Genomic DNA, 57,671 nt, shown 5'->3' on the forward strand with positions numbered 1-57,671 from the left:
GACAACCCCGCGCATCGGTCAGTAAACCGTAGTTGACCTGTAGCTTCCCCTTCTTTTGGTCACGACTGTATCCCAGCGCTGCCAGCGGGCATTGCGTCCCTTCAAAATAACTGGATGAAAGGTCATACAGTACCTGACCTCCCTCCTGTAAATGTTGATCAGCCAATCTCTTCTCGATCCGCTCCTGGCGTTCATAGAGCCAATCCATCGCCGCATACAACGCGTCTTCATCTGCACCGTCGACCTCGAGCAGATCACCCAGTGTGGTGTTCTCCCAGCTGCGCGACAAAGCCAGTTTGCTCTGCGGTCCCAGAATCCGGGATGCGATCATGGCGATAACCAAATCCGTTGCTTTACGGCATGGCTGACATCCAACATCGGGGCCCAGTCTCCTGATCGTGGCTTACCACGCATCTACATGGCCGCCCAGCGTGAGCTTAAAATATCAAAGTGCGCCTCAGGTTGAACCAGTTTCTCACCTTTCAGAATCCGCCGGATGGCCTGAGCCTGTTCGATGGAGAGGCTGGAAAGGTTGGCAATCGTCCGCTTCACAATAGTCTAAGAAGCCAAACCCTCCGATGGTTGAACAGCTTGATGCAATTGGATAGCAATCGGGTTTTCATGCGAAATCAATACGTTTGCGCTTTTAGCGTTGTTAGCGGACGGACGCTATCTACTTCAAGGCCCGCCGTGCCTTTGCGTAGCCCTGCGAAGCAGCGCGTTGGATCCACTGCATAGCCTGACTATCGTCTTTCTCCAACCCCAGGCCATGATGGTACATGTAACCCAGTGCATACTGGGCCTCGGCATTGCCTTCCACGGCGAGTGGGAAGAGTAACCGGAATACAGCCTTATACTTCTTTTCCACAAAGGCAGTCCTGGATTTTTCCAGAATGATTTTTGGATCCTTGAGTTGGGCTTCTTTTTCAGCACTGGAGGTGCAGCCGTAGAGAAGGCTCAGGCTGAGCAGCGGAATTGCGAGCAACCGACAGATTGCCGGGAGTTTGGAGCTTAGGGGGTATTGATCAGTGAGCATGATTGCGCTTTCCTGAGATGGATCTCCTGTGTCAGCCCACCAACTGGTTGAGATCGAAGATGGGCAGCAGTATCCCCAGAACGATGATGAGTACAGCGCCACCCATGAACAGGATCAGGAGTGGTTCAAATAGCCCCAGCACTGTCGAGACGAGAGATTCGATTTCACGCTCCTGAATGTCGGCAGCTCTCTCCAGCATCCCCTCCAGGTTACCACTCGATTCACCGCTGGCCAGGAGGCTGAGTGTCATGGGCGGAAAGTACCCTGTCTTTTCCAATGCACTATGCAGACTGCTACCCTCGCGCACGCGTAATGATGCCTCTTCAACGGCATTGCGCATCGGCAGATTGGTCAAAACCTGAGAGGCGATGCGCAATGCATCCAGAATTGGGACACTGCTTGCGGCCATGATACTAAGGGTGCGTGCGAATCTTGCTGCGTTTGAAGTTCTGACCAAGCGGCCGATCAGAGGTATATGCAGGGTAAAACGTTGCCACAGAAACTGGGGTCCGGGTTGCCGGATGATGTAGCTGAAGGTAAATCCGCCGGCCAGCAGAGTCACCAACATCAGCACGCCGTAATCCCTTACTGTGTCACTGGTGGCGATGAGCGCTCTGGTGATGAAGGGCAGCTCCTGTCCCATGTTCTCAAATACCCGGGTGACCTGGGGTACGATGAAAGTCAGCAAGCCACCCACGATAAGGATCGAAACTATAACCAGCAGGGCGGGGTAGAAGAGCGCGAGCACGGTCTTTTGCTGCATTTGCTGACGTCGTTCTGTGTAGTCGGCCAGACGTTCCAGCACCACTTCCAGGTGGCCGGACTCCTCACCGGAGGCAACGGTGCGGATATAGAGTTCCGGGAAGGTATGGGGGAATTCGGAGAGCCCGTCCGCCAGGCTGCGTCCCTCCAGAACCTTGGCGCGTACTGCCAGCAGAGTACGTTCCACATGCCGCTTGTCGGTCTGTTGTGAGACAGTCTTGATAACGTGTTCAAGTGGCAGGCCGGATTTTAGTAGCGTGGCCATCTGACGGGTGACCAGCGCCAGCTCCATGGCGTTGATCCGGCGCTGCAGGGTAAAACGGCGACTTTTGACGATTTCAGAGCTGGCTGTGATGACGGTGAGCGGGGTAAGACCGCTATCCCGAAGTTGCTGTCTTACCTGTTTGGCGCTGTCCCCTTCGAGGACACCGTGTTTCTCCTTGCCGGAAAGGTCGAGCGCTACGAATTCAAATGCGTCCATCAGTGCACCAACAAGGTTCTATTTGGGGACTCTGAGTACATAAATATAACCTTGTTGGAGCACTAGTCTTCCTGCGTGACACGAATGATCTCGTCGATGGTGGTATCACCTGTCAGTACACGGCGCATGCCATCCTGCCGTATGGAGCCGGTTGATTTTCTTACATGTTTGAGCATTTCCAACTCACCGGTACCCTCGTGGATGAGATTTCGCAGGGTTTCATCGATCACGATAAGTTCGTAGATGCCGGTGCGTCCCAAGTAGCCGTTATTGTGGCACTTGTCACAACCGGTGGACGCATAGAGGGTTACCCGTTTGTCCTGGGGCAACTCCAGCAATTCCAGTTCTCGCTGGGTGGCTGAATAGGGTTTTTTGCAGTGGGTGCAGAGAGTTCTCACCAGTCGCTGGGATAGGACGCTGATCAGGCTGGATGCCAGCAGGAAAGGTTCAACGCCCATATCACGGAGACGGGTAACACTGCCAATGGCTGTGTTGGTGTGCAGAGTGGACAAAACCAGATGGCCGGTAAGACTCGCCTGTACTGCGACTTGGGCGGTTTCCAGATCACGAATCTCACCCACCATCACCACGTCGGGATCCTGTCTCAAAATGGCGCGAAGTCCTCTGGCAAAGGTCAGGTCGACCTTGTTGTTGACCTGAGTTTGGCCGATCCCATCGAGGTAGTACTCGATGGGATCTTCAACAGTGACGATGTTGCGGCTTTGGGTATTGAGCCGGGTAAGTGCCCCATAGAGGGTGGTGGTTTTGCCGGAACCGGTGGGGCCAGTGACCAGAAAGATGCCATGAGGGCGTTGGATAACACCCGGATCGATCTGCGTCAGAAGTTGTTTGGACATGCCGAGATGGGAGAGGTCCAGGCGGCCGGCTTTCTTGTCGAGTAGTCGCAGCACCACCCGCTCGCCGTAACTGGAGGGTAGCGTGGAGACACGAACGTCTACAGGTCTGCGTCCCACTTTCAGTGAGATGCGCCCATCTTGGGGGATGCGCTTCTCCGCGATGTCAAGGCGGGCCATGACCTTGATGCGGGAGACCAGAAAGGGGGCGACTGTACGGGGAGGGTTGAGCACCTCACGCAAGACGCCGTCCACACGGAACCTAACCACAAGACGGTTTTCGTAGGGCTCGATATGGATGTCTGACGCCTCTTCCTTGATCGCTTCTGTGAAGAGTGCGTTGATCAGGCGGATGATAGGGGCGTCATCGTCGTTTTCCAGTAGATCTTCGGGTTGATCGAGTTGCCGCGCCAGATCGTCGAGATCCATGTCATCGCCCATAGTCTCCATGATCTGGCTGGACTGTTTGGAACCTGACTCGTAGATCGCCGTGAGTTCGCGTTCAAACTCCTCATCTGCGACCTCCTTCAAGACAAGTGGGCGTCCGAGGAAACGACGCATCTCGTTGAAGACGCTAATTGGTGTCCCGGTTTTGAACAGCACCCGAGTCTGACGTAGCGCATCTTTGGTGACGATGACGCCGTGACGCCTGGCAAAGGCGTAAGTGACATCGTCCCTGATTCTAGGTTGACGATGCCCTGTGTCATCATCCGTAGCAGGGGCTGTCTCTGCCGGAGGGTTGTTCAGAAGTGACTCAGACATGTGGTGTTGGCTCAGTGTTGAGACGCGCCACTCTCCTCGTCAAAAGGCTGAGGAAGTGCATTGAATCGATCGGGCAGCAGAGGCGCTGCCTCATCGGGTAACAGATCGACACCCTGCTGACGCATGTCCAATTGCTGTGCCCGGAAGAAGTTGTATTTGTCGCCGGTCACAGCCGCATGTGTGGCGGCATCCCTAACAATAATAGGGCGCAGGAATACCACCAGATTACGCTTGACCTTGATGGTCGAGTTGGCGCGGAACAGGACACCAAGGATGGGAATGTCCCCCAGAAACGGCACCTTCTCCTCCACCTGCTGCAGATTTTCGTCAATCAATCCACCGAGCACGATGGTATCGCCGTCATCCACCATGACCACGGTTTTAATCGTGCGTTTGTTGGTGACGATATCGGCGGCGCCGGTGCTGGCGGTCTTGTTGACGCTGGAGACCTCCTGGGAGATCTTCAGCTGGATGGCATTGCCTTCATTGATCTGCGGGGTGACGCGCAGGGTCAGGCCGACGTCCTGACGCTGAATGGTCTGGAATGGGTTGACCGTGGTCGTGGAGCCGGTGGAGGCGTACTGCCCCGTCAGGAAAGGCACATTTTGACCGACGACGATCTCCGCCTCCTGATTATCCAGGGTAAGGATACTGGGGGTTGAAAGGATATTGCTTGATGTGTCGGTCTCCAATGCACGGATCAGGGCGGCAAAATTGATCGAGTTGTTGCTGAAGCTGCCAATCCCGATTGTGGTGCCGGCGGGGATCGCCGGAATGGCGTCTGCGGCGATGGCCCCGGCGATACTGCCGATGCTGGGGGTACCCAGGTTGATGACGCCTACCGGTCCCGAGCCGCCAGGGGTGCCGTCGACGATCCACTGTACGCCAAGTTCCTTGACCCGGTCGAAGGAGATCTCAGCGATAATCGCCTCGACCAGCACCTGGGCGCGACGGATATCCAGCTTGCGGATGATGGACTGGAGCGTATTGAAGATATTCTGCGGTGCAGTAATGATCAGTGCGTTGGACGCTTCATCAGCCTGGATATTGACCGGGATAGAGGGGGCGCCCCCCTTGCCCTTCTTCCGGCTCTTGTCCAGGGTGTTGCTAACGCCGGTCAGTACGGTGGCAAGTTCCTTGGCGTTGGCATAGCGCAGGTAGATGACCCGGGCATTGCCTTCATTATCAAAAGGGGTATCCAGGTGTTCGATCACCACTCTCGTGCGCAGTCGAGTGGTAGCGTCGCCGCTGATCAGAACGCTGTTGGTGCGCTCGTCAGCGATGAGTTTTGCCGGTTCAGCGGCGCCTTTACCCCTGTTTTTCTGCAATCCGGTGATAATCCGAACCACCTCCATGGCGGAGGCGTGGCGCAGGGAGACCACTTCGATGGAGCTGTCGCTCACTTGATCGATGCGGGAGATGATCTTCAGCAGGCGATCCACGTTTTGTCTTCGATCAGAAATAATCAGAACATTGGTGGCGGGGTAGGCTGCCAAGTGCCCCTGTTGCGGGATCAAGGGGCGCAGAATAGGTACCAGCTGGGAAGCGGTAACGTTTTTTACCTGGAGGATCCGGGTCACCATCTGATCACCCGGAAATTGTTGACTGTCGGCGCCGGTGGGGATGCCGATCTGTTTGGCCTTTACATCGGGAACGATCTTGATCACCTCCCCGGCAGGCACGGTGGAGAATCCATGGACTTCCAGGATGGAGAGGAAGACCTGGTAAAACTCATCTTTGTCCATCGGATGAGCGGAGATGACGGTGACCTTGCCTTTCACCCGTGGGTCGACGACAAAATTCCTGCCGGTGTGTTCGGATACGGTCTTGATCAGCGCGTTGATATCGGCGTCATTCAGATTGAGCGTAATCCGGTCGGCCTGGACCGAGGCGCAAAACAGCAGCAGACTCAGTGCGATGAACAAGGTGCCACGGATATGGCGATGCCACACCGACGGAAAAAATATTGGGGAACGGGTTTCCTGACTATTCATCGTGTTTTCGATACCGACCTTGGTCACTGCTCGTTTTGACAGAGTTCGTTAGAATGAAAATCTTTATTTATCATTGTGTTATCTGCGGTATATGAGCCGTTTCTTAATACTAGCAGAAAGCGTTTGAGTCGTATATGCCATGGATGGGAACCGCGCCTCAAAGCTGCCCGGAAAAATTGAGCTGAATGCTGCCGCCGGTCCCTGATTTGCCTATCGCCTTCAAGGTGTTTACCAGTGCAGGGTCAGCAGATGCCTTGGGTAGAATCCTGCCTGAGATCCGATAGCTGCCGGTCGGCGCCAAATTCAACTCACCCTTGATGCTGAGGCCGCCGCCAATATCCTGGATAGTCGACTTCAGCCCCTTTTCATCGCCTTTGATGTCGAATTGTATGCTGCCCAAGTCCACGGCAACCGGGCTGGTGATGCCGGCCCCCTGCCAACGAATCTTGCCTGCAGCCTCATCGAGGTTTGATGCCGCAAACCGTATCGAGGAGATGTCGATGTCGAGATCGCCGATCGTGCCGATCATCGGTTGATTGAGCAGTCCGGGAAGTATACGTGCCTTGACGATGCCCTTGAGGTGCTCGGCCTGGTAACTGCCATCGATGTTAACCCCCGCATAACCGTCGAGTTGTTGTCCCGGTCCGCGTAAGCTGAGTCGATAGCGGAGCTTCCCGGTCAACAGATCCAGCGGCTGGAATCTCCAGGCGGTTGTACCCAGGTTGACGCCATTGTAGTGGGTTTCTGTAGCGCTGCCCGACCAAATGGTGCCGCTGCTGTCGGCAAGCGTGAGTGGGGCGATAGTATCGCCAAGCCAGCCCAAGACGTGGCGTGCCGGAGTGGCAGCGATCAGAAACACCACAAAGCAGCTAATGCCGAGAATTGTTGGGCCTGGCTGAGGTCTCATTGTGTCGCTCTTTCAAGGTCGAGTCTGGCATTTACCCAACCGGGTTTCTCCTGGCGATCGATGTTCAGGGAGAGGATGCTGACCGCATGGCGTGCCTGGAGTAGGCCCAGCCATTTGATGATGCCATCGAAGGATGCCTGCTCGATCCAGATCTGAACCCGGTCGCTGCCTTGGGGTTTCAGTCGTTTGATTGCCTGGCGCAGACGATGTTTTTTGGCGGTGCGGTCGATCAGGGTGAACAGCGCCTCATTGGAGTTTGCCGGAGTGGTTGTACTGCCTCACTGCGTAGCTGCATGACCTCACCGGCGGCTTTCTGCATCCAGGCCAGATTTTCCTGCCGGTCCTTCAGCTGACGTGACTGCTTGTCTATCTCCTGTGCGAATGGCAGCCAGAAGAGCAGATAGGCTAGCAGGAGAACAGGCGTGGCCACTCCTCCAATCAGCGCTATACGTTCTTGTGGGGTTTTGGATGAGAGCCACTGGATGATGTTCATGCCCGGGTTTTCCTGACTCGGAGGTGGGATGAAACCTCGTTTCCCTTGGCATTGGCTGAACGGATCTCAACTGAGAGGTTCTGTGCTTCAATCTGCTTTTTCAGTTTTTCCAGCGCAGGAAGTTCGCGCGTGGTCAATTGCAGGTCGAGTTGGCCCTCCCGGTAGCTGATGTTGTTCAGGCGGCTGCCGGGAATTTTCATAATTTCCGCTGCCGGAATAGAAAAAAGATCGAAGAAAGTGTCTCCTTTTTGTTTCTGGTCTTTGCGTAGCTGGCGCAGTTTCTGTTCCATCTGCACTCGTGGATCCACGATGCGTTTGATGTCGGGAAATGCGTCGCGGAAAGTCTGAGTGATCCGTTGGCTGAGTGCAGCATTCTCTCCCTTGAGGCGATAGTGGTCGAGTGATGATGAGACGATGGAAAGTCCCAGAAAAACGCCGAACAGAATAGCTGCCGGAAGCCAGTGTTGCCACTTTTGGGCCTGTTTGTCGACTTGACGATAATCTCCCTGCAGCAGATTGAGTGTCTGTTGCTCAATCAGGTTGTCTGACAGTAGTTGTCTAAAGTCGCCGCTGTAATCAACATGGGTTATCTCATAGTTGAGATTACCCAATGCCAGGTCGAAGTAGGGCGCGCTGCTGAGAGACGGCGCCTGAATGACCTCGAGGCGCTCTGGTGGATCTCCCTCGGTCTGGTCAATGGCAAGGCGGAGCAGTTCGGCGAAGTTGACCGGATCGGCCGCAAACCCGGTATTGTCGCCGGTGCGAACCAATACTCTCTCATCATCGAGGTAGAGCGTCCAGCAATTGGGTTTGCGTGGCAGGGCGAGCAGGTCGGGGTACATGGCCAGCGGGGCGATGCCGACCTGGTGGAATGCATTCAGCCAATCATCGAGCAGCTGTTTTGCGATTACGGCGACCAGGGTCTTACCATCTGGGCTGGAAGTGTGAATCGCGAAATGCAGCTCATCCAACTCTTCCGCAAGGTCGTTTTCCAGGGTGAAGGGGACTGCCTGGCGCAGTCGTTGGCGGTTTTTTGTGGGGATATCGACTGTTGTCAGCAGCAGTTCGACGCTGGGGACCAAAACGACCACGCGCCAGCCAGCCGCCTGTTCAGCAGCCTCTTTCAGTGTGCCGCTGCCAATCGGTCCGCTCTCCGGAGATTTGGCGCCAAGCGGATGCCAGCTTACCTGGTTTGCTTCACTATCCAGCAGTCGAATTACCAGTGTGCCAGCCATATTCAGAAGGTTCCCGTTGTCCTCGACAGAGTATAGACGCCCTTGTCCGTTTTATTGAGCAGACAACGGAGGTACTGGTTTGTATTATCCATGCTTATCGACGTCTCCAGAAGGAAGTAGTTGCTGGATACTGAGTAAGTATTATCGGCATTTTTCAACGGTTCTTTATTATCGCCTAAAAGCTCGGCGAGTCTATCTTCAAATGCTTTATTATCTGTGAAGGGTGACTCCTTTCGTTCCGAGATCAGGGTTTCAACATCGGAATCGGTCAGAGATTCCACCAGTGCCCGGAGTATAATGGTATCCGCTGTGTTTATGTTGATGGTGACGGTTTCAGGCAGCGTGGTGACGTGGGGCTCGAGCTTTTCAAAAATTTCCGGGGTGATGCCCTTTATCAGCAGCAGTTCGGTTGGGCTGCTCATGAGTCCATTGGCTGTCCGGTAGGGGAGGGCTCCACCAAGGTATTCGTTGTCTTCCGCTCCATCGGGAAATTGCGCGTCGATATCCTGGTCGAGCCAGTCTGATACCGCCTGCGCAAGACCCTCCTCCAGTTCCAGTATGTTCAAAAGACGGCGGAAAACTTCGGAGTGTTGCGCAGTCCGGTCTTTGCTCTTTTGATCAGGCTCTTCGGCCAGGTATAGATTATTCAGATTGAAGCGTGCCTGCAGGTCGACGATCTGGGCAGCGACCGTTCCTCCTTCGATAGCGGTTATTGGCAATGGTTTTGCCCAGTCTTCGTCAAGGGCATCGTAGGGGTTTTTTGCCTTTATATCCCTTTTTGCGTCCCGTATCAGCTGGCCTCGCGCCCACTCTTCGCTGCCCAGTGCATAGAAGTAAGTCTGATCGGTGATCAGTATGTTTGAGGTACGGCGAATGCTCAGCTGTAGAGTCTCAGTCATGGTGACCGCAGCGATGCTCGCTACCGCTACGATCATGATTGCAGTGATCAGGGCAACGCCGGATTGAGATCGTTTTCTAGGTGATCTGTTTAGCATTTTTCTGGCTATTTGGGGTTGCCGTCCAGTGATGGATTGATGTCGGCAACCCGGAAAAGCCGTTGGATTTTTCCCCAGTCTTCGAGTTCCAGGGTGATTTCCATCGCCAGGGGGAGTGGGGTGCTGGTTTTTTCTTCCAGCTCCCCGGAGACGGGCCAGGATGGGTGAGCTTTCATCTTGTGGTCGAAGAAACGGACCTCTATGTTGGAAATGCCATCTAGAACCTTGGTGCGTCGTGGTTCGGTTCCTTGGGCTCTATCCAGGGTGGGCCAGGTCAGGCGGAACAGCTTTTTGTCCTCCAACAGATAGGCAATGCGTTGAAGATTGCTGCGCTGCAGATTGAGCGGATTGGGTCTGCCGCCGCGGGTAAATACCAGCGCTGTCCCCCCATCTCCCCCGGCTTGCATGACGGGTAGAGGATCGCCGTATTCGTCTCTGATCGGGCGAACCTTCGCCTGTTCGATATCACGACGCATCAGGGTCAGAGCGATCTGTAGACCCGAGAGGCGATCGATATGTGCTTTAACCTGAGCTTCGGTGTCGAGTACGACTTTCAATCCACCGTAGGCGATGAGAGAGATGATGGAGAAGATCGAGATCGCGATCAGTAACTCCAACAAGGTGAAGCCGGATTGTTTCAGGTCAGATTTGTACACGTTATTCGTTACACCACACTGGGCAGCCTCTGAATCTGGATGCGAGATATGAGTTCATGACTTGTTCAGAGGCCTCCTAGAAAGGCTGGCCGATAAAACTGACCAGGCGTGTTACTGAGGCGTCGTCATCACTATTGCGGAAGACGCTGATCTCGACCTGTCTGACCCGGTCGTCTTTGGTGTTGGTGATTTTGCTCTCCCAATGCCATTCGCGCAGACCCATTTCACTCTTGCCTGTATTCGTCCCCTGTGGTGGCCAAATCCGGCTGACCTGAAGCTGAGTGAGTTGGTTCATGGCGACCCAGTGTGCCATTGTTTTATCTCTCAGATGTTCTGCATTCAGAGACTGATTTGCTGAAACCTTTACGACGGAGGCGAGAGCGATGGCAAGAATTGCCAGCGCAACAAGAACCTCAAGCAGGGTGAAGCCCTGCTGACGGGTGGTGGATTTTTGCAGTTGCTTAGGGTTCGGAAACATGGTCCAGGCTGAGCTCTCCAATCTCGTTGCCTTTCAGCAGAAAGTAGTCCTCGGTGATTTCTGATGAGATCTTTATTTCAAACGGGGTGATTTCTCCACTGGTAAAAAAAACTATATCCGGCGTTTTTTTCTGTTTTTCCCGCCTGATCGGCTCATCGGTCATCAAGTCAAAGGATATTTCCTCAGGCAGGGAGCGCTTTCTGAATATGCTCTCCTCCAGTGGTTTCCAGGTCTTCTCCTGCAGGATGAGGAATTCGTAACGCTCCTCCTCAACCAGTGCGCCGATGATGTTGGAGCGGAGAAGCGCCTCTTCAGCTGCCAGGTCAACCAAGGTGAAGAATCGCCGCGCCTCGGTTTTCAGTGCGTCGGAAGGCGATGAACTCCCTATGGAGACCACCACATAGTTGACCAGTATCCCAATGATAAGGACGACTACCATAACCTCGATCAGGGTGAAACCACCACTGATCCAGGCAGATTTGGTTTTCTGAGTCGAGTGGCGCTTCATCTTAGGGCCGAGCTCTCAGAGACCGGGTAGACTCGTCACTCCAGGTTCCAGTTGCCGACATCATCTTCAGTGGATTGAGTATCGACCCCGGTGGAGTAGATGTCGATGGCCCCATGGCTGCCTGGGTTGAGAAACAGGTAGTGGCTCCCCCAAGGATCCTTGGGTAGCCGGTCGACATAACCCCCGTCCTTCCAGTTTTTGGGTTCCGGAGCGCCGGCGGGTTTGCTTACGAGTGCTTCAAGCCCCTGGTCCGTGCTGGGGTACATCATATTGTCCAGGCGATAGAGATTGAGGGCGGCTTCGATGGCCCTGATATCACTCTTGGCCTTGGTCATTCTGGCCTGTTCAGGGCGATCCATAATCTTGGGCACTACGATCGCCGCCAGAATGCTGAGAATCACAACGACAACCATGACCTCGATGAGCGTGAAGCCGGAAACCCAACGCTTGGGTGTAACTAAAGAGGGGTGTTTTCTGAAAGCAGATGGTTGCATTGAATCGGCCTGTCTGGAGATGGGGTTGGTTGATCTCATGATTATTGGGTATTTGTGCTTTAAGATTAGTGAGTTAGGATGTGTTTTTCCACTGCTTCCTTAATCACTGGATGCTAGCAGAGCATGATGACACATTTCCACAGGTGAATTGTGACGGGGTTTTCTCTATAGTACACCCGGTACCCGTAGAGGGGGTATCAAGTGGCAGTTTTCAGTAAGTGGCCTAGCAAATAAATCGGCTCTAATTACTTGATAACAAAAACATTATAGGAATTTTACTGCATCCCATGTTTTGTGTGGGTGGCTATTGTGACGGTTGTTCCCGCCAGGCGTTCAACTTCTCTGTCTCTCTGCCGCCATGTTCTAAAAGTAAGTGGATGTTGTTTTGAACAGGGTTGCCCGTGTTTAACGGGCCTCCCCCAAGCTGGGATTTCGTTCTGTTTTGGAGAGGGCTTCAAGCCTGTCCACACCTTGAATAACTGCGATGGGTTGAATCTGGGAATGACAGGGAAGGTACGAGGTTTGTTGCGGTGAGTGTCGGTATCATCGGCTATTCGTTGGCAGCGTTGTTTTTCTTTCTGTTCAGTGCGTTGCTTCTGACCAGCTGGCGCGGCAGGATTGAAGGCATTGTCTTGCTTTCCGCAGTGGCGGTTACCGGCTGTTGGGGACTGTCGGCGGTTTTTCTGCTGCTGCAGGAGACTGCGCTCACTATAGGTGTCTATTTTACCCTTGAGGTTGCCAGAAATATCGCCTGGTTCGTGTTTCTGCTGCGCCTGTTACAGCCACTTTTGCAGTCATCCAGCGGGGATGTACGTATCCTCCGCTTTCTGCCCGCGCTTGTCCTGGGTGTCTCTGTCGTTCTCTTTGGACTTGGGCTGGTGGCCTCGAACTATCCAAATCTGGTGGTTCTTCCCATGGCGGCAAGTCTACAGCTGTTTGGGCATCTGGGCTTTGCCATTACCGGACTGACACTGGTCGAGCAGCTTTTCCGCAATACGCGCCTAGAACAGCGCTGGGCCGTGAAATACCTCTATTTTGGTATCGGTGCGCTGTTCGTGTTCGATTTTTTCCTCTACGCAGATGCGCTGCTGTTTAAACAGATTGATAGTGATTTGTGGCAGGCCCGTGGGTTTATCAATGCACTGGTGGTGCCCATGTTGGTCGTGGCTGCAGCCCGTAACCCAAGCTGGTCGGTCAAGATTTTTATCTCAAGGAAGGCGGTTTTCCATACCACCGGTTTGCTGGGAGCGGGTGTCTATCTGCTGATAATGTCAGCGGTTGGTTACTATATTCGCTTCTATGGTGGCTCCTGGGGAAAGGCCGCCCAAGTGATTTTTCTGTTCATGGCCATAGCAACGCTGACGGCCATTCTCTTCTCCAGTCACCTCAGATCCAGAGTCAAAGTCTTTCTCAGCAAACACTTTTTTCGCTACAAATATGATTATCGGGAAGAGTGGCTTCGCATCATCCATACTCTGTCTGATGGTGAGCCTGGTCCGAGGATCCGTGAACGGGTGATTAAAGCCGTCGCTGACCTTGTTGACTCCGGCGGGGGGGTTCTCTGGCTGCGTGACGACAGCGGTAACTATCCCTGTGTCAGCCACTGGCAGGTACCTTTGTGCCAGTTCGCCGTTACGTCGGAGAGCTCTCTCGTAGACTTTTTTATCGCAAAGGACTGGATTATCGATCTCGAAGAACTAAAATCGTCTCCAGCACTTTATGAGGGGCTCGAGCTGCCTGATTGGGTGAAGGATGTGAAAGACGCTTGGTTGCTTGTGCCGATTAGGCACCATGGCGATCTGTTAGGGTTCCTAGTCCTGATTCGGCCTAGGGCGCCAAGACAAATTAACTGGGAAGACAGGGACTTACTGAAAACTGCTTCGCAGCAGGCAGCCAGCTATCTGGCGCTGATGCAGGCCTCTGAAGCGTTGGCCAGGGCCAATCAGTTTGAAGCTTTCAATCGTCTTTCCGCTTTTGTTGTCCACGACCTGAAAAACCTGGTTGCGCAACTTGAATTGGTTGTAACCAATGCAGCTCGTCACAAAAATAACCCCGAATTTATGGAGGATGCCATCAGAACCGTGGATAATGCGGCCAACAAGATGAGCCGTCTGCTCGCACAGTTGCGAAAAGGGCGGTTTGAAAAAAGCAGTGCCCAAGTGTTTCCTGTGGCGGAAGCGTTGCAGGAAGCCGCAAGGGAACACGCTGGATTTTTGCCGCAGCCTGAGCTGGCAATTTCTGATGAAGAGGTCAGAGTGGTCGCTGACAAGGACCGTTTTGCCGCAGTAATAGGACATTTGATCAAAAATGCCCAGGAGGCAACGCCCGATGATGGCTATGTGCGATTGGCTATGTGTGCGATGCCAGGTCAGATTGAGATCACCATTGAAGACAATGGCTCGGGGATGGATGATACATTCATTCGTGATCATCTGTTTCAACCTTTTGAAACTACCAAGGGAAATGCCGGCATGGGGGTTGGCGTCTATGAAAGTCGGGAGTTTGTCCGGGCGCTTGGTGGTCAGATAGCTGTGACCAGCAGGATTGGTAAAGGCACAAAGTTTTCTGTGACTATACCGATTCGGATTGAGGAAAAAGAGGATATGCAAATGGAGATCTCGCATTGAGCAGTGGAAATGAGTTGCTGCGGTCACTATTGATCGTGGAAGACGACCCGGGACTGCAGAGTCAGTTAAAATGGTGTTTCGATGGCTACGAGGTTCAGATTGCCGGCGATCGGCCGTCAGCCATAGCTGCATTGAGGCGAGCTGCCCCACCTGTCATTACGCTGGATCTCGGTTTGCCGCCGGATCCGGCAAATGTGAGCGAGGGGATTGCAACCTTGAAAGAGGTTTTGCGTCTGGCTCCCCGAACCAAGGTGATTGTTGTGACAGGGAACGACGATCGTACCAATGCACTGAAAGCACTGGAACTTGGCGCCTATGATTTTTATCAGAAGCCAATCGACTCGGATGTGCTGAAGGTCATAATCGATCGAGCGTATCAGCTCTATGAGCTGGAAGAGGAGAACCGAAATCTCGCGATGCGGCAGGGGAAATCTCCGCTGGATGGGGTTATTGCCAATAGTCCGGAAATGCTGGATGTCTGCCGGATTATCGAAAAGGTGGGTCCGACGGATGCTACCACCCTGCTATTGGGTGAGAGCGGGACTGGTAAAGAGGTGCTTGCCAAGGCAATCCATGAAATCAGTGCCAGAAATGAGCAGCCATTTGTTGCTATTAACTGTGCTTCTATACCGGACACTTTGCTTGAAAGCGAACTTTTCGGCTATGAGAAAGGTGCTTTTACCGGCGCTGCTAAAAGAACGCTGGGCAAGATTGAGCATGCGAATGGGGGAACGCTGTTCCTGGATGAGATTGGTGATATGCCTTTATCGCTACAGGCAAAGCTGCTGCGTTTTTTGCAGGAACGGGTGATTGAGCGGATTGGCGGACGTGCTGAGATTTCTGTGGATGTCAGGGTGATCTGCGCTACGAATCGGGACCTCGATGAAATGATCGGCAGTGGAACTTTCCGTGAGGATCTTTTCTATCGAGTGAGTGAAATCACGATCGACATTCCACCACTGCGTGACCGTGCTGGAGATGCGGTGTTACTGGCGTGGGCATTTTTGGCAAAATTTTCCGCTCAGAACTCAACGAAGGTCAGAGGGTTTAGCAAAGAAGCACTGCGGTCTATTGAGGACTATTCATGGCCTGGCAACGTGCGTGAGCTGGAAAACAAAATAAAACGCGCAGTCATTATGGCGGAGGGTTCGCAAATCTCAGCAGAAGAGTTGCAATTGAGCGTAGGATCAGAAGAGAGTCAGCCTTTCAATTTGCGTGAAGTTAGAGATCAGGCTGAAGCAAGTGCAGTGTCGCGCGCCCTGACTTATGTCGAAGGGAATGTCTCCAAAGCGGCCGAATTGCTCGGCGTGAGCCGTCCAACTCTATATGATCTTGTGAACAAATATGGTCTCAAATAGCAACGGCGTGATGAATAGCAGAACTGCAGTTTCCCCCGCAATTTTGTTGATTGCAGGGTTGTTACTGGCTTTTCCTCTCTATTATCCAACGCTCGACAGCTTTTTTAATATCTGGACAGCACCGGACTCAGATCAGTCCCATGGTTTTCTTTTGTTCGCCGTTTGTCTCTACATCTTCTACGAGGAGTGGAAGGCCAGAAAGGATCGTCTCTCCGTCAAGCCAAGATATCTCGGCTTGATCGGGATAATTGTTTTGTCCTTGTTTTGGATGATGTCTGGTTTAGTCTATGTGGAATCATTGCAACAAGCGCTATTTATTGCCATCTTAGCAATGATTATCTTTAGTTTTCTGGGCCTCAAGGATGGGGTACCGTTCTATTTTCCGGTACTTCTGCTGCTGAGCGTTGTGCCAGTTTGGAAAGTGTTGGCGCCTTATCTGCAAACAGGAACAGCCGTTACAGTCGGCCACATGCTTCAGGCATCGGGGATAACGTCAGTCAGGGAAGGATATCTGCTGATCATACCGGAAGGCACCTTTGAGGTGGCTGAATTTTGTAGTGGACTACGGTATCAAATAGTTGGTATTACGATTTCGCTGCTGTATGCAAGACAGTCGGGTTTCTACCTGAAAGAGACTATCGCATATGTCGCGTTTGCCTCTCTTCTAGCGTTTGTTGCAAATCTGATGCGCGTATATTCTGTTGTTGTGATAGGGCACCTTTCCAACATGGAGAGCCAGATCGTACACGATCATAATATGCTGGGTTGGACGATTTTTGGTGTTTTCATCCTCATCTATCTGTGGGGTTCGCAACGTTATCTACCGATACGTTCAGCCATAGAACAAGTGGAAGGCGATGGAATAAAGTTGGCAGACGGGAGCAGGCGCAGAAACCTGAGATTCACAGCCCTGGTTTTTTTTGCAACATTGACCGGTCCTGCGCTGGCCTTTTTCTACATGTCAGGCGGGGCGGAAACAGACAGCTCCACGGTTGAATTGCCAGGCAAGATAGCGGACTGGAGGTTGGTTGAAAACAAACTGACTTCATGGAAGCCTGACTGGTTGCAAGGAAATTCTGTTGTTGAAGGTAGATACAGCGAAGGAGCACATAGAGTTGATGTGTTTTTGTCCCGTTTCAGCTCACAAGAACAGGGTAGAGAGGCGATCAGTGTCCTGAATGAAGTATATGATTCTGACGTATGGTCGAGAATCTATCGGCGTGTTACCGATCTCGGTCTGGTAAATGGTCGAAACTTAATTGTTGAAGAGACGAGGCTGAAAGCCGCAGGGTCAGATAGAGGACGAATTGTCTGGCGTTGGTACAATGCAGCGGGTAAGCGGGAACAAAAAAATATCAAAGCCAAGTTGCTGAATCTGCTGGGTACTCTAAAAGGAAATCCTGAGATAGACGTCAATATGGTTAGTTATGACCTCGGTGCCGATGAAGATAAAACCAGGATCAAGATGGTCGGATTTCTACCAGGGTATCTGGCTGCGGTGGAGAAATAGTGTGTTTCAAACAGGGTTGTCTTGAGGCATGGCTGAACTTACAACTATCCAGAACCGCAATATAAACACGATTGATTTATAAAATACTGGGCATGGAATGAAAGAGATGCATATCAATAAAAAGCGATTTCTCAAAATGACGCTGATGGCGTCTGTTGCAGTGGCGATAGTATTGAGTGGTTGTAGCGGAAAGGACGATGAACTTGCCTATCTGGAGAGCGCGCGGTCTCATACGGAAGGGAAGCAGTACCAAAAGGCTGTTATTGAGTTGAAAAATGCTCTACAGATCAATCCAGACAACGGTGATGCAAGACTGCAGTTGGCAAAAGTTTATCTTAAGGTCAGGGATGGTGCGTCGGCAGAGAAAGAGTTGATTCGGGCAAAACAACTGGGCATACAGGAGAAAGACCTCTACCTGATAAAGGGAGAGGCTTTGCTACAGCAGCGGCTCTATGATCGGATCCTCGATGAAATAAAAGAAGAGGGGATTCAAGCTGCGGACCTGAGTGAAGTACAGATCTTGCGTGCCCAGGCGTTTGCCGGGAATAACAAGAAAGAGAAGGCATTGGACTTATACCATGCTGTTCTTGCACGAGAGGGCGCCTATGCGAAGGCTTACTCAGGGATAGGACGAATCTACCTTGTTGAAAAGGATTATGAAAAAGCTATAGAAGCAAGTGACGAAGCACTTCAAGTTGAAAAGAACAATGTCGATGCATGGACCATCAAAGGATTAGCGTATTTCAAGCTGCAAAAATTCCCTCTTGCGGAAGAGAGCTTTGAAAGTGCACTGGCTGGACTTGAACAGGAAATATTTTCTCAGCGTAAGTTTGTACTGCGTATTTCTTTGATTCAGACGTTGCTGGCACAGAAGAAGATTGATAAAGCTTCTGCAAATATCGAAATTATCAGGAAAATCATACCTGAAAATCCCTTTGTCTCCTATTTGTCAGCACTGCGCTACTTTATGGCGGGAAAATATGATCTGGCTGAAATAGATCTACATCACGTAATCAAAGTAATGCCGGGCCATGTGCCTACTCATCTGCTCCTGGGTTCAGTGCATTTTGCCAGGCGAAACTATGAACAGGCGAATGACTTCCTTACAAGGTATGTCAATGAAGTACCGACACACATTCAGGCGAGGAAGTTGTTGGGTGAGACACGTTTACGCTTGAACAGGCCCGGTGATGCGGTCGAAATTCTAGCTCCCATCGTTAATGACGATACCAAGGATGTAGAACTTTTGACCATGATTGGCAATGCTGCGAGTCAGTCAGGACAGGATGCATTAGGTACCCACTATCTGAGAAAAGCTGCGTCAGTCAGACCTGAAAGTACTGGCATCAGAGAAGAACTTGCAAAAGCCTATTTGAGGAAAGGTGCGATTGATCAGGCCATTGAAGAGCTGGAGGGGCTTTCTGACACTAATTCGTCTGATAGTAACCGCCTTCTACTTATTTACGCTTATTTGAGAAAACAGGAGTTTTCACAGGCAGTAAAACTGACGGATGAACTGCTGTCAGCTAATCCTGAAAGCCCGATGCTGATGACGCTAAAAGGCGGAATTCAGACTATGAGTGGAGAGAGGGCCAATGCACGTACGCTGTTTAGAAATGCCTTGAAGATCAAGAAAGACTATCTGCCCGCTCTGTTTGCGCTTTCAAAACTTGATTTGGAGGATGGAAAGTTAACTGAATCGGACGACAGACTGAATCAGATTCTTGCATTGGACCCTAATAACGTGAATGCGATGCTTGGACTTTCACAAATTTCCGAGCGTAGACAGGATAGGAAGCAAGCACTCTCCTGGATCGAGCAGGCTAGGAAGGCAAATGCTTCAGCCTTGGTCCCAAGGTTTGTTTTGGCCAGATATTACCTGAAAACGGGTAAAACCGATGAGGCATTGGAAGTGTTGAAGGAGGTTGAGGCGATAAAGCCAACCGACGTGACTTTCCTTCTATTGATGGGAAATGCGGAGATGCAGATAGGACGTTTCAGCAAGGCGATTGATTATTTTGAAAGATATGTTCGTCAACAGCCTCAGTCGATTGCAGGCTACATCGCACTCGCCACCGCAGAGTCGAAACATGGTCGACTTTCCAGTGCAAAACGCACGCTGAAAAAAGCGCTGGAAATCAACCCAAACCATTTACGTACAACAATTCTGTTTATCTCTATTGAAACGAAAGAGAAAAATTATCCTGAGGCCGAACGACTGGCGATGATGGTCAAGGAGAATAAAAAAACGGAGCAGTGGGGTTATGTTCTCTTGAGTGATGTCTACGTTCAATCGAGAAATTACGCAAAAGCTCAGGTGCTATTGAATGAGGGGCTGGCAAAATATCAATCGTTTACACTGTCGGATAAGCTTTCCAAGGCATACTATCTTGATGGTAAAAAAGATAAGTCAGTGGAAGTTATGGCGAAATGGGTGAAGAATAATCCTGACGACTTGAAGGGGACTTTGGCACTTGCATCCACCTACCAGAAAATGGACAGGATTGATGAGGCGGTTAAACTTTACCAGAGTGTTCTTGACAACAATTCCGGGAATGTAATCGCACTAAATAACATGGCGCTGATACTTTTTGAAAACAACCAGGAACTGGCGATTTCTTACGCGGAAAGGGCGTATAAAAAAGCGCGCACGAGTACTGCCATCGCTGATACTTATGGTTGGATGCTGGTTCAAAGCGGTGATATGGAGAGAGGTTCTGAGATTTTGAGCAGAGTGGCAGTTTCATCGGATGATCCCAACGTCTTGTATCACTATGCAGTAACTCTGCATAGAAAGGGGCTGAAAGAGCAGGCGAAAAGGGCGCTTGCCCATGCCTTTGAGAGCGACAGGGAGTTTGAGGATATGGAAGGAGTAATGGCTCTCAGAAAAGAATTGAATAAACGGTAGTATGACTGCACACGCATTGAATAATCTGGAGATAGAAATGCAAGTATATTTTCCAACATTTTTCCGCAAGACATGTTTTTTTGCTCTGATGTTCCTGGTTACTTTAGGAACGGGTTGTTCAAGCCCATCAATGAAAATGAAGTCCATCGAAGTTGCTGGCTCGGCGGTGCAAACAGCCGCGACTCCGGTCTATCTGATTGGGCCAGGGGATGCGCTCAGTGTTTTTGTTTGGGGTAATCCGGAGCTATCAGCGGATGTTATTGTTCGACCCGATGGCTATATCTCAACGCCTCTTGTAGAGGATGTCCAGGCATCGGGAAAAGCTCCGACAGACTTGGCCCGTGAAATGGAAGCGGAATTATCCAAGCTCATAAAAAGCCCTAAAGTCACCGTCAGTCTTACAACAACTGTCGGACAGTACTCAGAACAGATAAGGGTTGTTGGACAGGCTTCCACGCCTCGCGCACTCCCTTATCGGGAAAATATGACTTTGCTGGATGTCATTATTGCGGTGGGTGGTTTGACAGAATTCGCTGCTGGCAACAAATCGATTATCGTTCGCAATGTCGGTGGAAAAACAGAGCAGTACCGGGTTCGCCTTGATGACCTGATCAGAGATGGCGACATCTCCGCAAATGTTAAGGTGGTTCCAGGGGACGTTTTGATTATTCCTGAAACTTGGTTCTGACATGTTCCACTTCGTGGTTTTGTGGCATGTCAGTCGAAGTCCACTGGTTAGGTACAACATTTTCAGCGTTTATAATGATCGGCTGGATGATGCAGAGTGACTGAGGTACGTAATGGTAAGTAGTATCGAAAAAGCGATAGATCGGCTGAACAAGGAGCGATCTCGCGATCAGAGTGGCGGGACGGAGCAGATTGCTGCTGCAGATGAGGCGTTGGTTGAGTCTGATAACGTCGATGCTGAATCCAAATCAATAACCGGAGAGAAAACTGAGGACGGCAAGGGTGTAGTGGCTGTCAATCAGGATGTGTCTACCGCTAATCCGATTGATTCTGATGCTATTGTTGCTGCACATGAATTACCTGAAAAAGAGATCTGTGAAATCGATTTCGAAACCTTGGGTAAGGCAGGTTATTTGGTACCTAATAGCGATCAACAGAGGCTGTCCGAGGAATATCGCATAATCAAACGGCCCCTGTTGATGAATGCTTTTGGTAAGGGCGCCGCACCAGTTGAGCGCGGTAACTTGGTTCTGGTTACAAGCTCTTTTCCTGGCGAAGGTAAAACCTACACGGCGATTAATCTTGGCGTCAGTATTGCCACTGAACTTGACTCCACTATCCTGCTCGTTGATGGCGATGTCCTAAAGTCATCTCTCAGCAAGTTACTGGGAATGGAAGATAAGCCGGGATTGATTGACGTCCTGGAAGACCCGACTATGGATCTTGGCGACGTGATTCAGAGTACACAAGTGCCAAAACTGAAAATTCTCCCTGCCGGAAGACGACATCAGAACTCTACTGAGCTGTTAGCCAGCGAAAGCATGGAGAAGATTTTGACAGAACTGGCTGAAAGGTACCCTGATCGTATCGTTTTATTTGATGCTCCCCCTATGCTGGCAACAACTGAAGCTGGTGTTCTTACTTATCGAATGGGACAGATAGTGATGGTTGTCGAAGCGGGCAAGACGCCTGTTGATGCTGTTAACGAATCGATTGCACAGCTTGATCCAAACAAAGTGATTGGTCTTGTTTTGAACAAAAGCAGAGTGAAGTCCGGCCATAAGTATTACGGTAGTTACTATGGTTGAATCTGTTTTTTTGAAAGAAATAATCTATGGAAGAGGGAAAATGTCTATTAATCGGATATTCGTTTTTTCTCTGTTTTGTTTAATATATTCCAATGCCTTGGCGGTATCTTGGCATATTGAGCCTGTTGCCACTCTAAAGGGTTCATATACGGATAATGTAACGCTTGAGAGTGATGATCTGGCGGAAAACGACTTTATTACGGAAATATTGCCGGGAATTCATATTTTAGCTGATGGAAACAGATTGGATCTTGATCTCGACTATCGTCTGCAGCACATCCGATATTATGATCATAGCGAGTCGAATAAAACCCAACATGCGTTAGGGTTGAGAGCAGATCTTACAGTTGTTGAAGATCTGTTTTTTGTTGAAGCGACTTCAGATTTTACGCAAGTGCCGATTTTTTCATCCGGTGTCCGCGACCCGGAAAATATTGCGATTACTGACGATGTCACTGATATTTTCACGAACTCGATTTCACCTTACCTGGTACATCAGTTTGGCAGTTTTGCTGCGGGCCGCCTGATGTACACCATACGGCGTGTCAATTATAAGGATTCGACAACCAGCGATGTTGATCACAGGGTTATCAATGCAGGGCTGGGTAGTGGTACAGGATTTACAAAACTCAGATGGAATTTGACCTATAGTGACAGAGATGCCGAACCAGAGATTGGAACGACCACAAGATTCAAGATTGCAATGGCTGACTTGAGATATCCGCTCTACAAAAGGATGTTTGCTATTGCCAAGTTGGGCTATGAAAAAAACACCTATAGTTTGTCTGATGCCAGTACCAAGACTGAGGGTGAAGTCTGGGGGCTAGGTTTGGGGTGGGCGCCGACAACGAGAACCAGTATGGAAGCTGTTTTCGGTAGGCGGTATTTTGGTAATACTGCAAATGTAGTCCTTACTCATGAAGGGTCTCTGTTTACTGTTTCTGCTTTGTATGACGAGGATTTTACTACTGGGTCATTTGTTGATGCGGGAACCCCGACATTCGATGAGAATGGGAGACCTATCTATGGGATAGATCGTCCGTCTATTTCAACCGAAGTTTATCTCAACAAACGAATGTCTGCCGACCTTGTTTATTCTTTACGCAAATCAGAAATCACGTTTACACTATTCGATACAAAGCGTGAATATCAAGTGACGGGTGCAGTTGATCATATTTATGGCGGGGATGTTGTCTGGGATTGGACATTAAGTTCTAGAACTACTGCCACATTTGGTGCTTTTTGGCATCAGACTGCACCATTTGAAGAGGCACCAAGAATTGATGATTTTTATGGTGGCGTGCGACTTGAGCGCCGTCTATCTCAGAATTTGACGGGTGGTGCAGACTACTCCTTTTTAAAACGTGATACTGCGACTGATGGAGGAAGCTACCGTAGAAACAGGGTAGGTGCTTATATCACGTTAGCGTTTTGATGAAGTCGGAAAATCGCCCAACAGAACCTACTGAAAAAGCATGCATCGCTTTCTCTCGCCCAAGCCGGGTTTCCTGAAGTTTTGTTGATCTCACAAGGGTTTCGCTCGTAGGGCTGTTCCCATAAAGCCATTCAACAGTATTTGAGGCGGGGACAAAACCGTAGAAACACTATTGCCTCAGCAGAGCAAACGGGAGTATTTTTGTGCGTTTTCTAAAACTGCTTTTTTTCATCTTTGCGATGATGGTGGGTGCAGCTTTTACGGTGCTCAATGCAGAGCCGGTACTTTTTAACTACTATTTTGGCAGTCGTGAATTGCCGCTTTCAGTAATCTTGATGGGCGCGCTTGGTTTAGGTATTTTTCTTGGAATCCTGTCAGGGTTGAATACCATGTTAGGCCTGAAGCGAAAAAACTCCATTTTGCGGAGACGTTCTCGTCTGGTGGATGAGGAGGTAAAAAATCTCCGGTCTCTCCCGCTTAAGGACCAATAGGTATGCTTGAGCTTTTGCTCTTGCTGCTACCGGTTGCGGCTGCTTCAGGTTGGTTTGCTGCTCGACGGAGCGAGTCTGGCCGGGATAAAACCAGTAGCCAGGAGGTCTTTCCCGCCTATTTTAAAGGATTGAATTTTCTACTGAATGAGCAGCCGGACAAGGCTATTGATGTCTTTGTTAAACTTCTGGAAGTGGATAGTGATACGGTAGAAACGCATTTGGCATTAGGCAATCTGTTTCGCCGTCGGGGAGAGGTGGAACGGGCAATACGCATCCACCAAAACCTGATCGCACGACCCACCCTTACAAGAGAGCAGAGAGCCCAGGCTTTGCTGGAACTTGGCCAGGACTATATGCGAGCAGGGCTGTTCGATAGGGCTGAGAATCTTTTCGTAGAGTTGACTGAAATAAAGCTTCATAGTGAACAGGCGCTCTCCAATCTTCTGGTGATTTACCAGCAGGAAAAAGAGTGGGGTCGATGTTTAGAGGTGGCGCAGCAGTTGCAAGCGAGTGATGGCCACTCGCTTCAGCCTATAATTGCTCACTTTTACTGCGAACAAGCTCAGCTGCTGATAAAAAAAGGCAATACTGTTTCTGCCATAGCAATGCTGAAGAAGGCTCAGTCGGCAGACAGTGGATGCATCAGGTCGACTATCCTGTTGGGGGAGATTGAGAAGTCAAAGGATGATTGCCGATCGGCCCTCAAAATATACAAAATGGTGGAAGTACAGGATCCCGCCTATCTGACTGAAATCGTGCCCTCTTTGATTGAATGTTATGGAAAGATTGGCGATAGAGCTGCACTGAAGGATTATTTGAAACAATTATACAGCAGACATCGCGATACCGCTGTAATGCTGGCGTTGACAGATATTATTACCGCCGAAGAGGATGTTTCATCAGCGGTTGATTTTGTCCTGCAACACCTAAAAACGCTTCCTGATCTTAAAGGACTTGACCGGCTGGTCACTCTAAACTTGCAGAATAGTGGCAGCAACCCACGAGAGAGCATGGAAACACTCAATAAGGCGGTTGCGTCGATGCTGGCCCGCCAACCCTCGTATCAGTGTGAGCAGTGCGGGTTTTCTGCAAAAACCCTGCATTGGCAGTGTCCCAGCTGCAACAACTGGAGTAGCATGAAACCGATTCGCGGATTGGGCTGTGGGTCCAGAGAAAAATAGGTGGCTGGTAGCTTATTCAACATCAATTTCATGAGGCCGTAGGACAGATGAGTGACAATACTTCTCGGGTTATCGTTGCCCTGGATTTTCCTGGTGAAACGTCTGCACTGGAACTGGTCGAAAAACTTGATCCTTGTATGTGCAGGCTGAAGGTGGGCAAAGAGATGTTCACTCGTTTGGGTCCCTCTTTTGTCGAACAACTGAGTGGTAAGGGATTCGATATCTTTCTCGATCTTAAATTCCATGACATTCCAAATACTGTTGCGGCTGCCTGCAGTGCAGCAGCAGACCTCGGTGTTTGGATGATGAATGTTCATGCGTCAGGGGGGCGTCGCATGATGGAAGCAGCGGCGGAAAGGTTGGCAGTTCGCTCAGAAAGGCCACTCTTGGTGGCCGTGACAATTCTGACGAGTCTGTCAAAAGAGGATATTGCTGAAGTTGGCTATCATGGTGAACCCGCTGAAAATGTCCTGCGCCTGGCGGATCTCTCCCTCTCATCCGGAATGGATGGGGTTGTCTGCTCTCCCCGGGAAGCCTCCGATATCCGAGGCAGGGTTGGGAACGATTTTCTGCTGGTTACGCCCGGTGTGAGACCGTTGGACGCAACGGCTGATGATCAGCGCCGGGTGATGACGCCTGCAGATGCGATCAATGCAGGATCAAGTTATCTTGTCGTTGGGCGCCCGATAACGGCCGCGGCTAATCCGTTGCAGGCACTGCATGCGATAAATAACGAGATTTTGTCTGTCTTGAAAGCCGGATAAATTGTTAGCCAGGTTTTGCTTGAAACCCATTTGGAATCATACTAAGGAGAGCGTTGGATAGCCGACATCCCCAAATGAGGGACGCCGAATATATATCCCTGTAGGCTTGACGGCGGCGTCTATGCCGCCGACACCCTCTTTTGTGTATGTCGCCTATCCTATGAACTATTTAGTATGGCTACTGGAATTGTATTGTTATGACGAGTGACAAGGGAAGAAGATGAATAAAAAAGTTCTGAAGGCTGTCTTTCCGGCCGCCGGCCTGGGTACCCGCTTTCTGCCAGCCACCAAGGCATCTCCCAAGGAGATGTTACCCATTGTTGATAAGCCGTTGATTCAGTATGGCGCCGAGGAGGCTGAGGCAGCTGGCATTGAATCCCTCGTCTTTATCATAGGCCGAGCAAAACGGGCGATCCCTGACCACTTTGACAAGGCGTATGAACTTGAGGTGGAGCTGGAGTCTTCCGGCAAAAAGAAACTGCTGCAGATTGTTCAGAATGTCCTCCCTGAGGAGGTCTCCTGTATCTATCTACGGCAGGCAGAGGCAAAGGGACTCGGCCATGCAGTGCTTTGTGCAAAACCTGTTGTGAAAGATGAGCCTTTTGCGGTAATCCTGGCGGATGACCTGATCAAGGGTGATGATGGCAGGGGCGCCATGGCCCAGATGATTGATGTTTATGACAAGTACCAGTGCAGTGTGATTCTTGTGGAAGAGGTACCGCCCGACGAAACCAATAAATACGGTATTGTTGAAGTAATCGACGATGACGGTGAAACCGCAATCATCAGCTCAATCGTGGAAAAACCCGATCCGAAAGATGCGCCGTCAAACCTGGCTGTGGTCGGACGATATATCCTTACTCCGCGAATTTTCGACATGCTGGAGCAGACAGGCACAGGCCAGGGTGGCGAGATTCAATTGACCGATGCGATTGCTGAACTGTTGAAGTTCGAAAAGGTTCGGGCCTATCGGGTCAAAGGCAAGCGATACGATTGCGGCAGCAAGCTGGGTTACATGGAGGCCACAGTTGAATATGGTCTTGATCACCCGGAACTGGGGGAGGATTTTGCAGCATATCTGCGTGGCTTGGCCTGTACGCCGGGCAGCAAGGCCTCGAAGGAGTAGGGCGTCTCCTCCAATGCTTTGGGGGGGTGGCACACATCAGGAACAAAAAAACCGCATCGGCAACCCGGTGCGGTTTTTAAAGATGGTACTCCCTAGGGGACTCGAACCCCTGTTACCGGCGTGAGAGGCCAGCGTCCTAGACCACTAGACGAAGGGAGCAGTTTGCTCGGAAAGGCGCTATTATACTGACCTCATGGCCAGGCTCAATGGTTTGGTGATATTTTTTTATCTCTTTGTGGTCTGTATTAGTTGAATCGAACGGTAAAGTGGCTTCAGCAGAAGCTGTTCAAGCGAAAAACGGTGTCTGATCAGGCGCCTACGGGACATAACGTCATCTTTGATCCAGTCATTGTTCCCCGCCCGGATCACAATATCTCCCGGGCAAATATCAGCGAAAATGCTGTCAAGGTGCTCTATCGGCTGAGAAATTCCGGTTTTGAGGCCTATCTGGTAGGGGGGGGCGTGCGTGACCTCCTGCTCGGGCGTGAACCCAAAGACTTTGATGTGGCGACTGACGCCCGGCCTGAACAGGTAAAGGAGGTCTTTCGCAATTGTCGCCTCATAGGCCGGCGTTTTCGTCTGGCGCACGTCTTTTTTGGCCGGGAGATCATCGAGGTTGCTACCTTCCGCAGCATGGGGGATGGGAGCGCAGATGATTCGCGCAAGGTCGAGAACGGCATGATCCTGCGGGATAACGTCTATGGCACCATTGAGGAAGATGCCCAGCGGCGTGATTTCACCATCAATGCCCTCTACTACAACATCGGGGATTTCTCGGTTGTGGACTATGCGGATGGCCTGACAGATCTGAATAACGGCGTGCTGAGGCTGCTGGGGGATCCGGAACAGCGTTACCGTGAGGATCCTGTTCGCATGTTGCGGGCGGTTCGTTTTGCCGGCAAGCTGGGATTTAAGATTGACGCTTCCTGCGAATCGCCCCTGAGTTCAATGGTCTCCCTGCTGGATGATGTGCCCGCTGCCCGGTTATTTGAAGAGGTATTGAAGCTGTTCCTGGGTGGTGCTGCCCTGGAGACTTTTGAAAAGCTGCGCCATTACGACATGTTTGGCCACCTTTTTCCCGCGACCGAAGAGGCCTTGAGCCACGAAGATCACGACTTTCCCATTACCTTCGTCAACCGGGGATTGGAAAACACCGACAGCAGGATCAGGGATGGAAAGCCGGTAACCCCGGCCTTCCTTTTCGCCGTGTTGCTGTGGGAACCGGTACGTCTGCGTGCGGCAGCGTATGAGGCGGATGGCATGCCCCCGATACCCGCGCTGCAGGAGGCGGGAAGGGACGTCTTGGCTGAGCAGGCTCAGAGAGTGCTGATTCCGAAGCGTATCAGCTACCCAATGCGGGACATCTGGCAGATGCAGCCGAAATTCCTTAGTCGTGGCGGTAAACGTCCTCAACGCCTCATCACCCACCCAAAATTTCGTGCTGCTTATGACTTTCTGCTGCTGCGTGCCCAGGCTGGAGAGACAGAGATGGAGTTGGCGGAGTGGTGGACAGAGTTCCAGCAAGGAAATCCTCAGGAGCAGGGACAGATGGCCGGACAGGAACGCCGGGGCCATAGTGGTCGCCGTCGTCGCCGCCGACCCAGGAAGGCTAAATCATCGGATGAGTGAAAGTTCACAGATTGTTGCGTACATTGGGCTGGGCAGTAATCTGGGATCACCACGACAGCAGGTGAGGCGTGCGCTGGATGAACTGGGGGATCTGCCGGAGACTCACTGCACTGCCCGCTCCTCACTCTACCGGACTGCGCCCATGGGGCCGCCGGATCAGCCGGACTACATCAATGCAGTCGCCGCTGTGACGACCTCCCTGGGGGCAGAGATGCTACTGGAAGAACTGCAGCGGTTGGAACGGCTGCATCGACGGGTACGGCGCGGCGAACGCTGGGGGCCGCGGACCCTCGATTTGGATCTGCTGCTGTTTGGCGATCAGCAGATCAAAACCACGCATCTGATCGTGCCACATACCGGTTTGGGGGAGCGCGCATTTGTACTCTATCCATTGGCGGAGATCGCACCGCCAGGGCTGGATATCCCACAGTTCGGGCCGCTTTCCGGACTGCTTGAACGGATTTCAGGTGATGGTATCGAAAAGGTCGCCTGAATCATTTTCTCCGCCGGGTTTTTTGGTGGTCGAGGGTCCTGTCGGTGTGGGCAAGACCAGCTTGGTGCGACGTCTGGCTGAGGCCTTTGGCGGCGAAACGCTGCTTGAAGAAGCCGAAGAGAATCCTTTTTTGGGTCGTTTCTACCGGAATCGCAGGCAGTCTGCATTTCCCGCCCAGCTCTTTTTTCTTTTTCAACGCAGTCGTCAATGGAACGAATTGCAGCAGGGTGATATGTTCCGGCAGCGTTTGATTGCCGATTTTATGTTGGAGAAGGATCGCCTCTTCGCCGAAGTCAATCTTGAACACGAGGAGCTGCTGCTCTACCAGCAGGTCTATGAACGGCTGGCCATGGCGGCACCGAAGCCCGATCTGGTGGTCTATCTGCAGGCGCCGGTTGAGACACTGATGCGGCGCATCCGTCAACGGGCGAGACCGGAAGAAGCAAGCATGGAACCCGCCTACCTACAGCGGCTGTGTGACGCCTACACCGATTTTTTTTACCACTATGACCGCTCACCGCTGCTGATCATCAATGCGGCGGAGATCAACCCGGTTGAGAGTGAAGCTGACTTCCAGTTGCTGGTGGAACATATCTGCACAGCTGATTCGGGTAAACGTTACCTCAATCCCGCACCTCTGCTGTTTTGAACGGTTCACAGCGGGGCGTGATAAAATTAAGGCGATTTGGTTTTGCTGAACCGCTATTTTAGCTCTTTGGGTTTGATTTCCAGCGGTTTGCTGTGAAGAGACAGTAGAAAGCGCTGTGTCCCATCTCGATTTGCCCATCTATTGAGTAATCGTGGCGGGTTTGCCGCTCACACAATTTAATTTGTACTATCAACAGGATATTCATGTCTGTCTCCAATATCACCGTCAATTATCTGCTGGAAATGAAACAGGCTGGTCGTAAGATCAGCTGTATCACCAGCTACGATGCCAGTTTTACCCGGTTGATTGAAAACGCTGGTGCTGAGGTTCTGCTGGTGGGGGATTCATTGGGTATGGTGGTGCAGGGGCAGGAGAGTACGCTGCCGGTGACTGTCGACGAGATGGTCTATCACACCCGTAATGTTGCGCGGGTCAGGCAGGGCGCGCTGCTGGTGGCGGATATGCCTTTCATGAGCTACCGCACCCCCGATCAGGCGATGGAGACCGCCGGACGCCTGATGAAAGAAGGCGGAGCACAGATGGTTAAACTGGAAGGTGGCGGTGCGCAGCTGGAGGCTGTGCGTCAGATGACGTCCCGCAGTATTCCTGTGTGCGGCCATCTTGGGTTACTGCCCCAATCTGTGTTTAAGATCGGTGGTTACCGGGTGCAGGGACGTGAAAAGGAGGGTGCGGAGCGGATCATGCAGGATGCCTTCGCTTTGCAGGATGCCGGCGTGCAGATGCTGGTACTCGAGTGCATCCCAGTTGTACTGGCGACAGAGATCGCCAAGGCGGTCGTCATGCCGGTTATCGGGATCGGCGCCGGTGCAGGTTGTGACGGACAGGTCTTGGTGATCTACGACATGTTGGGTATGAATCCCAATCCTCCGCGCTTCGTGAAAGACTTTTTGGTGGGCAGAGAGAGCATCCAGGCAGCTTTGTCGGCCTTTGTCGAGAGCGTCCGACAAGGTGAGTTTCCGGGGCCTGAAGAGAGTTTTTTCTGAAACCATGGAGTCCGTTTCCACTATCGAATCGCTGCGCCGGCAGGTGGCCGCCTGGCGGAGCGGCAATGAACGTATTGCCTTTGTGCCGACGATGGGCAATCTGCATGTCGGCCATCTGGAACTGGTCAGGCGGGCCAGGGAACTGGCTGACCGCTGCGTAGTCAGTATCTTCGTGAATCCGATGCAGTTTGGAGAGGGGGGGGATTTTGCTTCCTATCCCCGTACTCTGGAGGCGGATCGGGAGAAACTTTCAGGCGTGGATGCTGACCTGCTCTTTACGCCTCCCGTGGAGGTGGTCTATCCACCAGGAAAAACTGAGCAGACCCGGGTGGAGGTGCCTGGTCTGTCGGATATCCTCTGCGGCAGCAGTCGTCCTGGCCATTTTGTCGGCGTGGCAACTGTGGTCTGCAAGCTGTTCAATATGGTGCAGCCGGATCTGGCCCTGTTCGGAGAGAAGGATTTCCAACAGCTGATGGTGCTGCGCCGGATGGCAGCTGAGCTCTGCTTTCCTCTGGAGGTCATTGGTGTGCCAACGGTTCGTGAGAAGGACGGCCTGGCGCTCAGTTCACGCAATGGGTATCTGACACCACAGGAGCGGTCACAGGCGCCGGTACTGCATGAAACCTTGAAATTGACCTCCGAAGCCCTAATGTCAGGTGAAAGAGACTATGACTCGCTGGAGTTCAGGGCGCAAAAGCGGCTTGTGGCAGCGGGTTTCCGGCCCGACTATTTTACTGTGCGGAGGGCTGCGGACTTGGGCTTTCCCGAGGCTGGCGAGCGGAATCTGGTGATTTTAGCCGCTGCCTATCTGGGAAAAGCGAGGCTAATCGATAACATGACGGCTTTCTTGCCATTGATGGAAGCATGAAGATCGCGGATAATGTGCGGCTTTCGTGTGATGGAGTCTGCTTTTCATGCAGTTGACGGTTCTTAAATGCAAATTACATCGGGCCTGTGTAACCCACTCAGAGTTGGATTATGAGGGTTCCTGCGCCATTGACAGTGAGTTGCTGGAACTTGCCGGGATACATGAGTACGAGCAGATCCAGATCTACAACGTCGCCAACGGCGAACGTTTTACCACCTATGCCATTCGGGCGGAGGCTGGCTCGCGAGTGATCTCCGTGAATGGTGCGGCGGCACACAAGGCAGAACCCGGTGATAGGGTGATCATCTGCGCCTACTCAGGCATTGATGAGGCCGAAATAGCTGACTTCAAGCCGACTCTGGTCTATCTGAACGAGCAGAATAGGGTGGAAAGAACTGGAGACTCCATACCTGTTCAGGCGGCCTGATTCAGCGGTTCCCGAAGAAAAAGCCCCGGCCATCAGGCCGGGGCTTTTTTTTGAATGCTAAACAGATGGGGTGAAAGGCGAGGTAATCGCATCCTGGTAGAGATCCAGGTAGTGCTTCGCACTGGTCTCCCAACTCAGATCCTGACGCATTCCCGTAGTGGCGAGTATGCACCACTCTACCTCCGGGCGGTGGTAGAAGTCGATGGCTCTCTCCACAGCCTCCCATAGCCCGGCCCCATCGGCATTATCGAACAGGAACCCAGTGGCGGATCCGTCTGCGAGAGTGTGCGGGTTGACATCGACCACAGTGTCGGCCAGCCCGCCGGTACGGCGGACGATGGGTATAGTGCCGTAGCGTAGACTGTAGATCTGGTTGAGGCCGCAGGGTTCAAAACGCGAAGGCATCAGGAAACAGTCGCAGCCAGCCTCGATCCGATGAGCCAGCCCCTCGTCATAGCCAATATATACACCGACTCTGCTGTGATACTTGCTGCTGATTTTCTTTAGCGCCTGTTCCAACTCAGGGTTACCTGAGCCCAACAGCACCACTTGTGCACCTGAATCCATGATGCCGGGCAGGATCTGTAGAATCAGGTCGACCCCTTTCTGCTCGACCAATCGGCCAATATAGCCAAAGAGCTGGATATGCTCGTCCTCTGGCAGGCCGAACTCCCGCTGTAGCGCCAGTTTGTTTTCAGCCTTTTTTTCGAAACTGTCTGCGGTAAAAGGGGCAACCGTATTGGGGTCGCTTGCAGGATCCCATTCATGGTAGTCGATGCCATTCAAAATACCGCTGAAATTGTGACTGCGATGTAACAACAGCCCCTCCAGTCCGTAGCCAAATGCCGGGGTCTGTACCTCCTCGGCATAGGTGGGGCTGACGGTGGTGATGCGGTCAGCAAAGGCGATGCCGCCTTTGATGAAAGAGAGTTGACTGTGAAATTCCAGCCCTTCCGGAGACCAGAGCTCCGCAGGCAGATGCAGCTGGTCGAAGGTTTCAAGGTCGAACAGTCCTTGATAGGCGAGGTTATGAATGGTGAAAACCGTAGCCGGGCGATCGGTATGGCGCGATAGCAGAGCAGGTACCAGACCCGTTTGCCAGTCGTTGGCGTGTACCAGGTCTGGCTTCCAGTCGAGCCCGGCGTTATCGAGGCCAATCTCGACGATTGTCTTGCAGAAGAGCCCGAAGCGGTTCGCATTATCTTCCCAGTTATAACCTTCGGGTGTGAGATAGGGGTTACCCTCACGGTCGAAGAAAAACGGTGCATCGACCAGATAGAGAGGAACGCCGTGTGGACCACTGAACCCGCTGAGCAGGCGGACCCTGCCCAGATACCCCGGAATGTCGAGTTCTGCCACCTGCTGCAGGTCATCGGCGTGTTCCACCGCCTGTGGGTAGGCAGGCAACACAAGCCGGCAATCGTGTCCAAATGTTCGCAACGCCGCAGGCAGACTACCGGCGACGTCCGCCAAGCCCCCGGTTTTGATCAACGGAGTGGCTTCACTGGAGGCAAAAAGGATGTTCAATGGCAGATTCCCAGCTAAGTCGATGAGTGTGAATGTCGATATTGTCCAGAGACTTGTTTAAAGCTATCCCCGATTCTAAAGTAAATAGTGGCATAGAGCATAGATTTATTGGAAATAATTGACCTCATTGTCTTGAACCTCAACGCGCTTCTTCTTAACATCTGTTATCAAGGAAGAGAGCGGGTGAGTCTTGTTCTCAGAAACCTATAGAAGTTCCGATCATGACCGAGATAAATCACACCGATGAGTGGTTAACCCTGCAGGCGCACTGGGAAGAGATGGCACCTGTTCGCATGCGAGATCTCTTTCATGATCACCCGGAGCGATCAGAACAGATGTCGCTACGAACTTGTGGCATCTTGCTTGACTACTCGAAGAACCGGATCACGCCAGCCACCATGAATCTGTTGCTCAAACTGGCGGAGTCGGTCGATCTGGATGGCTGGCGCCGAAGGATGTTTTCCGGAGACAGGCTGAATATCACCGAGGATCGTGCCGTACTGCATGTGGCTCTGCGTAATCGCAGCAACCGCCCAATATGGGCGGATGGCGAAGATGTGATGCCGGAGGTCAACGCGGTACTGGACAAGATGGCGCAGTTCTCCGAATCGGTGCGCTCCGGCGAGTGGAAAGGGTATACCGGCAAGCAGATAACCGATGTGGTCAATATTGGTATCGGTGGTTCCAATCTGGGGCCAAAGATGGTTTGCGAGGCGCTGAAACACTACCAGCGCTCCGATCTGCGGGTGCATTTCGTCTCTAACGTAGATGGCACCCATATCGTCGAGGCGACCAAACATATCGACCCGGAGAGCACTCTCTTTATTGTCGCCTCCAAGACCTTTACCACTCAGGAGACACTCAGTAACGCCACCACAGCGCGCAGCTGGTTGCTTGAGACGCTGAAAGATGAAGCGGCGGTGGCTCGCCACTTTGTTGCTATCTCCACTAATGAAGAGAAGGTGGCTGAGTTCGGTATCGATACCGACAATATGTTCGAATTCTGGGATTGGGTTGGTGGACGTTACTCACTCTGGTCTGCCATCGGTCTGCCGATCGCCCTTGCCATTGGTATGGAGGGGTTCAATGAACTCCTGGATGGTGCGCATGAGATGGATGAGCATTTTCTGCATGCGGATCTCTCTGAAAACATGCCGGTAATCTTGGCGTTGCTCGGTATCTGGTATGCCAACTTCGCCAAAGCGAAGACCTGCGCCATCCTGCCGTATGACGAGTATCTGCGCCTGCTGCCCGATTATCTGCAGCAGGCGGACATGGAGAGTAACGGCAAGCGGGTGACGCGTTTCGGCAGACCCGTCACCTACAGCACCGGACCTGTGGTTTGGGGGACTGCAGGAACCGATGGCCAGCACGCCTTCTATCAGTTGATTCACCAGGGCACCCAGATGGTTCCCTGCGATTTCATCGCGCCGATCAACAGCCATAATGAGGCTGGAGAGCATCACGAGATGTTGCTGGCCAATTTTTTTGCCCAGACCGAAGCGTTGATGAAGGGGAAGACCCGCACCGAGGCCCGTGAGGAGATGGAGGCAGCCGGAATGAGTGCTGAGCAGATTGTCGAGCTTCTGCCCCACAAGATTTTTCCCGGCAACCGTCCCACCAACACGCTACTGCTGGACAGGATTACCCCGTCGCGTCTTGGTTCACTGATCGCGCTTTACGAACACAAGATCTTCGTGCAGGGGGTGGTCTGGCGGGTGAACTCCTTCGACCAGTGGGGTGTGGAGTTGGGCAAGCAACTGGCGAACGTGATTCTGCCTGAGTTGATGGATGAGGAAGTGAATGCGGTACACGACAGTTCCACCCGCGGTTTGATCGACTACTTTCGGCGGCACCGGATGCGCAACCGCAAATAGCGACTTGGCCGTAGGCCGGTTCAAGCGCAGCGGAACCGGCAACCCCATGGGCATATCATTACAATTTGCCCGATCCGCTACGCTTGATCGGGCCTACACCCTATACTTCCAGCCGCAATACCACCGCACCCAGCGGAGGCAGCGTCAGCGAGGCGGAGTAGTCCCTTCCCATCCAGCTCACTTCTTCAGCGCTGATGACTCCGCCATTCCCCACATTGCTGCCGCCGTAGAACGCTGAATCGGAATTCAATACCTCGCGGTAGTTACCCGCGCGGCTGAGACCGATGCGGTAGTTTTCCCGGGGAATCGGGGTGAAGTTGAGTATGATGACTGCGACGTTGCCGTCGGGGCTTTTGCGCAGATAACTCAATACTGACTGCGAACTGTCATTACAGTCGATCCATTCGAACCCCCCCTCTTCAAACTCCACCTGATGCAGAGAGGTTTGTTCCTGGTAGAGATGGTTCAGATCGGAAATGAGGGTCTTTACCCCGTTGTGAAACGGATGATCAAGCAGGAACCAGTCCAGCGCCTCGTCGTCGTTCCACTCCCGTGCCTGAGCGAATTCGCTACCCATGAAGAGTAGCTTCTTGCCGGGATAGGTGAACATGTAAGTGTAGAGCAGTCGCAAGGCGGCGAATTTCTGCCACTCGTCCCCTGGCATCTTGTTGATCATTGAGCCTTTGCCATGCACAACCTCGTCGTGGGAGAAGGGCAGGACGAAGTTCTCGGTAAAAGCATAGAGTAGACCGAAGGTCAGCAGGTCGTGATGGTAGTGACGGTAGACCGGATCTTTCGATAAATAGGAGAGCGTGTCGTGCATCCAGCCCATGTTCCACTTCATGCTAAAACCCAGGCCTCCCAACCAGGTGGGGCGCGAAACCTGGGGCCAGGCGGTTGACTCCTCGGCGATCATCAGAGTGCCGGGGTGGAGTTCGTGGGTGGTGCTGTTGAGTTCCCGCATGAAGTCGACGGCTTCAAGATTTTCTCTTCCGCCATACTCGTTGGGGAGCCAGTCGCCGGGTTCCCGCGAGTAGTCGAGGTAGAGCATAGAGGCGACGGCGTCGACCCGCAAGCCATCGAGGTGGAACTCTTCCATCCAGTAGATTGCACTGGATATCAAGAAGTTACGCACCTCATTTCGACCAAAATTGAAGATTAGAGTGCCCCAGTCCCGGTGCTCACCCCGACGGGGATCCTCATGTTCGTAGAGCGCTGAGCCGTCGAATTGCGCCAGCGCATGCCGGTCGCGGGGAAAGTGGGCGGGCACCCAGTCCAGGATCACACCAATACTGTTTTTGTGCAGATGATCGATGAAATAGCGGAAATCGTCCGGTGTGCCGAAACGGCTGGTCGGGGCGAAGTAGCCGGTCGTCTGATAGCCCCAGGAACCGTCGAAAGGGTGTTCGGTAATCGGCAGCAGTTCCACATGGGTGAAACCAGTCTCTTTGATATGGTCGCAGAGCCGATGGGCCAGTTTCCGGTAGTTAAGGAATCCACCATCGATGTCTTTCTGCCAGGAGCCGAGGTGCACTTCATAGACTGACATGGGTGACTGTTGCCAGTTGCGTTTTTCACGCGCTTCAATCCAGTCTTCATCTTCCCACTGATACTCTGAGTCCGCCATGACCACGGCGGCGGTCTCGGGGCGCATCTGGAAGTGGTTGCCGTAGGGGTCGGTGCGCAGCGAGATGTCGCCATCCTGGGCGCGAACCTCGAATTTATAGAAGGCCCCGGTAGCCAACCCGGGAATAAACAGCTCCCAGATACCGGAACCGCCACGCGCGCGCATCGGATATACGCGTCCATCCCACTGGTTGAAGTCACCGACGATGGAGATGCGTTCGGCATTGGGCGCCCAAACGGCGAACAGGATGCCGGGAATCTCATCGGCCTCATGGGGATGGGCGCCGAGAAAACGATAGGCGTGGCGATGCCGCCCCTCGCCGAAAAGGTGGACATCGAAATCCTGTAACTGAGGTGTGAAACAGTAGGGGTCGTAGTGTTGCTGTTCGACGCCGTACTCATCCGCCCAAATGACTTCAATGCGCTCCGGTAAGTCTGCTGTATTGAAGCGGCCCTCGAAAAGATCAGTACCCTCGATACGTTGCAATTCTGTTTCAGCGTCGCCTAGCCGGACGCGGCGAGCCCGTGGCTGAAATACTCTGAAGACTGTGGAATCCCCCTCGACATGCCTACCGAGGACTTCAAATGGATCGTGGTGCCTGGCTTCCAGGATTCGCTGCAGAGGTTCGGAGATATTCTGGGCGTGAGACTGTTTCATCAACTTCATTCCGGACAGTAACGGCTACGCGTCGAGGGAACATGATGGTACCATAAGGCAGCGTCGATGCGGGGCTTTATCGGTCGCTGTTGTTGTTATCTGCTGAAGGTCACGGAGGGTAGTTTTATGTCCGACCAAAATCCACGTTTTGTCAGTCGCCTGACGAGGAACACACTGGCACTCATTTTGGCGGGAGGACGGGGTTCACGCCTGAAAAATCTGACCCAATGGCGCTCCAAGCCTTCGGTTCCTTTCGGGGGGAAGTTTCGGATTGTGGATTTTCCACTGTCAAATTGTATTAATTCCGGTATTCGCCGCATTGGTGTACTGACTCAGTACAAGGCTCACTCCCTGATTCTGCACATCCAACGCGGTTGGGGATTTCTGCGGGGCGAGTTTGGCGAGTTCGTGGAGCTGCTCCCGGCTCAGCAGCGCATCGAAAGCAGTTGGTATGAGGGGACTGCTGACGCGGTCTACCAGAATCTGGATATTTTGCGCAGTCACGCACCGGAGTATGTGTTGATCCTGGCAGGCGATCACATCTACAAGATGGATTACGGCACCATGGTGGCGGAACACGTTGAGACAGGCGCTGACATGACGGTGGGTTGTATCGAGGTGGATCTGGAAACGGCAAAAGAGTTCGGCGTAATGAGCGTCGACGAGGAGTACCGCATCCTCGAGTTCGCTGAGAAGCCGGACAATCCCCAGCACATGCCGGGGCGGGACGATGTGGCTTTGGCCTCCATGGGTATCTATGTCTTCAACACCAAGTTCCTCTTTGAGCAACTGATAAAGGATGCGGATACACCGGATTCTTCCCATGACTTCGGTAAGGACATTATCCCGAGAGTCATCGAAAAGTACCGTATCATGGCCTACCAGTTCAAGGATGTGGAGAGCGGGAAACAGGCCTATTGGCGCGACGTGGGCACCATCGATGCGTTCTGGTCAGCCAATCTGGAACTGATCGGCGTGACCCCGCCGCTGAACCTGTATGACCGGAGCTGGCCCATCTGGACCTATCAGGAGCAACTGCCGCCGGCAAAATTTGTTTTTGATGATGAAGAGCGGCGTGGCATGGCCGTGGATTCGATGGTCTCGGGCGGCTGCGTTATCTCCGGGGCGATCGTGAGAAACTCCCTGCTGTTTTCCAACGTCAGGGTCAACTCCTACACTTCAGTGGAGGATTCGGTGGTGCTGCCTGATGTCAATATTGGGCGCAACTGCAGTATTCGTAAAGCAGTCATCGATCGGGGTTGTGAGATTCCCGAGGGCACTATCATTGGCGAAGATGCCGTCGCTGATGCGGAACGTTTCCTGGTATCTGATGGTGGTGTGGTATTGGTAACGCCGGAGATGCTGGGGCAGAGCATTCATCACGTACGATAACGAGAAAAATCAATCATGAGTGAGAGTAAGAACCGGTTGAAGGTGGTCTTCTGCTGGCATATGCATCAGCCCTACTACAAGGGACCGGAGCATAGTGACTACCATCTTCCCTGGGTCTATCTGCACGGCATCAAAGACTATGCGGATATGGCGGCCCACCTGGAGCACAATCCAAAGTCGAAGGCGGTGGTGAATTTTGCCCCGGTTCTGCTGGAGCAGATCGACGACTATGCGGGTCAGATCAAAGCCTGGCTGGAGTTCGGAACACTGATCCGCGACCCACTGCTGGCGGCGCTTGCTGGGCCGGGACTTCCGGTGGACCAAGATTCCCGCAAGGAGCTGGTTTCAGCCTGCCTGCGTGCCAATGAACGTCGCTTGATCCAGCGTTTCAAGCACTATTCCCGGCTGGCTGATCTTGCCTCCAAAGTGTTGGAGGAGGATACGCTCATACCCTATCTGAACGATCACTTCATGGTGGATCTTCTTGTCTGGTATCACCTGGCCTGGGTGGGTGAGTGCGTACGACTCAACGATATTCGCATTCGTTCATTGCAGAGTAAGGGGTACGGTTATGATATCAGTGACCGGCGTCGCTTGGTGGAGTTGATCGGTGAAGAGTTGACCCGGGTAACAGAGCGTTATCGCAAACTGGCTGAAAATGGGCAGGTGGAACTCTCCGTCACCCCCTATGCTCACCCGATCGTGCCTTTGTTGATCGATATTGAGTCAACCAAAGAGGCGATGCCCTATGCGGAAATGCCCGAGCTGAAAAGCTATCCGGGCGGGGAAGCGAGGGCGCGCTGGCATGTACGTAAAGGCGTTGAAGTGTTTAAGAAGCACTTTGGCTTCTCGCCTGCCGGATGTTGGCCGTCGGAGGGTGCGGTGAGTGAAGTAACGCTCAAACTGCTGGAAGAGGAGGGGTTTCTCTGGGCCGCGACCGGTCAGCAAGTATTGCATAACAGCCTCTCTGTCAGCAGTGAAGGTGATCATATGCCCGAAAACTGGGTCCATACTCCCTACCGGGTTCGGGAAGGCGGTCTGAACATGTTTTTCCGGGATGACGGACTCTCTGATCTGATCGGTTTTACCTATGGTGACTGGCACGCCGATGACGCAGTTGGAGATCTGATCAACCATTTGGAGAATATCGCCAACGCCTGCGGGGATAATCCCAATGCGGTGGTCTCCATCATCATGGACGGGGAAAATGCCTGGGAGTATTACCCCCATAATGGCAGTTACTTTCTGAACGCCATGTATGACCGGCTGTCGAACCATCCACGTTTCGAGCTAACCACATTTTCCGAGTCTCTTGCGCAGCAGACAAAGCCCTCTCCAAGGCTTCCAAAACTGGTTGCCGGAAGTTGGGTCTATGGCACCTTTTCGACCTGGATCGGCGATCATGACAAGAACCGGGCCTGGGACATGTTGGGGGATGCAAAAATAGCCTATGATCAGACAGTTGCTGATGGTGACTTTTCTGCGCAGCAGATGGAGGAACTTGAGCGGCAACTGGCTATCTGTGAAGGGTCTGACTGGTTCTGGTGGTTTGGTGACTACAACCCCAGTGGCACTGTGAGTGATTTCGAGAGTCTCTTTCGTCGCCAACTTTCCCACCTCTATGAGCTATTGGGCATCAATGAACCCGCCTATCTTGGAGAGGTGTTTACCAAGGGCAGCGGTGATCCTGCGCTTGGCGGCGTGATGAAAAAAAACGACTGATCCCATTTCAAATTCCGGCAGTCGCCTAAAAGGATAAGTAGTATGGATTATAGCCAGACCGATGGCGGCGAAAGCCTGTCCGGGGTATTGGGTCGCCGTCGGGCCGGGATATTGTTGCACATTAGTTCACTGCCAGGCCCCGGAAAGGTTGGGAATCTTGGCAGTCATGCCTATCGATTTGTTGACTTTCTCCATGCGGCAGGGATGACAGTTTGGCAGATACTGCCGGTAGGTCCGACCCAGGCTGACGGTTCACCCTATCAGAGCAGTTCTGTTCATGCAGGCAATCCTCGTTTTATCAGCCTTGAACTCGTGATAGAGGAGGGTTGGCTGGATGAGTTGCCACTGGAAGAAAATAGCTTCTCCGACGATGGACGCGCCTTCGCTCTCAGCCTCGCCTGGGAGGGGTTCAAGGATAGGGCTTCTGATGAAGACAGAGCCGAACTCGATCGTTTCTGTGGCGAGCAGGGCCATTGGCTGGACGACTACTGTCTGTTCCAGGCACTCCATTCGGAACAAGGTGGATGTTGGTGGGAATGGCTGGCACCTCTGCGGGACCGAAATCCACAGGCTTTGGCTGAAGCCAGAGCCCGCCTGTGCGACCAGATTCAAACTACCCGTTTCGAACAGTTTCTCTTTTTCCGTCAGTGGTTTCGCCTGAAGTCCTACGCCAACGAACGCGGCATCCTTCTGTTCGGTGATGTGCCGATCTTCGTCGCTCATGACAGTGCGGAAGTCTGGTCTCATCGCGCGATGTTTGATCTGTTGGAGAACGGGCAGCCCCGGGTGGTAGCAGGCGTACCGCCGGACTATTTCTCCGAAACCGGACAGCGTTGGGGCAACCCGCTCTATCTGTGGGAACAGATGGAAGAGGATGGTTTTTCGTTCTGGATAGAACGCATGGAGACCCAATCGGCGCTTTGCGATCTGATCCGTATTGACCATTTTCGTGGTTTTGAGGCCTATTGGGAGATCCCGGCAACGGAGGAGACGGCAATCAACGGCAGATGGGTTCCCGCCCCCGGTGAAAAGCTGTTCAAGAAATTATATGAGGCGCTGCCGCACCTGCAGTTGGTGGCAGAAGATCTGGGGATCATCACACCAGAGGTAGATGCATTGAGAAAAAGTCACGGCTTGCCAGGTATGAAGATTCTGCAGTTTGCCTTCTCCGGGGGGGCAGACAACCCGTACCTCCCGTTCAGACACACAAGGGATTCAGTGGTCTATACCGGCACCCACGACAATGATACCAGCCTTGGCTGGTATAACAGTCTGGATGATGCTGAAAGGGAGCAGGTAGACAATTATCTGGGACGATCACGGGAGATCATGCCCTGGCCGCTGATTCGATGTGCTTTGTCATCCTGCGCCAATATGGCGATTTTACCGATGCAGGATGTATTGAGCCTGGGACGGGATCATCGCATGAATACTCCAGGGACCACCGAGGGAAACTGGCAGTGGCGATTTAGATGGGATCAGGTGGAAGAGGATCTTTCCGGACGGCTGCGGCATCGGGTTATGCAGTATGGTCGCTAGAAGGCGGTCGGGTTTATCTAAATAATGGGCGAAAAAAAACCGCTTCAGAAAAGCCTGAAGCGGTATATACCAAAGGAGGATGGAGGAGATAAGCCTGGATGGGTGGGGCTTGCTGCCTGAATCCACCCCGCCTGACTTGGTGATATTTGACCATATGCAGAGTTGTCGGCGCATTGAGAAATCGCAACAATCAGGAAATGTTTCGTAATTGCTTGTTTTAAAAGATGATTACTGTCGCTGCGCGCCAGGGAGAGCGAAGCGAAGGTTCCAAAAGCAAGGAAAAGTAAGTAGCGCAACTACGTCAGCTGGGACCGCATGGAGCGGTGACGGCTGGTCCCGGAAAGGGTTGATGATATTTCGTCAGCCCTTTTTTTGTGTCATCTCTAGAGGGAGACTAGTTGGCAAATTTCCTGGCGATTGAATGGAACGCATCGTTGATACGCTCGAAGGCATCCACGACTTCCGGGTCAAAATGGAAGCCGCGGCCTTTGCGGATGATATCGCTGGATTTTTCGTGAGAAAAAGCGGGTTTATATACCCTTTTTGAGATCAGGGCATCATAGACGTCAGCGACCGCCATCAGGCGTCCGGAAAAGGGAATTTCCTCTCCGGAGAGACCGTTCGGATAACCGCTACCATCCCACTTTTCATGGTGGCCGTAGGCGATTTCACGGGCAATCTGGAGGAAGGATGAGTCGGGATTTCCCTGTAGTTTTTCTGCCTCGATGATGGCGTCTCTTCCATAAATGGTGTGGTTCTTCATCTCTTCGAACTCCTCCTCAGTCAGCTTCCCCGGTTTCAGAAGGATGCTGTCGCGGATGCCTACTTTGCCGATATCGTGCAGTGGAGCCGATTTGTAGAGCTGCTCGATATAGTCATTCGTCAGGAGAGGGGCAAAGTTGGGTTGTTTTTTCAACTCTTCGGCCAATGCCTTGACATAGTGTTGAGTGCGTCGAATATGGTTACCTGTCTCATTGTCACGGGTCTCCGCCAGGGTCGCCATGGCAAGAATGGTGGTGTCTTTGGCCATTGCGAGTTCTTTGGTCCTGGCCTTGACCCGCTCTTCCAGAATCTGGTTTTGGTTCGCCAATGCCTCCCTTGCCTGTTTCAGTGTGAGGTGTGTCTTTACCCTTGCAAGGACGATCGCAGTGGATATAGGTTTGGTAATGTAATCGACGGCGCCCAGTGCCAGTCCCCGTGTCTGATCACTCTCTTCACCCATTGCGGTGATAAAGATCACCGGTATCTCACGGGTCGTCTCATCAGCCTTGAGCCGTTGACAGACTTCATAGCCATCCATTCCGGGCATCATGATGTCCAACAGGACCAGGTCGGGCATAGGCTGGCTTTTCACCCGTTCCAGCGCTTCCAGTCCGTTTCTGGCTGCAGTCAGTCGATAGTCCTTTTTAAGCAGGTGCATGAGCACCGTAATGTTTGCAGGTTCATCGTCGACCAGCAGTAGAGTGGGTTTAGTATCCGGCATTTATCTGTTCTCAAACAACGGGTGGTTTCTGAATCGTTGGTTATTGCTTGCCGGATCCGCTACGCTTGATCCGGCCTACAAGAATCTGCAGGCGCGAAGGGTGAATGAGGGGATCAAGTGTAGCGGATCCGCTAATTGCATCTTCTCCGACCGAAGACTAGCAGATATTATAGAGGCGGCGAGTCTGATTTTATTCATAACCGCGGGATATTAAGAATTTCAGTACTCTCCTTCAATCATCATGCGCCTTGCGCTTGTGCGCAAGGTCAGGCTGACGGATCGTGATGCCACCATGAATAAGGCGGGATAATGAGAAAATCAACAATCCGTTCGAAACTGCTGTTTCCCACTCTTCTGCTGTTGCCGTTGGTGGGTTATGCAGAGTCTGCTGAAGAGCGCTGTATCCGGGAGGTCTTCGGCGATTTCTGTCTGGGCGGGAGCATGAACAACCAGCTTACAAAGCGGGCAATTCAGAGAGAGCCGCAGCAGTGGGGTGAGCGATCCGGGGTGATCTATTCCGTGGATCGAGACAAGATCTATGTCATGGCGTTCAAGGGGACGATTTACAAGGTGCTGCGCACTTATGAACCGGCCACCCAAGTCGCTTTCAAAGACTTTAAACGTCGTTTACAGGGAAAATACGGCAAATCAGTAGACCAGAGCCAATATCCCACCTACGTTCGCAGCACAGCGGGAAAGATTGGTGCAATACGTCGTGGTGAGGCAACTGCACTCCATGTCTGGCAGTTGGAGGGAGAACCCTGGCGAGTAGAATTAGGCTGGTCGCGAAAGCTGGGGATATCTGTCGCTTATCTCGTCAATAGTCTGGATTTGCAGCAGCAGATGGAGGTGGACAAAGGGCTGTAAAGTTACCTGGATTACGCTGAATAAATACTAAAATTAAGCTTTCGCTGAACCCTATGGCCGATCCCATTCACCGGTCAGCCGGTCGCCGGTATCTGTTAATCCTATGATGCGGATGTCGATAATCTTATTCTCCAACGGCGCATCAGCATGCGCATCGATAGCCACCCTCAGGTAGTTGGGGGTGTACCCGCCCCAGCCGTTTTCTCCGCTACCCTCCACCAGCACCGGCAGGGTACGGCCGATATAGGTCTCCAGGGTTTGCCGTTTCATCTCTTCTCCAAGCTGATGCAGGGCATCGCTGCGGACGCGTTTAAGATTCCGGCTGACTGGATTGGTGAGTTGAGCTGCTTTGGTGCCGTTACGCGCTGAGTAGGCGAAGATGTGCAGGTGGCCGAAGCCGATCCGCTGCACATAGTCCAGCGTTTGCTGCCACTCTTTGTCGGTTTCACCGGGAAAACCGACGATGATATCGGTGGTAATGTTCAGATCCTCTACCCTGCTGCGAGCCAGCTCCACCAGCAGGGCATACTCATCGATTTTACAACGGCGGGCCATGCGGCGCAATACACTGTCGGAGCCACTCTGCAGCGGCAGATGCAGGTGTGGCATAAAACGGGGATCGGTGAACAGATCCCAGAAGCTTTTCGGCAGATCCCAGGGCTCGACCGAGCCGATGCGCAGGCGGGGAATATCGGTTTCCGCCAGTATCTGGCGTATCAGGCTGGACAGATCGGAGTCCCTGTCGCTGCCATAACCCCCGATATGGACCCCGGTCAGGACTACCTCCTGAATGCCGTCATCATGCAGTTGGTTGATCTCTTCGATGATCTCCAATTGCGGACGGCTGCGCTCTTCACCTCTGGCCTGAGTCACGATGCAGAAGGTGCAGCGATAACGGCAGCCATCCTGTACCTTGATGAAGGCGCGTTGGCGGCCCCTAGCCAGCAGTCCGGTTGCCGCCGGCTCGGTGACGTTCTCCGGCATCACGTTCAGGTTCAGTTCCCGGCCGACAATCTCGACCAGTCGTTCCTTGTCCTGGTTGCCGATAACCAGATCAACACCCTCCACCTGGGCCGTGGCAGTGGGGTCCAGAGAGGCGTAACAGCCGCTGACTACCAGCCTGGCGTTTGGATTGGCCCTATTGGCGCGGTTGAGTAGCTTGCGTGATTTCCGTACGGCTTCTTCAGTGACTGCACAGGTGTTCACTACCAAGAGCTCCGCCTGTTCCGGACTGTTGGTCAACTGATGACCCAAGTCGACGAAGTCGCGTCTCCAGGTTTCCAGTTCCGCTTCGTTGAGGCGGCAGCCGAGGGTTTTCAGGTGAATTCTCATAGGACAGATGGATGTTGAAAAGGGATGGGAAAGGTATATCGAGTGGTCGCTGGTTGCAAATTCATGTGCCGACATCTCCTGTCACGGGGTGTTTTTGTCGCTGTTTTTCGGCTAACCCACGAGAGTATCAGGGTTTTTTTACATGTCCGGCTAAAGAAGTGGGTGAATGGGCCGATAAGAGTAAGGGAGAGATGGAAGGGAACACAGTAAAAAAGGAGATTCCCATCGGCTCATGCGGTTATTTGGGTTTGGCGCCACTTTTCTTCAGTCGCAACTATTGTCCGACAAATCTTTACCAAAAAAACGAATATGAAACTTTTTTTATCGAAAATCCAGATCAGCCACAAAATACTCTTTGGGTTTGCCGTTGTCCTGGGGATGCTGGCGATTACCTCAGGGTTGACCTTGTTCAGTCTTCAGAAGGTTCGACATGCCGTTTTCGAGGTGGTAGAAGAGCGGCAGCCCACGGCACTGCTGTCGGTGGAGCTGGCGACACAACTGCACAACGCATACGGTGCGCTGGGATTTTATCTGCTGAGCAAAGAACCAGGTCATCTCACTGTATTTGAACGAAAGATGAACGCGGTTAGCCAAACGCTGCAAAACCTCAAATCCCTGCCATCCGTCTCCAGTGATCCCGCTGCGAAGGTGTTGGTGGAGGCGATTGCTGCTGAACTGGAAAACTCCTCCGTAGTGCAGAATGAGCTGTTGGCCGCCGCTGCGGACAATGAGAAGAACTTTCCCGGTATCGCTTATGCCAATCAATTCGTCAACCCCCTGAACCAGAGTTTGCTGCAGTTGGCGACACAGATGATCGATTCCGAGTTGGAGGCATCGCAGGATACAGAAGACACTTCCAGGTTGGAGCTGTTTTCCCTGATCAATGATCTCCGCTACAGCTGGTCCACCGTGATGGGCAGCATCCGGGGGTACCTGGCATTCCGCAACCAGGCGCAACTGGAGAATCTGGCGCTCTATATGGAGAGGGCGGGAGAATTGATAGACAAGGTCTCAGCCTATGGTGAAGCACTCACCTTTGAGGAAGAGGAGGCGCTTGAACAGTTCATTACTGACTATGCAGCCTTAGATCAAGCCCAGAAAAAGATGGTCGAGATCCATGGCAGCGACCGCTGGCGAACCGATGTGTGGCTGATCAAGAGTCAGCTAAGCCCGATCTTCAAGACCATCGAAGCCAAGGTGAATGACCTGGTCGAACGCCAGAAAACTGCGATACATGAGACCAGTAATGATCTGTTGGCCGAGGCGGAAAGCACCAACCGACTGGTCCTTATCCTGCTGGTGAGCGGCCTGATAATCGGTTTGCTGATTGCGATTGTCATCAGCCGTATGGTCTCGGTGCCGCTACGTCATGCAGCAGGCATGATGGATGAAATCGCCAGTGGCGACAGTGATCTGACACGGCGAATGGTGTGCGGCGGCAGTGATGAGATTGGTCTCCTGACGAGCAGCTTCAACCGCTTCGTGGATAAGATTCAGGGTCTGGTACGAGAGACGGCAGAATCCACCAGCATGGTGATTGGCGGCGTGGTCGAAACGTCGGAGATTACGGCGGTGATCAGCAGTGAGGTGATCGAACAGGAAGGCCGCACTCAGCAGGTCGCGACTGCGGTGCATCAGATGTCTATCTCCATCGGTGAGGTGGCGGATAGTGCACAAACTGCCCGTGAGTCCGCACAGTCGGCGGATAGCGAAGCAGGACATGGTCGAGAGATCATGGAGGAGACTGTCTCCTCCATCAAGCGGTTAGCGAATGAGGTGGAAATGGCCGCCGATTCCATCCTGAAAGTAGAGGATGACAGTGCGGAGATCAGTCAGATTCTCGATGTCATCAAGTCGATTGCTGAACAGACCAACCTGTTGGCGCTCAACGCGGCAATCGAAGCGGCGAGGGCCGGTGAGCAGGGGCGTGGTTTCGCCGTGGTGGCGGATGAGGTCAGAGGGCTGGCGACGCGCACACAACAATCCACTGTTGAGATCGAAGGTATGATCGTACGATTGCAGGCAGGTGCACGAGAGGCTGCCGCTGTGATGAAATCGGGTACGAAGACAGCAGAACAGAATCTTGAGCAGGTGGAGCGGGCCAGGCACTCTCTGGTCTCCATCTCCGAGGCGGTCTCCACGATTAATTCCATGAATACTCAGATCGCCACTGCTGCTGAACAGCAGCATACGGTGGCGGATGAGATCAATAGAAATGTGGTTCTTATCAGTGACTCCAGTCGGGAAACGGCTGGCCATGCCCGCCAGACCAGAACAATTATCAATGATTTGGGGAAGCGGGCGTCCGGGCTGCAGCAGGCGATCAGCCAGTTCAAAATATCCGGCGCTGTCACCATCGATTTCGAAGCGGCTAAATCGGCCCATCTGGCCTGGAAGGCAAGATTGCAGGGTTTTCTTGATGGGCAAACATCTCTGAACCAAAACGAGGCAGTATCTCATCATGACTGCGTTCTTGGTAAGTGGTACGACTCGGAAGGCCTGTCCCGCTACGGCGAGATTCCTGAAATGCGTGAGTTGGAGGCACCCCATGCCGCGATGCATGAGCTGATCAAACAGATCGTGCAGAAGAAAAATGCGGGTAGTGAGGCAGAGGCAGCACAGTTGCTCCGTCAGGTTGATCCACTTTCTCTGCGTATCATCTCCCTGCTCGATATCGTTGAAAGGAAAGTCGCCGCTAGCTGAATTGGGCAGCGGCGCAGGCTCACCCAATGAGTTCCCTGATCCGGTATAGTCTGGGTTATGGAGACACTGTTACAACTTCCCTCATGGCAGCAGGCCGCCCTGGCCATATCGTTGCTGTTGATATCCATGCTGTTCATGGTGCTGCGCTGGTTGTGGAAAATCCTGGAACATCAACTGGTCCTGGCGCAGACGCAGGAGGGTCGCCATCGGCAGAGCGATGAACGCCTGCGGGAACAGGAGCGGGTGTTGCTGCGCGAACTCTCCCAGACCAGTCAGGATCTGGGAGATCGAATAGCCAAGGGCGCCATGGCCCAACAACGCTCACTGCATGTGCTGCAACAACAGATGTTGGAGCGTTCGGACAAGCTCTACCAAGGACTCGAACGCCGTTTCGGTGAGATGCAACAGACCTTGACTGGTGATGCGGGTCGTCTGCGTGTGGAACTGCTGGAACGTTTTGAACAGCTACAGACCACCGTTGCCAGCAGCTTGCATGGGGGACGTTTGGCCCAGCATGAGAAACTGATGGAACTGAAAGAGGCGCTTTCTCAGTCGCTGGTCAGTCACCGCCAGGCATTTGATGAGCGTCAGCTGGATGCAATGAAGGCGCAGCAGGAGGCGCTGCACAATGGCATGACGGAGGTGCGCAAACAGGTGGGGGAGGCGCTGATCCAGCATGCGGACGATCTTGGTAAGCGGGTTCAGGCGCTGGCCGAAACTACCGACCAGCGGCTGAAAGAGATCAGTGGCCAGGTTGAAAAACGGCTCAACGAAGGTTTTGAGAAGACGACGGAGACCTTTTCCAAGGTGCTCATCCACCTGACGCGCATAGACGAGGCGCAGAAAAAGATCACCGAGCTTTCGAGCAATGTGGTCAGCCTGCAGGAGATCCTTTCAGATAAACGTTCCCGCGGTGCCTTCGGTGAGGTTCAGCTTAACGCCTTGGTGCGCAATGTGATGCCGGAGTCTGGATTTTCACTGCAACACACCCTGGGTAACGGCAAGCGGGCAGATTGTATGCTGTTTCTGCCTGATCCCACGGGCAATGTGGTGATCGATGCCAAGTTTCCGTTAGAGGCATACCAACGCATGCAGGATACCGCGCTGTCAGAAGCCGACCGCAATCAGGCAAAACGTCAGTTTCGTCAGGATATCCGCAAACATATCGATGACATCGCCAGCAAATACATCATTGCAGGGGAGACCGCAGACGGTGCGGTGATGTTCATCCCGGCGGAGGCTGTGTTTGCCGAGATCCATGCCCACTTCCCCGACTTGGTGGAGGATGCCTATCGCAAACGCGTCTGGCTGGTTTCACCCACCACCATGATGGCGGTACTGACCACCGCAAGGGCTGTATTGAAAGATGCCGCCACCCGCGAACAGGTACACGTTATTCAGCGCCATCTACAGGCGCTTTCCAAAGATTTCGGCCGTTTTCAGGAACGTATGGACAAACTTGCTGTGCATATTGATTTGGCAAATCGCGATGTCAACGATGTGAATATCTCGGCAAAAAAGATCAGCCGTCGCTTCCAGAAGATCGAAAAAGTGGAATTGGAAGAGGAGCAGGGACCGGATCTGCCTGTTTTCAAAGAGTCACTGCCCGGTAACGGAACTGAATCGGAAACAGGCTGATGTTTTTAATCTGCTGTAGGCCCGATCAAGCTTGCGGATCGGACAATCCGTTGTAGATGCGGCCCTCTACTGCTGTGAAACAGGTGTTTTATCCCCAGCATCGTTCAGGCAGACAAAAGTGACGCTGGTGGAGAAGACGGACGCCTCTGCCCCCGTCTCCAGATTGTCCGCGAAGACATCCACCTGATAATGGACGGAGGTGTTGCCGCTCCCCGTTCTTCTGACATCGAAGCGGAGGATAGTGCCCAATTTGATACTCTTTTTGAAAGCCAGGTTTTCCATGCCAATGGTGACGAATTTACACCCAGGATGCTCCAGACTGGCAGCAATCCAGGCGCACTCGTCGACCCACTTGAGCAGGTTGCCACCAAACAGGTAGCCGTAGTGGTTGAGGTGTTCAGGGAGAACGAGTTTATGGTTTTCCATGACGGCGAAATAAACCGTTACCGCTGCATGGTGGGGGGAATAATTCCTTGTGCCGGTGGAGTCGGGCTGTTCTGGTGCATCAGAATACGCCAGCCATCCCCCCCACGGCGGTAGATATTGGTGGCGTAAACCGGCTGAGTTTCCGGAGCATCGGGAATTTTGACCATCTCTTTGATCAGATGGATGGCAATATCATCTGCTTTATCCAAACTTAAATAAGTTTGACTTCCATGTCGAGCACTATCCCTGCTCAATATGTGTTCTCAGGTTTTACGTATCGCCTCCAGTCCTTCTGAGCAGGTGACAGTGGGCAGCAGACAGAGAACTCCCCATCAGATTCTCTCCCCAAAACGGCCACGCGGCTCTCCAGATCCATTTCATCGATGGCGTGTCATAGTAGGCGCGCCTCAGCGTCCTGGGGAGATTCAAAAATGGTTGCTCATGCCGTCCCGCTTATCCTGATGTGGTTGTACATTTTCGGGCCATCATTTCAAAGGAGGATAGGCCGATCTAATGACGGGATGGGCTTACTCAACGTCACTGTTTTCAAGGGTTCCGACACTGTATTTTTGGCCATCGCCTTTTCCCGGTATGTGTGGATCTATATATAAAATGATTGGCCCGACGGGTTCCTTTGTGAACGCGACCTGACTCCGCCAGCATTTTCGACCACTCCCTGTCGAACCAGCCCCAACACACTTTGGTGGGGATCATGGATCGCACCGCCACACCGATGGGCAGCCGCATGCTGCGGCGCTGGATCAATCGACCCCTGCGGGATGCCGGCGCAGTCTCCGAGCGTCACGCCGCGATCGACGAATTACTCAACCAACGTGGCTTTCCCGCCCTGCAGGAGACGCTGCAGGGTATCGGCGACATCGAACGAATCCTCGCCAGGGTTGCACTGAAGAGCGCACGTCCGCGGGATCTCAGTGTGCTGCGGGACGCCCTTGGAACCCTGCCCGAGCTGCAGCAGCAGTTGACACCACTCACCTCGCCCCTGCCAGGGATTCTGTCGGATAAGATCGGCAAACATCCAGAGGTTCACGACCTGCTGCAACGGGCCATCATCGAACAACCGCCGATGCTGATCCGCGATGGCGGTGTGCTGGCGGAAGGCTATGACGAGGAACTCGACCGACTGCGCAACCTGTCACAGAATGCCGACCAGTTTCTGCTCGACCTGGAGCAGCGGGAACGGCAGCGCACCGGCATCAACAACCTCAAGGTCAGCTACAACCGGGTACACGGCTACTACATCGAGATCAGCCGTCTTCAATCGGACAAGGCGCCGGAGGATTACGTCCGTCGCCAAACGCTGAAGTCAGCAGAACGTTTCATCACCCCGGAACTGAAGAAGTTCGAGGATCAGGTACTCAGTGCCAGAGAACGCTCACTGGCGCGGGAGAAGTCGCTCTACGCCAAACTGCTGGATCAACTGGCCGAGTACCTCCAACCCCTGCAAAACTGTGCTGAGGGCCTCGCCGCCCTGGATGTTCTCTGTAATCTGGCGGAACGGGCCGAGACCCTCGACCTGCGCCAACCGGAGCTGAACCGGGAACCTGGCCTTGAGATCCTGGATGGCCGCCACCCGGTCGTTGAGCAGGTCAGCAGCACGCCCTTCGTTGCCAACAACGTGCGCTTCGACGAGAAACGCCGCATCCTGATCATCACCGGTCCCAACATGGGCGGCAAATCGACCTACATGCGGCAGATCGCCATCATCACGCTGTTGGCCTATGCGGGGAGTTTCGTACCGGCAAAGGCGGCCAGCCTCGGTCCCATCGACCGCATCTTCTCCCGCATCGGCGCGTCGGACGACCTTGCCGGTGGACGTTCCACCTTTATGGTGGAGATGGAGGAGACCGCAAACATCCTGCACAACGCCTCCGAGCAGAGCCTGGTGTTGATGGATGAGATCGGACGCGGCACCTCCACCTTCGACGGACTCTCCCTCGCCTGGGCCTGCGGCGTCGAGTTGGCGACACGCATCCGCGCCTTTACCCTCTTCGCCACCCACTACTTTGAACTGACCACCCTGCCCGATGAGTATCCCGGCATCGCCAACGTACATCTGGATGCGGTGGAACATGGCGACTCCATTGTCTTTCTGCACGCTGTGCGGGAGGGTCCCGCAAATCAGAGTTACGGCCTGCAGGTTGCCGCGCTGGCGGGGGTCCCCAAGGGCGTGATAAAACGTGCCCGGCAGCGATTACTGGAGCTGGAACAGGCAGCCCAGCAACACGCGGACCAACAACAGAACCAGCTGCCTCTGTTTGCAGCGGAACCCCAGGCGTCTCCCGCACTTGATATGCTGCGCGAGATCGATCCCGATGATTTCTCACCCAGAGAGGCCCTGGAACAGCTCTATCTGCTGAAAAAGAAGCTGGAGCTACAGATATAGAAAAATCAAACCCCAATCAAGGAGTATCACAATGAGTGACCATGTCTACAAAAAGATCGAAGTGGTGGGTTCTTCCACCAAAAGCAGCGACGCGGCAATCCGCAATGCCATTAAACGCGCCGGTAAGTCAGTCCATAGTATGAACTGGTTCGAGGTAGTCGAGACCCGTGGCCATATCCAGGATGGCAAGGTGGCCCACTGGCAGGTAACCGTGAAGATCGGCTTTCGCCTGGACGACTGAAAAGACCCTGACTTGTGTCCAGCAAGAAATACTGTTTTAACCACGAAGCACACCAAGGACACACGACTGCATGGCAGAGATTGCCGCTGCACTCTTTCTGCATTTCCTCCATCCCTGGAGGTCAGATGCGGGATCGGGACCCGGCACTGGTTATCATTCTCGGACTCTTCGCTTTCGCTACCCCTCTCTTTCACAACGTAAAGAGAGAGTAGCAGGCGATCTCGCCCCCTGTCGTTCTGCCCCACAAATGGTATAGTTTTTCTCCAACATCACCTGCTATCTATCCATTGACCCAATGACCAGGCCGGAAGGACGGAAAATGAACGGAACTATCTCCCAACCCAACGCCAATACCCTGTCTGACAGATATCGTTTTCAACGTAGCTTCCTCAACGTCATGGCACTTATCCTCTCCGGTCTGCTGCTGAGTGCCTGCGGCGCAGGCGCATCAAAGATCAAACTGACAAATGGGCACATGGACAAACTCAGGCTCGCCTTTGTCGGGCGGGAGTTTGTTTTTCAAACGGATTGGCACTCCAAAATGGTTATTTACAAAGGCAAGCCGGTTCACTGGTATGCCACCCATTACAACCAATCCCCACATGATAAGAAAGAGCAGCAGAAGATCGGCAAGTTTCAGGCGCGTGGAGGAGACGTTGCCACCTTCACCGATGCCAGGCCGTGGACGTACCATGCACTGGCGCTCTATTTCAAAAATCAGCAAGGCAACAGAGGCATCCTCAGAATAAGCACCCCCAACAAAGATTCTTGGGGTAGTGAATTCTATGAAGACATGACGAACCAGGTGGCCACCGTGGCCTGGGTCGAAGATCAGCTCACTAACGCAACCATCAAGTTCCTTGATAAGACGGAAACGGATGCCGCTGAGATCCCTGCTGCGCTGCCGACACCACCGACCCAGCCGGAACTGACTCCCGTTGCGCCCGTCGCACCAGCCCCGGCACAGATGGCTGAACCATCGATTTCCCGCCTCACCGTAACCGCAACACCATCCCGTGTCAGGCACGGAGAGGTCTTGAAACTGCAACTCGATTACACCATCGACGCGGCCGACGGGGAGCCGGTGCAGGTAACCGAATCACGCAACCTGGTCTTCAACAGCAAGGCTCTGCCGGGTTATCCCAAAGAACGACAGGAAACCCGCAGTAGCGGGAAGCATGCGACCAGCTTCCGCCAGAAGATCCCGTCGCGGGCAACACCAGGTACCTATACTTACAAGGGTGAGGTCTGCATCCCCGCTGGTTGTAGCAGTCGACTGGTACGGTTCACTATCGAACCCTAAGTGAGGCCGGTCAGCAACTGCGACCCTGCACCACTTGGGCATGCTGTCGCGCATCGCGCCTATTTATCGGACCCAGCAGTATAAGAAGGCACGTCATGAATGATCGGCATAAATATTATGGATTGGCTATTATTCTTCTCATCTTCACGTTGATATTGCAGGGGTGTGGTCTCCCGAAGCCTCTCGTGACAAAAGACAGGATGACAGAACTGAAAAGGCATTTTGTCGGACACGAGTTCGTGTTCCGCACCGACTGGACCAATCAACTGCGTATCTACATGGGAAACCGACGCACTATTGCTTCACCACACCCCATCAGCGCGAAAAATGTCTGAAGAACGCGGAGAAACACAAACAGCTGCTGGCCCGTTAATAGCGCCGCATCACCGATGTGGATGGTGCGAGTCGACATGGTATTTGTTCGTGGAATACAAGACCGAACAAAACAAGACGGGCCATATCATCATCGAGACTGTCCACTTGGAAAACTGGGCCATGCATGGACCGCGGCCCACGCAAAATGGACTGACCAGACTGCCACGGTGGCAAACGTCGAAGATCTGCTGACCCGCTCAACCATCCGATTTCGCATAAACCAATGCGGACAGCAAAGAGGTGGAGACTGCACTGCCGGCGCCCCCACAACAACCGACGCTGACAGCCGCCCCCACGTCCGCTCTGACTCCTGCCTTGGCGATTGCCCAACCTGCCATCCGGCAATTCGAAACGGGAGTGAATCCGTCCCGTATCAGACACGGCGAGACCCTCAAGCTGATGCTGACCAGCGTAGTGGAAAGCGAACCGTATATAATAGAGGTCACAGTATAATCTCGCAGCCTGCTGTTCACCTGCGCGCTCTGCCGGGTTATCCTAAAGAACGACAGGAAACCTGGTAAGTGGAAGTACGCGACCAGCTTCCGCCAGAAGATCCTTGCCGCAGGCAACACCAGGCAGCTATACTTACAAAGGCGAGGTCTGCATCCAGACCGGTTGCACCAGCCGACTGGTAAGGTTCACTATCGAACCCTGACAACTCGATTATTCAGGCGTGGCAGCTGGCTGCCTTGTGTCATCAAAAGTCAGTATGCTCGAAACACTCTCCGAACGAGTAGACGCCCGGCGCCTTGCCGTCGCATTGACTGCTGAAGTCGCCTTCCCATTTGTCGAATCCCGACGACTTGGTCTTGGCTGCGGGCTGTGACGACTTGGTTGCCCACCCCGCATTTGCGTTGTTGACGGATTGCCGTCTGGGTGTCTTGGGCGCAGTATGGAGATTTTGGCGATGGCTCTGCTCGTACTTTTTCATCAAGTCGCCATATTTGCGTTGGTTCTCACGCACCTTGCGCTGAAAAATGTCATCGGAATAAGGATTCGGGTTTGAAGTACCAGTACTGCGTGCTGCCTTCGCCTTACTAACCTCCCCCAGAACACCCATCAAGACACCTCTCAATGCTTGCGCCGAACGTCTGTTCTCTTCCCGGCGTTGTTCATAACGCGCCCGTTCGCGTTCCCGCTCATAAGCGCTCCGCTCCCCTTCCAGACGCGCCCGTTCAATGGCTTCCTCGCGCTTCATCCGGGCGATCCGTTTGGCATCCTCCAGCAGGCTACGAGCCATCTTGTCCTGGCCAAGCCGGGTCGAGGCATTCTGCATCGCCCTCTTGAGCGCACTGATGCTCTCATCGACATTGCCGCGCTCCAGATTGCTGATCGCGTTTTGGATGGCATCCCGATAGCGTTTATCACGTTCCGCCAGCAGCTGGATGGTGCCGTAGTTCTGTTTCAGCCAGTCATGCTCCGGGTCGGCGTCACGGGCCTGGTTGGCCAGACGCATTGCCCGCTGGAAATCGCCATCGGCATTGGCGGCCATGATGGCGCTGACATACTGCTCCGCCGGACTGGCCTGCTCGTATCCGCCGTCGCCCCATGCGCCGCCATCAGCGCCACCCTGCTGACCACCGACGGCATCCCGAATGGCCTGGCGGATAAGTTCCTTCCGCCTTTCCGGATCCGGCTCGGAGAGCATGATATCGGTGATCTTGTCAGTGAGTGCATCTTCGTCTGAGGCTGCTGTCTTTGGCGCCTCCTCACCGTAACCGCTCTCGGCGCTGCCCCAACCGTCATCGGTCTCCGCCTCTCTCTGCTTTTCCTTCCCGGCCAGACGGGCCTTTTCCTCCTCCGCTTGCTTCTGTTTTTTCTCCTCGGCACGGCGGGCCTGTTTGCGTTTTTTCTCCTTGTCGAGCCAGGATTCTTCCTCTTCCGCCTTCTGCCTCTCCCCTTCACTCATCTGCCGGGCATAGTCGCGCATGGCAACAGGATCGGGTTGGCTGCCAGCCAAGCCCCGGATCGTAGCGAGCTTTTTCGGATCGACTTCCTTCAGGTTGCCATTGGCGATGGCGACGATCTTGTTCATCTCCGCCTGGTTGGCTGCTATCTCGCCCAGTAGTTGTTCGATGCGTTGCTGGTTCTCCGGGCTGTTTGCATTGCCAGAGAAGAGGATGCCTTCCAACTCCGCCGTCGCCTTGCGGTTTCGCTTGTCCGCCCAGCGCGCTTTGTCGTTAAGGTGCTGCACCATGGCATTTTTCTGTGCCGACCAGTCGGAGCGTTCATCAAAGGTCTCCATCTCGGCCGCCATATTGGCCGCCGCCCCGATTCCGACAGCGTTTCCAACCACTTCGGCCCCGGCCTTCCCCATGGCAGGCAAACCGTCCCGCAAGAACTCCGCTTTGCGCCCCTCCGCCTTGGCCTGCGCCTCCATCTCACCCATCCGACGGCCGATGATCTCCTTGTTGGGGTCGACCAGCATCTGCTGGCTCAGATCCTGCAAATTCGAGGTGGTCGTGTCGGTATTGGCGGCCTGCTGTTTCAATCGGCCCAGTTCACCCTGTTCCGCAGCAGTCAGCGGCCCCGGCTTCTTCTCCAGATCACGAATCTTATTTTCCAGTTCGATCTTTTTGATGCGCTGCCGCAACCGGGTATCTTCCACCGCTTTGCGCATCGGCTCATATCCCGAGCCCTCTTTGACGATGTCCGCCA

General features: G+C 53.1%; 50 protein-coding genes, 1 tRNA gene and 1 pseudogene (1 of these 52 running past the window's edge). 29 read left to right on the forward strand and 23 right to left on the reverse strand.

Annotated features, from left to right (window positions below; translation table 11 throughout):
* The 14 genes and pseudogenes from G9Q73_RS15555 to gspG all read right to left on the reverse strand — a co-directional run.
* Positions 1 to 331, reverse strand: a pseudogene (locus G9Q73_RS15555) (IS1634-like element ISMasp1 family transposase); the annotation flags it as partial.
* A gap of 342 nt (positions 332 to 673) precedes the next feature.
* On the reverse strand, positions 674 to 1,036 hold the full coding sequence (locus tag G9Q73_RS15565; RefSeq protein ID WP_177420589.1) for a tetratricopeptide repeat protein: 363 nt from the start codon (positions 1,034 to 1,036) through the stop codon (positions 674 to 676).
* A gap of 31 nt (positions 1,037 to 1,067) precedes the next feature.
* Positions 1,068 to 2,279: a type II secretion system inner membrane protein GspF gene (gene gspF, locus G9Q73_RS15570; protein WP_177420590.1), complete on the reverse strand. Its 1,212-nt coding sequence runs from the start codon at positions 2,277 to 2,279 to the stop codon at positions 1,068 to 1,070.
* A 62-nt stretch (positions 2,280 to 2,341) separates the two neighbouring features.
* Positions 2,342 to 3,895: a type II secretion system ATPase GspE gene (gspE, locus tag G9Q73_RS15575; RefSeq protein ID WP_177420591.1), complete on the reverse strand. Its 1,554-nt coding sequence runs from the start codon at positions 3,893 to 3,895 to the stop codon at positions 2,342 to 2,344.
* Between the two features lie 11 nt (positions 3,896 to 3,906).
* Positions 3,907 to 5,889, reverse strand: coding sequence for a type II secretion system secretin GspD (gspD, locus tag G9Q73_RS15580; protein WP_177420592.1), 1,983 nt, complete (start codon positions 5,887 to 5,889; stop codon positions 3,907 to 3,909).
* 157 nt (positions 5,890 to 6,046) lie between these two features.
* Positions 6,047 to 6,796: a type II secretion system protein N gene (locus G9Q73_RS15585; RefSeq protein WP_177420593.1), complete on the reverse strand. Its 750-nt coding sequence runs from the start codon at positions 6,794 to 6,796 to the stop codon at positions 6,047 to 6,049.
* On the reverse strand, positions 6,793 to 7,038 hold the full coding sequence (locus G9Q73_RS20580) for a type II secretion system protein M (RefSeq protein ID WP_177421480.1): 246 nt from the start codon (positions 7,036 to 7,038) through the stop codon (positions 6,793 to 6,795). The genes G9Q73_RS15585 and G9Q73_RS20580 overlap by 4 nt, the downstream gene beginning before the upstream one ends.
* Positions 7,026 to 7,289: a type II secretion system protein M gene (locus G9Q73_RS15595; RefSeq protein WP_177420594.1), complete on the reverse strand. Its 264-nt coding sequence runs from the start codon at positions 7,287 to 7,289 to the stop codon at positions 7,026 to 7,028. The genes G9Q73_RS20580 and G9Q73_RS15595 overlap by 13 nt, the downstream gene beginning before the upstream one ends.
* A complete protein-coding gene (gene gspL / locus G9Q73_RS15600) occupies positions 7,286 to 8,524 on the reverse strand; it encodes a type II secretion system protein GspL (RefSeq protein WP_177420595.1) in 1,239 nt (412 codons plus the stop codon). The genes G9Q73_RS15595 and gspL overlap by 4 nt, the downstream gene beginning before the upstream one ends.
* 2 nt (positions 8,525 to 8,526) lie before the next feature.
* The gene (gene gspK, locus G9Q73_RS15605; RefSeq protein ID WP_177420596.1) at positions 8,527 to 9,519 is read right to left on the reverse strand and encodes a type II secretion system minor pseudopilin GspK; all 993 of its coding nucleotides are present in this window, start codon (positions 9,517 to 9,519) and stop codon (positions 8,527 to 8,529) included.
* A gap of 8 nt (positions 9,520 to 9,527) precedes the next feature.
* Positions 9,528 to 10,175 (reverse strand): type II secretion system minor pseudopilin GspJ, encoded by a 648-nt coding sequence (gene gspJ, locus G9Q73_RS15610; protein WP_177420597.1) that lies wholly within the window; start codon positions 10,173 to 10,175, stop codon positions 9,528 to 9,530.
* 76 nt (positions 10,176 to 10,251) lie between these two features.
* A complete protein-coding gene (gene gspI / locus G9Q73_RS15615; RefSeq protein ID WP_177420598.1) occupies positions 10,252 to 10,653 on the reverse strand; it encodes a type II secretion system minor pseudopilin GspI in 402 nt (133 codons plus the stop codon).
* Entirely contained in the window at positions 10,637 to 11,161 is a 525-nt protein-coding gene (gene gspH / locus G9Q73_RS15620; protein ID WP_177420599.1) for a type II secretion system minor pseudopilin GspH, read from the reverse strand. The genes gspI and gspH overlap by 17 nt, the downstream gene beginning before the upstream one ends.
* Before the next feature lie 35 nt (positions 11,162 to 11,196).
* Entirely contained in the window at positions 11,197 to 11,655 is a 459-nt protein-coding gene (gene gspG, locus G9Q73_RS15625) for a type II secretion system major pseudopilin GspG (protein WP_177420600.1), read from the reverse strand.
* A 530-nt stretch (positions 11,656 to 12,185) separates the two neighbouring features.
* On the opposite strand from gspG, the gene prsK reads away from it, so the two are divergent.
* The 11 genes from prsK to galU all read left to right on the forward strand — a co-directional run bounded on the left by prsK (position 12,186) and on the right by galU (position 26,830).
* Positions 12,186 to 14,282, forward strand: coding sequence for an XrtA/PEP-CTERM system histidine kinase PrsK (gene prsK / locus G9Q73_RS15630; RefSeq protein WP_177420601.1), 2,097 nt, complete (start codon positions 12,186 to 12,188; stop codon positions 14,280 to 14,282).
* A gap of 35 nt (positions 14,283 to 14,317) precedes the next feature.
* The gene (prsR, locus tag G9Q73_RS15635) at positions 14,318 to 15,640 is read left to right on the forward strand and encodes a PEP-CTERM-box response regulator transcription factor (RefSeq protein WP_369408910.1); all 1,323 of its coding nucleotides are present in this window, start codon (positions 14,318 to 14,320) and stop codon (positions 15,638 to 15,640) included.
* A 10-nt stretch (positions 15,641 to 15,650) separates the two neighbouring features.
* Positions 15,651 to 17,150, forward strand: coding sequence for an exosortase C-terminal domain/associated protein EpsI (locus tag G9Q73_RS15640; protein ID WP_177420602.1), 1,500 nt, complete (start codon positions 15,651 to 15,653; stop codon positions 17,148 to 17,150).
* A 106-nt stretch (positions 17,151 to 17,256) separates the two neighbouring features.
* Positions 17,257 to 20,058, forward strand: coding sequence for an XrtA/PEP-CTERM system TPR-repeat protein PrsT (prsT, locus tag G9Q73_RS15645; protein WP_177420603.1), 2,802 nt, complete (start codon positions 17,257 to 17,259; stop codon positions 20,056 to 20,058).
* A 130-nt stretch (positions 20,059 to 20,188) separates the two neighbouring features.
* Complete coding sequence (locus G9Q73_RS15650; protein ID WP_246345762.1) at positions 20,189 to 20,746, forward strand: XrtA/PEP-CTERM system exopolysaccharide export protein; 558 nt, start codon at positions 20,189 to 20,191, stop codon at positions 20,744 to 20,746.
* A gap of 112 nt (positions 20,747 to 20,858) precedes the next feature.
* Positions 20,859 to 21,833 carry an XrtA-associated tyrosine autokinase gene (locus tag G9Q73_RS15655; RefSeq protein ID WP_177420604.1) on the forward strand — a complete coding sequence of 325 codons (975 nt, stop codon included), beginning with the start codon at positions 20,859 to 20,861 and terminating at the stop codon, positions 21,831 to 21,833.
* On the forward strand, positions 21,826 to 23,268 hold the full coding sequence (locus tag G9Q73_RS15660) for a TIGR03016 family PEP-CTERM system-associated outer membrane protein (protein WP_177420605.1): 1,443 nt from the start codon (positions 21,826 to 21,828) through the stop codon (positions 23,266 to 23,268). Before G9Q73_RS15655 ends, G9Q73_RS15660 begins: the two co-directional genes overlap by 8 nt.
* 203 nt (positions 23,269 to 23,471) lie before the next feature.
* The gene (locus G9Q73_RS15665; RefSeq protein ID WP_177420606.1) at positions 23,472 to 23,759 is read left to right on the forward strand and encodes a LapA family protein; all 288 of its coding nucleotides are present in this window, start codon (positions 23,472 to 23,474) and stop codon (positions 23,757 to 23,759) included.
* Between the two features lie 2 nt (positions 23,760 to 23,761).
* Entirely contained in the window at positions 23,762 to 24,940 is a 1,179-nt protein-coding gene (gene lapB / locus G9Q73_RS15670) for a lipopolysaccharide assembly protein LapB (protein ID WP_177420607.1), read from the forward strand.
* A gap of 47 nt (positions 24,941 to 24,987) precedes the next feature.
* A complete protein-coding gene (gene pyrF / locus G9Q73_RS15675) occupies positions 24,988 to 25,704 on the forward strand; it encodes an orotidine-5'-phosphate decarboxylase (RefSeq protein WP_177420608.1) in 717 nt (238 codons plus the stop codon).
* Between the two features lie 220 nt (positions 25,705 to 25,924).
* Positions 25,925 to 26,830: a UTP--glucose-1-phosphate uridylyltransferase GalU gene (galU, locus tag G9Q73_RS15680; protein ID WP_177420609.1), complete on the forward strand. Its 906-nt coding sequence runs from the start codon at positions 25,925 to 25,927 to the stop codon at positions 26,828 to 26,830.
* An 83-nt stretch (positions 26,831 to 26,913) separates the two neighbouring features.
* On the opposite strand, the gene G9Q73_RS15685 is transcribed toward galU, so the two are convergent.
* Positions 26,914 to 26,989, reverse strand: a tRNA-Glu gene (locus G9Q73_RS15685).
* A gap of 141 nt (positions 26,990 to 27,130) precedes the next feature.
* On the opposite strand from G9Q73_RS15685, the gene pcnB reads away from it, so the two are divergent.
* From pcnB to panD, 6 genes are all read left to right on the forward strand, one after another.
* Positions 27,131 to 28,459 carry a polynucleotide adenylyltransferase PcnB gene (gene pcnB, locus G9Q73_RS15690; protein WP_439654717.1) on the forward strand — a complete coding sequence of 443 codons (1,329 nt, stop codon included), beginning with the start codon at positions 27,131 to 27,133 and terminating at the stop codon, positions 28,457 to 28,459.
* Positions 28,452 to 28,952, forward strand: coding sequence for a 2-amino-4-hydroxy-6-hydroxymethyldihydropteridine diphosphokinase (gene folK / locus G9Q73_RS15695; protein WP_177420610.1), 501 nt, complete (start codon positions 28,452 to 28,454; stop codon positions 28,950 to 28,952). Before pcnB ends, folK begins: the two co-directional genes overlap by 8 nt.
* The gene (locus tag G9Q73_RS15700) at positions 28,930 to 29,601 is read left to right on the forward strand and encodes a deoxynucleoside kinase (RefSeq protein ID WP_177420611.1); all 672 of its coding nucleotides are present in this window, start codon (positions 28,930 to 28,932) and stop codon (positions 29,599 to 29,601) included. The genes folK and G9Q73_RS15700 overlap by 23 nt, the downstream gene beginning before the upstream one ends.
* Before the next feature lie 203 nt (positions 29,602 to 29,804).
* A complete protein-coding gene (gene panB, locus G9Q73_RS15705) occupies positions 29,805 to 30,605 on the forward strand; it encodes a 3-methyl-2-oxobutanoate hydroxymethyltransferase (protein ID WP_177420612.1) in 801 nt (266 codons plus the stop codon).
* 4 nt (positions 30,606 to 30,609) lie between these two features.
* Entirely contained in the window at positions 30,610 to 31,473 is an 864-nt protein-coding gene (gene panC, locus G9Q73_RS15710) for a pantoate--beta-alanine ligase (RefSeq protein ID WP_177420613.1), read from the forward strand.
* A gap of 46 nt (positions 31,474 to 31,519) precedes the next feature.
* Positions 31,520 to 31,900 (forward strand): aspartate 1-decarboxylase, encoded by a 381-nt coding sequence (panD, locus tag G9Q73_RS15715; protein ID WP_177420614.1) that lies wholly within the window; start codon positions 31,520 to 31,522, stop codon positions 31,898 to 31,900.
* A 57-nt stretch (positions 31,901 to 31,957) separates the two neighbouring features.
* Here panD and glgA read toward each other — a convergent pair whose 3' ends face one another.
* Entirely contained in the window at positions 31,958 to 33,427 is a 1,470-nt protein-coding gene (gene glgA / locus G9Q73_RS15720) for a glycogen synthase GlgA (RefSeq protein ID WP_246345309.1), read from the reverse strand.
* A 221-nt stretch (positions 33,428 to 33,648) separates the two neighbouring features.
* On the opposite strand from glgA, the gene pgi reads away from it, so the two are divergent.
* Positions 33,649 to 35,304, forward strand: coding sequence for a glucose-6-phosphate isomerase (pgi, locus tag G9Q73_RS15725; protein WP_177420615.1), 1,656 nt, complete (start codon positions 33,649 to 33,651; stop codon positions 35,302 to 35,304).
* A gap of 100 nt (positions 35,305 to 35,404) precedes the next feature.
* Here pgi and glgB read toward each other — a convergent pair whose 3' ends face one another.
* On the reverse strand, positions 35,405 to 37,588 hold the full coding sequence (glgB, locus tag G9Q73_RS15730; RefSeq protein WP_177420616.1) for a 1,4-alpha-glucan branching protein GlgB: 2,184 nt from the start codon (positions 37,586 to 37,588) through the stop codon (positions 35,405 to 35,407).
* Positions 37,589 to 37,714: 126 nt separating this feature from the next.
* Here glgB and glgC point away from each other — a divergent pair, with 126 nt between their 5' ends.
* Genes glgC through malQ form a run of 3 tightly spaced genes read left to right on the forward strand, consistent with a single transcriptional unit; the run spans position 37,715 to position 42,241 of the window.
* On the forward strand, positions 37,715 to 38,980 hold the full coding sequence (gene glgC / locus G9Q73_RS15735; RefSeq protein ID WP_177420617.1) for a glucose-1-phosphate adenylyltransferase: 1,266 nt from the start codon (positions 37,715 to 37,717) through the stop codon (positions 38,978 to 38,980).
* Between the two features lie 15 nt (positions 38,981 to 38,995).
* Complete coding sequence (locus tag G9Q73_RS15740) at positions 38,996 to 40,702, forward strand: glycoside hydrolase family 57 protein (RefSeq protein ID WP_177420618.1); 1,707 nt, start codon at positions 38,996 to 38,998, stop codon at positions 40,700 to 40,702.
* A 42-nt stretch (positions 40,703 to 40,744) separates the two neighbouring features.
* Complete coding sequence (gene malQ, locus G9Q73_RS15745; protein ID WP_177420619.1) at positions 40,745 to 42,241, forward strand: 4-alpha-glucanotransferase; 1,497 nt, start codon at positions 40,745 to 40,747, stop codon at positions 42,239 to 42,241.
* A 44-nt stretch (positions 42,242 to 42,285) separates the two neighbouring features.
* On the opposite strand, the gene G9Q73_RS15750 is transcribed toward malQ, so the two are convergent.
* Positions 42,286 to 42,537 (reverse strand): hypothetical protein, encoded by a 252-nt coding sequence (locus G9Q73_RS15750; RefSeq protein ID WP_178941527.1) that lies wholly within the window; start codon positions 42,535 to 42,537, stop codon positions 42,286 to 42,288.
* 98 nt (positions 42,538 to 42,635) lie between these two features.
* A complete protein-coding gene (locus G9Q73_RS15755) occupies positions 42,636 to 43,724 on the reverse strand; it encodes a response regulator (protein ID WP_177420620.1) in 1,089 nt (362 codons plus the stop codon).
* A 309-nt stretch (positions 43,725 to 44,033) separates the two neighbouring features.
* Between G9Q73_RS15755 and G9Q73_RS15760 the strand changes: the two genes are divergently transcribed.
* Positions 44,034 to 44,591, forward strand: a complete 558-nt coding sequence (locus tag G9Q73_RS15760; protein ID WP_177420621.1) for a hypothetical protein — start codon at positions 44,034 to 44,036, stop codon at positions 44,589 to 44,591.
* 51 nt (positions 44,592 to 44,642) lie between these two features.
* On the opposite strand, the gene mtaB is transcribed toward G9Q73_RS15760, so the two are convergent.
* On the reverse strand, positions 44,643 to 45,923 hold the full coding sequence (gene mtaB / locus G9Q73_RS15765) for a tRNA (N(6)-L-threonylcarbamoyladenosine(37)-C(2))-methylthiotransferase MtaB (protein ID WP_177420622.1): 1,281 nt from the start codon (positions 45,921 to 45,923) through the stop codon (positions 44,643 to 44,645).
* Positions 45,924 to 46,232: 309 nt separating this feature from the next.
* Here mtaB and G9Q73_RS20065 point away from each other — a divergent pair, with 309 nt between their 5' ends.
* Together G9Q73_RS20065 and G9Q73_RS15775 are read left to right on the forward strand one after the other, a co-directional pair.
* Complete coding sequence (locus G9Q73_RS20065) at positions 46,233 to 48,626, forward strand: methyl-accepting chemotaxis protein (RefSeq protein WP_177420623.1); 2,394 nt, start codon at positions 46,233 to 46,235, stop codon at positions 48,624 to 48,626.
* 57 nt (positions 48,627 to 48,683) lie between these two features.
* Positions 48,684 to 50,264, forward strand: coding sequence for a DNA recombination protein RmuC (locus G9Q73_RS15775; RefSeq protein ID WP_177420624.1), 1,581 nt, complete (start codon positions 48,684 to 48,686; stop codon positions 50,262 to 50,264).
* Between the two features lie 66 nt (positions 50,265 to 50,330).
* On the opposite strand, the gene G9Q73_RS15780 is transcribed toward G9Q73_RS15775, so the two are convergent.
* Both G9Q73_RS15780 and G9Q73_RS15785 read right to left on the reverse strand, forming a co-directional pair.
* Positions 50,331 to 50,690 (reverse strand): acyl-CoA thioesterase, encoded by a 360-nt coding sequence (locus G9Q73_RS15780; protein WP_177420625.1) that lies wholly within the window; start codon positions 50,688 to 50,690, stop codon positions 50,331 to 50,333.
* Positions 50,691 to 50,707: 17 nt separating this feature from the next.
* On the reverse strand, positions 50,708 to 50,944 hold the full coding sequence (locus G9Q73_RS15785; protein ID WP_177420626.1) for a Cif family virulence factor: 237 nt from the start codon (positions 50,942 to 50,944) through the stop codon (positions 50,708 to 50,710).
* A gap of 449 nt (positions 50,945 to 51,393) precedes the next feature.
* Between G9Q73_RS15785 and mutS the strand changes: the two genes are divergently transcribed.
* From mutS to G9Q73_RS15805, 5 genes are all read left to right on the forward strand, one after another.
* Positions 51,394 to 53,094 carry a DNA mismatch repair protein MutS gene (gene mutS, locus G9Q73_RS15790; protein WP_439654696.1) on the forward strand — a complete coding sequence of 567 codons (1,701 nt, stop codon included), beginning with the start codon at positions 51,394 to 51,396 and terminating at the stop codon, positions 53,092 to 53,094.
* A 31-nt stretch (positions 53,095 to 53,125) separates the two neighbouring features.
* Entirely contained in the window at positions 53,126 to 53,335 is a 210-nt protein-coding gene (locus G9Q73_RS15795) for a dodecin (RefSeq protein ID WP_177420628.1), read from the forward strand.
* A gap of 319 nt (positions 53,336 to 53,654) precedes the next feature.
* On the forward strand, positions 53,655 to 54,638 hold the full coding sequence (locus G9Q73_RS15800) for a hypothetical protein (RefSeq protein WP_177420629.1): 984 nt from the start codon (positions 53,655 to 53,657) through the stop codon (positions 54,636 to 54,638).
* Positions 54,639 to 54,838: 200 nt separating this feature from the next.
* Positions 54,839 to 54,973, forward strand: coding sequence for a hypothetical protein (locus tag G9Q73_RS20070; RefSeq protein WP_281397588.1), 135 nt, complete (start codon positions 54,839 to 54,841; stop codon positions 54,971 to 54,973).
* A gap of 280 nt (positions 54,974 to 55,253) precedes the next feature.
* Entirely contained in the window at positions 55,254 to 55,466 is a 213-nt protein-coding gene (locus G9Q73_RS15805) for a hypothetical protein (RefSeq protein WP_177420631.1), read from the forward strand.
* Between the two features lie 244 nt (positions 55,467 to 55,710).
* Here the strand turns inward: G9Q73_RS15805 and G9Q73_RS15810 are convergent, their stop codons facing one another.
* Positions 55,711 to 57,671, reverse strand: partial view of a coiled-coil domain-containing protein gene (locus G9Q73_RS15810; RefSeq protein ID WP_177420632.1) — the 3' portion only. It continues 1,678 nt past the right edge of the window; the window shows 1,961 of its 3,639 coding nt (coding positions 1,679–3,639); the start codon falls outside the window, past its right edge; its stop codon occupies positions 55,711 to 55,713.

Source organism: endosymbiont of Lamellibrachia barhami, from assembly GCF_011947365.2.
Classification (GTDB): domain Bacteria; phylum Pseudomonadota; class Gammaproteobacteria; order Chromatiales; family Chromatiaceae; genus QGON01.

Excerpts from the sequence above, each read along its gene's own strand:
- G9Q73_RS20065 (WP_177420623.1), top strand. The coding sequence starts at position 46,233 with ATGAAACTTTTTTTATCGAAAATCCAGATCAGCCACAAAATACTCTTT.
- G9Q73_RS15650 (WP_246345762.1), top strand. The coding sequence starts at position 20,189 with ATGAAAATGAAGTCCATCGAAGTTGCTGGCTCGGCGGTGCAAACAGCC.
- pgi (WP_177420615.1), top strand. The coding sequence starts at position 33,649 with ATGACCGAGATAAATCACACCGATGAGTGGTTAACCCTGCAGGCGCAC.
- prsT (WP_177420603.1), top strand. The coding sequence starts at position 17,257 with ATGCATATCAATAAAAAGCGATTTCTCAAAATGACGCTGATGGCGTCT.
- G9Q73_RS15795 (WP_177420628.1), top strand. The coding sequence starts at position 53,126 with ATGAGTGACCATGTCTACAAAAAGATCGAAGTGGTGGGTTCTTCCACC.
- gspE (WP_177420591.1), bottom strand. The coding sequence starts at position 3,895 with ATGTCTGAGTCACTTCTGAACAACCCTCCGGCAGAGACAGCCCCTGCT.
- G9Q73_RS15700 (WP_177420611.1), top strand. The coding sequence starts at position 28,930 with ATGGTATCGAAAAGGTCGCCTGAATCATTTTCTCCGCCGGGTTTTTTG.
- G9Q73_RS15640 (WP_177420602.1), top strand. The coding sequence starts at position 15,651 with ATGAATAGCAGAACTGCAGTTTCCCCCGCAATTTTGTTGATTGCAGGG.
- gspL (WP_177420595.1), bottom strand. The coding sequence starts at position 8,524 with ATGGCTGGCACACTGGTAATTCGACTGCTGGATAGTGAAGCAAACCAG.
- G9Q73_RS15585 (WP_177420593.1), bottom strand. The coding sequence starts at position 6,796 with ATGAGACCTCAGCCAGGCCCAACAATTCTCGGCATTAGCTGCTTTGTG.
- glgB (WP_177420616.1), bottom strand. The coding sequence starts at position 37,588 with ATGAAACAGTCTCACGCCCAGAATATCTCCGAACCTCTGCAGCGAATC.
- malQ (WP_177420619.1), top strand. The coding sequence starts at position 40,745 with ATGGATTATAGCCAGACCGATGGCGGCGAAAGCCTGTCCGGGGTATTG.
- G9Q73_RS15800 (WP_177420629.1), top strand. The coding sequence starts at position 53,655 with ATGAACGGAACTATCTCCCAACCCAACGCCAATACCCTGTCTGACAGA.
- G9Q73_RS15595 (WP_177420594.1), bottom strand. The coding sequence starts at position 7,289 with ATGAACATCATCCAGTGGCTCTCATCCAAAACCCCACAAGAACGTATA.
- glgC (WP_177420617.1), top strand. The coding sequence starts at position 37,715 with ATGTCCGACCAAAATCCACGTTTTGTCAGTCGCCTGACGAGGAACACA.
- panB (WP_177420612.1), top strand. The coding sequence starts at position 29,805 with ATGTCTGTCTCCAATATCACCGTCAATTATCTGCTGGAAATGAAACAG.
- pyrF (WP_177420608.1), top strand. The coding sequence starts at position 24,988 with ATGAGTGACAATACTTCTCGGGTTATCGTTGCCCTGGATTTTCCTGGT.
- gspK (WP_177420596.1), bottom strand. The coding sequence starts at position 9,519 with ATGCTAAACAGATCACCTAGAAAACGATCTCAATCCGGCGTTGCCCTG.
- gspF (WP_177420590.1), bottom strand. The coding sequence starts at position 2,279 with ATGGACGCATTTGAATTCGTAGCGCTCGACCTTTCCGGCAAGGAGAAA.
- G9Q73_RS15655 (WP_177420604.1), top strand. The coding sequence starts at position 20,859 with ATGGTAAGTAGTATCGAAAAAGCGATAGATCGGCTGAACAAGGAGCGA.
- gspG (WP_177420600.1), bottom strand. The coding sequence starts at position 11,655 with ATGCAACCATCTGCTTTCAGAAAACACCCCTCTTTAGTTACACCCAAG.
- G9Q73_RS15780 (WP_177420625.1), bottom strand. The coding sequence starts at position 50,690 with ATGGAAAACCATAAACTCGTTCTCCCTGAACACCTCAACCACTACGGC.
- galU (WP_177420609.1), top strand. The coding sequence starts at position 25,925 with ATGAATAAAAAAGTTCTGAAGGCTGTCTTTCCGGCCGCCGGCCTGGGT.
- G9Q73_RS15740 (WP_177420618.1), top strand. The coding sequence starts at position 38,996 with ATGAGTGAGAGTAAGAACCGGTTGAAGGTGGTCTTCTGCTGGCATATG.
- mtaB (WP_177420622.1), bottom strand. The coding sequence starts at position 45,923 with ATGAGAATTCACCTGAAAACCCTCGGCTGCCGCCTCAACGAAGCGGAA.
- gspI (WP_177420598.1), bottom strand. The coding sequence starts at position 10,653 with ATGTTTCCGAACCCTAAGCAACTGCAAAAATCCACCACCCGTCAGCAG.
- panD (WP_177420614.1), top strand. The coding sequence starts at position 31,520 with ATGCAGTTGACGGTTCTTAAATGCAAATTACATCGGGCCTGTGTAACC.
- G9Q73_RS15565 (WP_177420589.1), bottom strand. The coding sequence starts at position 1,036 with ATGCTCACTGATCAATACCCCCTAAGCTCCAAACTCCCGGCAATCTGT.
- panC (WP_177420613.1), top strand. The coding sequence starts at position 30,610 with ATGGAGTCCGTTTCCACTATCGAATCGCTGCGCCGGCAGGTGGCCGCC.
- G9Q73_RS20070 (WP_281397588.1), top strand. The coding sequence starts at position 54,839 with ATGACAGAACTGAAAAGGCATTTTGTCGGACACGAGTTCGTGTTCCGC.
- G9Q73_RS15660 (WP_177420605.1), top strand. The coding sequence starts at position 21,826 with ATGGTTGAATCTGTTTTTTTGAAAGAAATAATCTATGGAAGAGGGAAA.
- G9Q73_RS15755 (WP_177420620.1), bottom strand. The coding sequence starts at position 43,724 with ATGCCGGATACTAAACCCACTCTACTGCTGGTCGACGATGAACCTGCA.
- gspH (WP_177420599.1), bottom strand. The coding sequence starts at position 11,161 with ATGAAGCGCCACTCGACTCAGAAAACCAAATCTGCCTGGATCAGTGGT.
- lapB (WP_177420607.1), top strand. The coding sequence starts at position 23,762 with ATGCTTGAGCTTTTGCTCTTGCTGCTACCGGTTGCGGCTGCTTCAGGT.
- G9Q73_RS15760 (WP_177420621.1), top strand. The coding sequence starts at position 44,034 with ATGAGAAAATCAACAATCCGTTCGAAACTGCTGTTTCCCACTCTTCTG.
- G9Q73_RS15775 (WP_177420624.1), top strand. The coding sequence starts at position 48,684 with ATGGAGACACTGTTACAACTTCCCTCATGGCAGCAGGCCGCCCTGGCC.
- folK (WP_177420610.1), top strand. The coding sequence starts at position 28,452 with ATGAGTGAAAGTTCACAGATTGTTGCGTACATTGGGCTGGGCAGTAAT.
- gspD (WP_177420592.1), bottom strand. The coding sequence starts at position 5,889 with ATGAATAGTCAGGAAACCCGTTCCCCAATATTTTTTCCGTCGGTGTGG.